The following is a 56,350-nucleotide window of genomic DNA, read 5'->3' as shown; positions in this document are numbered from 1 at the left end:
TCACCGGACTGGGAGTCGTCTCTTCCATCGGCACCACCGCCGAAGAGGTCACTGCCTCTCTGAAAACCGGGAAATCCGGTATCGTCGCCAGCCCCGATATGGTCGAACACGGGTTCCGCAGCCAGGTCGCAGGCACGCTCAAGATCAATGTGGCCGACCATGTCGACAAGCGGACCCTGCGGTTCATGGGCGCCGGTGCCGCCTATGCCCATATCGCCATGTCACAGGCGATCACCGACGCAGGCCTCACAGAGGATCAGGTGGTGAACGAACGCACCGGGCTGATTGCAGGCTCCGGCGGGCCCTCGACCTCGGCCATGCTGACCGCGCATCAGACCGTTCTGAAGACAGGCGCGACCAAACGGATCGGCCCCTTTGCGGTGCCAAAATGCATGTCCTCGACGATCTCCGCCAATCTGGCGACCGCGTTCAAGATCAAGGGCATCAACTATTCGATCACCTCTGCCTGCTCCACCTCGCTGCACTGCATTGGCAACGCAGCCGAGCAGATCATGATGGGCAAACAGGACGTCATGTTTGCGGGCGGCGGCGAGGAGCTGGACTGGACCCTGTCCTGCCTGTTTGACGCCATGGGCGCGATGTCCTCGAAATACAACGACACCCCGGAGAAGGCCTCGCGCGCGTTTGATCAGGATCGCGACGGCTTCGTGATCTCCGGCGGCGGCGGCATCGTGGTGCTGGAAGATCTGGATCACGCCCTGGCGCGCGGTGCGAAAATCTACGCCGAAGTCACCGGCTTTGCCGCGACCTCGGACGGCCACGACATGGTGGCCCCCTCCGGTGAAGGCGGAGAGCGGGCGATGCGCCTGGCGCTGCAATCGCTGCCCGAGGGTCGCAAAGTGTCCTACATCAACGCCCATGGCACCTCGACCCCGGTCGGCGACCTTGGCGAAATCGAAGCTGCCCGCCGCGTCTTTGGCGCCGGTCAGGTGCCGCCGATTTCCTCCACCAAGTCGATGACCGGCCACGCGCAGGGGGCGGCCGGCGCGCTGGAGGCAATCTTCTGCCTGTTGATGCTGGACAATGATTTCATCACCCCTTCGATCAACGTCGAAACCCTGGCCGAGGGGATCGAACCAGGCGAAGTCGCCACGACCTTCGTTGAAAATGCGGGGCTCGACAGTGTCATGACCAACAGCTTTGGCTTTGGCGGCACCAACGGCTCCATGGTCCTGAGCAAATACAAGGAATAACCACCATGACCGGAGCACTGACCGGAAAACGTGGCCTGATCATGGGCGTCGCGAATGAACGTTCCATCGCCTGGGGCATCGCCAAAGCCATGCATGAGGCCGGGGCCGAGCTGGCTTTCACCTATCAGGGGGAGGCCTTTGGCAAGCGGCTGGAGCCCCTCGCCGCCACCGTCGGCAGCGATTTCATGGTGGATGTGGATGTCACCGACGATGCCTCGCTCGATACCGCGTTTGAACAACTGGCGGGGCGCTGGCCGACCATTGATTTCCTGGTCCACGCCATAGCCTATTCCGACAAATCGGAGCTGACGGGCCGGTTCATCAATACCTCGCGCGCCAACTTCAAGAACTCGATGGATATCTCTGCCTATTCCTTCATCGAGGTGGCGCGCCGTGCCTACCCGCTGATGCAGGACAATGGCGGCACATTGCTGACCCTCACCTATCAGGGCTCCAACCGGGTGGTGCCGAATTACAACGTGATGGGCGTCGCCAAGGCGGCATTGGAATCGGCGACCCGCTATCTGGCCAACGACCTTGGCCCCGAAGGCATCCGCGTCAATGCGATCTCTCCCGGTCCGATGAAGACGCTGGCGGGGGCGGCGATCGGGGGCGCGCGCAAGACGTTCAAACATACCGAGCAAAACGCACCCCTGCGGTCCAATGCGACACTGGAGGCCGTCGGCGGCACGGCGGTCTATTTGGCGTCGGATGCCGGAGCCTATACCACCGGCGAAGTCATCAAGGTCGACGGCGGTTTTCACATTCTCGGCATGCCGCAGCAGGATCACCTCTGATTCGGGCAGGTCTCTTTTCGGCGCGGCACCGTCAAAGCCGCACCTTCAAAAGAGCCGCGCAGAGATCGGAACTGGGACCGGAACTGGGACCGGACAGACAAAAGGCGCCTCCACGGGCGCCTTTTTCCGTTGCACAACAGCCTGCCAGAACAGCTTGCCAGACCTGAGAGGGTCTGTCGCGCGCGGCGCCGGGCTTCACATCCTGGCCGGGCCTTCGCACCATGCGGAAAAGGAGGCCCTGCAGCCTCCCTTTTGTGGGTCCCTGAGCGCCCTTGTACAGCGCCCCCTCGGTCAGCTGCCCGGTTCAGGCGATTTCGACCAGCTCCACGTCGAAGATCAGATCCTGCCCCGCCAGACGGTGGTTCGCATCCAGCGTGACCGTCGCCTCCTCGACTTCGACCACAGTCACCGGCAGCACCTGGCCTTCGGGGGTCTGCATCTGCAGCATGGTGCCGATTTCCAGCGGGATATCGGCGGGAATTCCCTCGCGCGGGATCGCCTGGCGCGCATCCGGGTTGATCGGCCCATAGGCATCTTCGCATGCGATCTCCAGCGTCTTCTTGTCGCCCGCCGCCATATCGACCATGCCGTCATCCATCCCTTTGATCACATGGCCTTCGCCGACGGTGAACTCCAGCGGATCGCGCCCTTCGGAGCTGTCAAAAACGGTGCCGTCCGTCAGCTTTCCAGTGTAGTGGATGCGAACCGTGTCGCCATTTTTTACCGCAGTCATGAGGATCCCCTTTCGGGTCTGTCAGATATGGTTTCCGGACCATCCGGTCCAATGAGAAGCCGCCACCCTACCCGCCATGGCACTGGTGTAAACCCGTACCAACACAATTTAGACCATTGATCCCGGCCCCGCTTGTGGCACCTTCGCCGCAAATGGGAGACACCCGCATGGCCATCAAAACCTGCATTTTCGACGCATATGGAACCCTGTTTGACGTCACCGCCGCCGCCCGCCAGGCCGCCGCCGAGCCAGCCTTTGCAAAGATCCGCGACAGCTGGGCCAGCCTGGCACAGAACTGGCGCCTGAAGCAGCTGCAATACACCTGGCTGCGCGCCGTCGCCGGAGCGCATGCGGATTTCTGGCAGGTCACCCGGGACGGTCTCGACTGGGCGCTGGAAGCGGCATCGCTCGACGGGGATGAGGCCCTGCGCCAGAGGCTCCTTGATCTCTATTGGGAACTCGCCGCCTACCCGGAAGTTCCCGCCATGCTGCGCGCGCTCAAAGACGCAGGCTATCAGACCGGCATCCTGTCCAATGGCTCGCCCGAGATGCTGCAGGGAGCCGTGGCCTCTGCCGAGCTGGAGCTGCTTCTGGATGACGTGCTCTCGGTCGAAAGCGTCGGGATCTTCAAACCCGCCGCCGCAGTCTACGATCTCGTCGGCGCACGGTTTGGTGGCCGGACATCCGAGGTCCTCTTCGTCTCCTCGAATGGCTGGGACGCAGGATGCGCCACCGGCTATGGCTTTACCACGGCCTGGGTCAACCGGGCGGGCGAACCGGTGGACCGCCTGCCCTGGCGCCCCGACCACCTTCTGTCCGACCTGACCTCCATTCCGCAGATCGCCGCCTCTGCCTGACCCTGCCCTCCCCGCAACCCCAACCTGTTCAGGACCCACCGCATGAGCCGCTTCGACACCGCAGACGCTCTCTCCCTCTACTACGAAGACCATGGCACCCCACAGGGCAAGCCGCTGATCTGCCTGCCGGGCCTGACCCGGGACGGGCAGGATTTTCGCTACGCGCTGCCGCATCTCGCAGACTACCGGGTCATCCTGCTTGACCTGCGGGGGCGGGGGCGGTCGGATTACGCGGCAGACCCCGCCAGCTACAACATCGTCACCGAGGCCCTCGATGTGGTGGCGCTGATGGATCACCTCGGCCTGCCCCGCGCCGCCATCCTCGGCACCTCGCGCGGGGGGCTGGTGGCAATGGCGCTGGCCGCCACAGTCCCGGAGCGCCTCTCTGCCGTGATCCTGAACGACGTCGGCCCCGAGATCGCCGCGCCGGGCCTCGGGCGTATCTTCGACTACCTCGGCCGTCCGCCGTCCGCCCGAACCCATGCCGAGGCCGCCGTCGCCCTGGAACGCGCCATGGCCGCTGACTTTCCCGGCGTCCCGTCGCAGCGCTGGCGCGAAGAGGTGGAGACTTTCTACATCGAAACCCCCGAGGGGCTGGAGCTGCGCTATGACCTCCGCCTGCGGGACGCGATGCTGGCCCAGGCGGCCGCCGTCGCGGAACTGGAGGACCCACCCAGCCTCTGGCCCTGGTTCGAGGCCCTTGCCGGGATCCCCGCTGGCGTCATTCGGGGCGCCAACTCCGATATCCTGTCGGCGGATACCTACGCAGAAATGCAACGGCGCCTGCCTGCGCTGCACGCGGTCGAGCTGCCGGACCGCGGCCATATCCCCTTCCTCGACGAAGCCCCGGCGATTGCCCTGATCCACACCGTTCTGAAAGATATGTCATGACCTCTCTTGCCCTGATCGAAGCGGCCGCCGCGCGGCTCAAAGGCCACGCCCGCCGCACACCGCTCCTGTCCTCGCCCTTCCTTGACGAGATCGCGGGCCGGCGCCTGCTGGTCAAAGCGGAATGCCTGCAACACACCGGATCGTTCAAATTTCGCGGCGGCTGGGCGGCGGTCTCCGCCCTCGCCCCGGAGCTGCGCCAACGCGGCGTCGTCGCCTTCTCATCCGGCAATCATGCCCAGGGCGTGGCGATGGCAGCCCAGGCCCATGGCGCTCCGGCGGTGATCGTGATGCCTGCGGATGCCCCCCGCCTGAAGATCGACAACACCCGTGCCCTAGGCGCCGAGGTCATCCTCTATGACCGCGCCGGAGGAGAGGACCGGGATGCCGTCACCGCCCCCCTGGTGGCAGAGCGCGGCCTGACCCTGATCAAACCGTTCGACGATCCGCAGGTCATCGCAGGCCAGGGCACCACCGGGCTGGAAATCGCCGAACAGGCCGCCAGCCTGGGTGTCTCACAGGCCGATGTTCTGGTCTGCTGCGGCGGCGGCGGCCTCACCTCCGGCGTCGCCCTCGCGCTCGAAGGCCACGCCCCCGGCTTGCGCGTCCGCCCGGCCGAACCGCAAGGCTTTGACGATGTGGTCCGCTCCCTGAAATCCGGCAAGGTCGAGACCAACGCGGCCCCCTCGGGCTCGGTCTGCGATGCGATCCTCACGCCCTCCCCGGGCGCGCTGACCTGGCCGCTCCTGTCCCGTCTCTGCGGCCCCGGCATCACCATCACCGATGACGAGGCGCTCCGGGCCATGGCGCTGGCCTTTCAACGGCTGAAGATCGTGGTCGAACCCGGCGGCGCCGCCGCTCTCGCCGCGGCCCTCTTCCACCCCGAAGACATCGAAGGCGACGCGGTGATCGCGGTCGCCACCGGCGGCAATGTGGATAGCGACATATTCGCAGCCGCCATCGGACGGTTTCTCTAGCCCGGCCGCTTCATCTTTTCAAAAATACCTCGGGGAGCGCGAGGGGCTGGCCCCTCGCCACCGCCAGTCAGGACTGGCACCGCCCGTCAGGACTGGCACCACCGGTCGGGACTGGCACCGCCCTGCGTGACCGCGTAAGCTCGCGAAAAACAGCAACGAAAGCACACCATGCCCCTCGCTGACCTCGGCGATGTCCAGATCAACTATCGCCTCACAGGACCGACTGATGCGCCGACGCTGGTCTTCGCCCATGCGCTCGGAGCGGATCTTGCGATCTGGGATCAGGTCATTGCTCTGCTCACGGCGGACCCCGCCCACAGCCTGCGCATTCTCGCATATGACCTGCGCGGCCATGGCGGCTCATCGGTGCCCGCGCCCCCCTATTCCATGGGAGCCCTGATCCGCGATGCGGAGCGGCTGCTGGATCACTGCGAAATCCGGGACTGCGTCTTTGTCGGCCTGTCGATCGGCGGCATGGTGGCTCAGGGACTCGCGGTGAAACGGCTCGATCAAATTCGGGCACTGGTCCTGTCCAACACCGCCGCCAAAATCGCCACGGCCGAGATCTGGCAGCGTCGCATGGCCGCGGTCCGCTCCGGTGGCCTCGCCGCCATCAGCGCCGAAACCATGGCGCGCTGGTTTCCCGCGGCCTACCGCTCCACTGGTGCCCACAGCCCCTGGCAGCACCGCTTCGAGACCCAGCAGGTCAATGGCTATCTTGGCTGCTGCGCGGCCATTGCCGGGACCGATTTCTACACGCCGACCTCCGGGCTGCGGCTGCCGGTGCTGGGCATCGCCGGATCTGAGGATGGCTCCACCCCGCCCGATATGGTGCGCGAAACCGTGGATCTGATCCCCGGGTCCCGCTTTGCCCTGGTGCGGCGCAGCGGGCATGTTCCCTGCATTGACCAACCCGGCCCCTACGCAGAGCGGCTGACACACTTCCTGAGGGAGATCGGACATTTTGGCTGACATTCTTCTGGTCCATGGATCCTGCCATGGCGCCTGGTGCTGGCGCGACCTGATCCCGGCGCTGACCGCGCTGGGTCACAGCCCGCGCACCGTAGACCTTCCCGGCCACGGGGACGGCCGCCCCCCGGCCGACGTCACCCTGGAGGAGACCTGCCGGGCGGTTGCGGCCGAGATATCGGCCGACACGCTGGTGCTCGGCCACTCCTGGGCCGGCTTTCCCATTACCGGCGCGGTTGAATACGCCCGCCCGCGCGGATTGATCTACCTCTGCGCCTATGTCCCGACGCATCAGATGTCGCTGATCGACATGCGCAAGGCCGGCCCGCGCCAGACCATCGGCGATGCGGCGGTCAAATCGGCAGATGGCCACAGCTATACCATCCGGCGGGACCGGGCCGCAGATCTCTTCTGTCATGATTGCCCGCCAGAGGCGCTGTCCTATGCGCTGGACCATCTCTGCCCCCAGCCGATCCTGCCGCAGGCGACGCCGCTGGCCGTTCCCGCCAGCTGGGAGGCGCTGCCAAAGGCCTATATTCGCGCCACCCAGGACCGGACCATTCCACCGGAGTATCAGGCCAGCATGGTCGCCGACTGGCCCGCCACGGATGTACATGCGATCGAGACCTCCCATTCCCCCTTCTTCGCGGCCCCCGCCCTGCTGGCATCGCTCATCGACCAGATCGCCGCGCGGATGGCGCGGATGTAAGGGCCGCATCGCAAAATGCCGACACCGCCCCACCTGACAGACCCGCCCCCCTATGCGCGCCCACGGCTGCTGACGCTGGTCTTCGTGCTGGGCACGGTGATGATCGACGCCATGGGCATCGGCCTGATCCTGCCGATCATGCCAAGCCTGCTGCAGGAGGTCGGCGGCGGCTCACTGGCGGATGCGGCCCTCTGGGGAGGGATCCTCGCGACCGGGTTCGCCGCCATGCAATTCCTGTTCGGCCCCGTCGTCGGCAGCCTGTCCGACAGCATCGGGCGCCGCCCGGTATTGCTGGTATCGCTCACGGCGCTGGCGCTGGACTATCTGGTGATGGCAACGGCGGGCAGCCTCTGGCTGATGCTGCTCGCCCGGATGGTGGGCGGCATCACCGCCGCCACCCATGCCACCGCCGGAGCCTATATGGCGGATATTTCACGGCCCGAGGACAAGGCCCGGAACTTTGGCCTTCTGGGCGCAGCCCTCGGGGTCGGTTTCGTCCTCGGGCCGCTGCTCGGCGGGCTTCTGGCAGAGCTGGGCACCCGCGCCCCCTTCTATGCCGCCGCCGCACTCTGCGCCGCCAATGCCGCCCTCGGCTGGCTGGTGATGCCGGAAACCGTCACCGACCGGACGCGGCGCGCCTTTGACTGGCGCGAGGCCAACCCGCTGGGTGCCGTCCGCACCCTCGCGCGGATCCCCGGAATATCCCGTCTGCTGCTGGTCTATTTCCTCTATTCGGTGGCGATCTATGTCTATCCTGCCATCTGGTCCTACTACTCTGCTGCCTCCTTTGGGTGGACCCCTGCTCTCATCGGGGTTTCGCTCGCGATCTACGGCGTGTCCATCGCCGTGGTCCAGGGGGGGCTGATGCGCTACGCCCTGCGGTGGGGCGGCGAGCGGCGCACGGTCATCTACGGGCAGCTCTTCGATATTCTGGGCTTTGCCATACTTGCGGGCCTCACCAACGGCACCATTGCCTTGATGATGATCCCGGTGACGGCGCTCGGCGCGGTTGTGCAGCCCGCCCTGCAGGGGATCCTGTCGCGCGCCGTGGCCGACACCCATCAGGGTACGCTGCAGGGGGTCATGACCTCGGTCCATGCGCTCTCGATGATCGTGTCGCCGCTGATGATGACCGCCACCTTCGCTGCCTTCACCCGCGAGGATGCGGCTCTGCACCTGCCCGGCGCGCCGTTTCTGCTGGCGATCCTGCTGATGGCCTGCGGCTTTGCCCTGTTTCTGCGCGGCAGGCTCTGAGCCCGCGGCAGGGGCGCAGCCTGCCAAAAGTGCCGTGACGTAAAACCGACATCTCCGCGCCGTTTTCCGCATTGCAGGGCGCCCACCGCCTCGTCACCCTGTGATCAACCGACAAGGAGAGAACGATCATGCAAACCATCCGGGCTGCTGTGTGCCACAGCTTTGGGGCACCGCTTGAAATTGAGGACATCCGGATTGCGCCTCCCGGACAGGGCGAGGTCGAAGTCACGCTGGACGCGGTCGCGATCTGTCACAGCGATATCTCCTTTGCCGAGGGCGGCTGGGGGGGGCACCTGCCAGCGGTCTACGGCCACGAGGCGGCGGGACGTATCAGCGCCACCGGCCCCGGCGTAGACGGCTTCGCCCCTGGCGATGACGTCATTGTCACCCTGATCCGCGCCTGCGGTGCCTGCCCGACCTGCGCCTCTGGCCGGCCCGTCAACTGCAGCACCGCGCGGGACGGAACCCAGGGGCCTCTGACCACCTCAGCCGGAGCGCCATTGCTGCAGGCCATGGACTGCGGTGCCTTTGCCGAAAAGGTGGTGGTCAGCGCGCGGCAGATCGTCAAGATCCCCGCTGACATGCCCAAAGACGTCGCCGCGCTGATTTCATGTGGGGTGATCACCGGGGTCGGCGGCGCGGTCAACACCGCCAGACTGCGCGCCGGCGAAGACGTGGTTGTGATCGGCGCAGGCGGCGTCGGCCTCAATGCAATCCAGGGGGCCCGGATCGCCGGAGCGCGCCGCATCGTTGCCGTCGACATGAGCGAGGAAAAACTGTCCATCGCCCGCGATTTCGGCGCCACCCATGGTGTGCTTGGCTCCGACCCCAAACCCTGGCGCGCGGCCAGCGAGGCCCTCGGCGGCAAGGGGGCTGATGTCGTACTGATCACCGTCGGGGCCATTCCCGCCTACGATCAGGCCCCCCGCTACCTCGGCGTAGGCGGGCGGGCCATCATGATCGGCATGCCCCACACCAGCCAGACGGCACAGTACGAGCCCGTGGTTCTGGCCGCCCTCGGCCAGGGGCTGCAGGGCTCCAAGATGGGCGATGTGGTGATCCAAAGAGATGTGCCCTGGATCGTTGACCTCTATCAGCAGGGCCGTCTGAAACTGGATGAGCTGATCTCCGGCCGATGGTCGCTGGCGCAGATCAACGAGGCCATCGCAGACACCAAAACCGGCAGCGCCAAGCGCAATGTGATCCTGTTCGACCGCTAGGCCTGCCCCAGCCGCCCAGGGTCCGGGCCCGTCCGGCCCGGACCCGCGCGCGCCGGGGCCTCGACGGCCCCGGCGCGCGCCCCCTCCTCCACCGACACCGACCTATTCAAAGGGCTGACAGCCATGAAACTGCAGGACCTCGACGTCATCATCACAGCCCCTCCGGCCCCGGGGTGGGGCGGGCGATACTGGATCCTCGTCAAACTCACCACCGACACCGGCATCACCGGCTGGGGCGAATGCTACGCCTCCACGGTCGGGCCGACGGCGATGACCGCTGTCATAGAGGATGTCTTTGCCCGTCACATGCAGGACGAGTCGCCGGAGAATATCGAACTGATGTTCCGCCGCGCCTATTCCTCCGGATTTACGCAACGGCCCGACCCGACCGTGATCGGCGCCTTCTCAGGGCTGGAAATCGCCTGCTGGGACATTCTAGGCAAGGACCGTGACCGCCCCGTGCATGCGCTGCTGGGCGGGCGGATGAACGACCGCATCCGCGCCTACACCTACCTCTACCCGCTCGCCGCACATCCCCTGCCTGCTTTCTGGGCCTCTCCCGAGATGGCCGCCGAAGCCGCCGCCGATGCAGTTGCGCGCGGCTATACGGCGGTGAAATTCGACCCCGCCGGCCCCTATACGATCCGCGGCGGCCATATGCCCGCCATGTCCGACATTTCCCGCTCCGTCGCCTTCTGCAAGGCGATCCGCGCCGCCGTCGGCGACAAGGCCGACCTGCTGTTCGGCACGCACGGCCAGTTCAACACCGCCGGTGCGATCCGGCTGGGACAGGCGCTCGAACCCTACAGCCCCCTGTGGTTCGAAGAGCCCACGCCCCCCGACATGACCGAGGACATGGCCCGCGTGGCCCGCGCTGTCCGCATTCCCGTCGCCACCGGCGAACGCCTGACCACCAAGGCAGAGTTCGCAGCCGTCCTGCGCAGCGGAGCAGCCGAAATCCTGCAGCCGGCGCTCGGGCGGGCTGGGGGCATCTGGGAAATGAAGAAAGTCGCCGCCATCGCCGAAGTATTCAACGCGCAGATAGCGCCCCACCTCTATGCCGGACCGGTGGAATGGGCCGCAAATATCCAGCTCGCCGCCTCCATCCCCAATATCCTGATGGCCGAAACGATCGAGACCCCCTTTCACGATGCGCTGATCAAGAGCACGATCCGCGTCGACAACGGCTATATCACCCTGCCCACATCCGCAGGTCTCGGCATCGATGTCGACGAAGCCCTCGCCCGCGCCCATCCCTTCACCGGCAATGACTTGCATCTCAATATGCAGGAAGCGCCCTGTGACTACGCCAATGGCAACCTGTTCGAAGGAGGCGCGCCGCCCCTTCAGATTTGACGCCTCTGCGCAGCCTCCCCAAAATCAGTGAGGCAATCGAAGCCTTTCTGAGCGGAGGTTTGCAAAAATGAATAAAGAGTTATGAAAACTCTTGCGAGGTGACGGCATTCCGTGGCCTTACTCTTATTAGCGTCATTTTTACGGTGGCGTCACCATTCTGCATGACGCAGGATCACGGTCGCGTCCGAAAGTTGCTAAACGCCATGACAGACATATGATAGACACACGGGAAATGTCCATGAAGGACATGGAAGAAAACGCCGCAGCGGCCTGCGCCCTTCTGAAGGCCCTGGCCCATGAGGGACGGCTGATGATCCTTTGCCATCTGGCGAGTGAGACGGAACTGTCCGTGGGCGCCCTCGAGTCGCGCCTGAACAAGCGACAGGCCGCCGTCAGCCAGCTGCTGTCGCGCCTGCGCGAGGACGGGATGGTTGCAACCCGCCGCGACGGCAAGACAGTCTATTACTCGCTGGCGCCGGGACCTGCGGCGCAGATCCTGCATACATTGCACGGCATCTACTGCGCCTGATTAGTCCTGAGGCAGGGTCCGCACCGCGCCAGACGCGGCACGCCCCTGTTGGTCCGGCGCTCAGCTATCCGCGCGCGCAACCTGTCGCTGCCGTCCAAGCCCTTGAATTTCCAACTCCATTACATCGCCATCCCGGAGATAGACAGGATCGGGCTTTTGCCCCATTCCAACGCCCGGCGGCGTCCCCGTTGCGATCACATCGCCCGGATGCAGCGTCATCAGCTGGCTCAGATGACTGATGATCTCGGCCACGCCGAAAATCATCTTGTCGGTGTTTCCGGTTTGCATCCTCTGGCCATTCACGTCGCAGGACAACGTCAGATCCTGCGGGTCGGCGATCTCATCCGCCGTGACCAACCAGGGGCCGAGGGGGCCGAATGTGTCGCAACTCTTGCCCTTGGTCCATTGGCCCGTCAGCTTCATCTGAAAATCACGCTCTGACACATCATTGATGACACAATAGCCCGCCACATGCTGCAGCGCGGACTCGACGGGCACGTATTTGGCCGCCTGACCGATGACCACGCCCAGCTCGACCTCCCAATCCGTCGCCTGAGAACCGCGCGGGATGCGGACAATATCATTGGCACCGACGATCGCTGAATTTGCTTTCATGAAAAGGATCGGGTGTTCCGGCGGCGCCGCACCGACCTCTTCGGCATGATCGGAATAGTTGAGTCCGATGCAGAGAAACTTTCCCACCCCGCCAACACAGGGCGCGTAGTCGATCTCGCCCTGCAGCGCCGGCAAGGCGCTGGCATCCAGCGCCGCAATCCCCGCCAGCACCGCCGGATCCAGCGTCTCCGGCACGACATCGGCCAGATGCCCCGACAGATCGCGCGCGACCCCGCCCGCATCCATCAACCCAGGACGCACGCCCGCGCCCGTGCGGTACCGAAATAATTTCATCTGATCTCTCCCTGTTGACTATCGAGAGCCGCACCACGCGCCAGGCCAAAGGCTGGGCCCGCGGATGGCGCGGCTCGGTTCCGGACCTGCCGGATACAGGCGCCGCATCAGCTCGACACGTAGCCCGCCACCACCTGCAGCAGCTTGAACGCCGTATTGGCGTCATTTTCCACCACTGCCAGGAACTCTTCCTCCCCGATCCGCAGACAGGTGAGGTCGGTTTCCGCAATCATCGTCAGGGCCCGGGGTTCCTTGCGGATCAGACCCAGTTCCCCCACCAGCCGACCGGGGCCGACCTTGGCGATCAACTGGCTCTCGCCGCCCTCGTGATCGGCGGGCAGGAACAAACCCGCCTCGCCTTCGATGATCATATAGGCACCGTCGGAGGCATCGTCATCCTTGTTGAACACCGCAGTGCCCGGCGCCGCCTCGTACCAGCGCGCCCCAAAAGCCAGCAGCCGCAATTGACGCCGGTTGAGCCCGGAAAACAGCTCTGTGGATTCCAGCGCCCGCAGCTTGCGCGACAGATCCGCCGCCGAGGTGCTGTCCTCGTCGCTCGCGCCCCGGTCATCGGCGCGCTCGTCCTTCAGGCGGCCCTGCCGCAGTTCGAAATAGTGATCGAACCGGTCCGGATCGCGGAACGATGGCTCCAGAAAGATCAGCGTCGCATCGGGCAGCAAATCGCGCAGATTGTCCTGCATCGCCCGCCGCGTGTCGCGGTCAAAGCTCGCCAGGGCGCCCTCGAGGATCAGGATATCCGGCCGCTTGATCGAGGCGCGGCAAAACGCCAATGGCTCTGCGAAGCTGGCGCCCAATCCCTGCCCCCCGACCGCGACCGGCAGATCAAAGATCAGTTCGACCACCATCTCCCGCACGCCGGCCTTGTCGATGACATCGGCCACAACCTTGCGCAGATCCTCGGCGCGGGGGCCGGCACTGTCCGAGATCTTGCCGAAGATCGCGTTCTCCAACACCGTGAACCCCGGCGAGAAATGGCCCTCGTAGAGCGGGACGAAGATATCATTCAACGTACTCAGCAGCTCGGCGCCATGGGTGTCGCGCAGATACAGGATCCGGTCCTCGATCTCGCTGCTGAACGCAGGCCCCAGCGCCTCGGCGGAAATCGAGAACGGCACGATCATCATCTGCGCCAGCTCGTCCGGGTCCAGCGTTTCCATCCCCTTCAGTTTGATCTTCTGCATCAGCTGCAAGGCGGCCTCATAGTCCGACACCTCCAGCCCCAGTTTGCGGAACAACGGGTGGGTGGTGCCATCCATGCCGAAAATCTGGCGCAGCATTTCCAGCACATCCTGCGCCAGCTTCACCAGATCCCGGTCCAGACCGATGCGCCGCACGGTCTGCAGGAATTCGGTCTGCTGCAGCAGCAGCTCGTAGGTGATCGGCACCGAGCGGGTGGCATAGAGCAGGTTTTCCGCAACCGGCAGCGCCGGATTATAGCGTTCGCGGTTGTTGAAATGGGCAAAGGCATCCAGCCCCGACTCCATCAGGGCCAATTGCACATGCGGCCGCAGCTTGACCAATGCCTCCGCCAGCTTTGGATGCTCGCTCTTGTCAAAGACCTGATCCATGCCGCGCCGCAGCAGCGCGGTGTCAGAGCCGATCCCCTCGACGATCCGCAACCACCAGTCCCGCAGCTCTTCGGTGCGCTGAAATCCCGCAACACCGGGATCGACCCAGTTGACGCCAAATGGATCGGGGCTGTTGCCCGCCCGCACCGCATCCTGTTGCGCGCGCATATCCGGGGCCTCTTCCATGGGCCGCATGCGCAGCGGCATCAGAACGTTTTCGCCAAATGAGCCACGAAACAACACCGGCCGCGAGGTCGCATGACCAATGCGGGTGGCCAGGACCATCTGATGCAGCTCTCGGATATTATGACCCGCGACCGTGACCTGGCCCGCCGAAGGCAGGACCTCCCGGGTCAGCACTTCGGCCAGCGCGCGGCGGTCCTCCTCCGAGGGGGCGGCAATGCCGATCAGCTCGCCCTTGGGGAAAGTGGCGTTGATCTCTTCGAGCACGAGATTGCCATCCGAATCCCGGACGCTGACCCCGTCCAGCACCAGATCCCCGTCCAGATGCGGCAGCTCCTCCGGCTCGCCCTCCATCAGATGCTCGTCCACCATATCGGGTGGCGCGAAACGTTCGAGGATCACATCCCAGCGCACCGCCATGTCCTGGGTCTGGTTGTAATAGGCCAACAGCTCTTTCCACGGCGAGGCCAGGTCCTTGTAGGCCGCAAGAGCCGCAACCAACGCCCCAAGCGACACCCGGCCCTCCAGCACCAGATACCCGCCGATCGCATAGAAGAAAAAGGGGGTCAGCTGCGTGATGAAGTTGTTGAGAAACTTCATGAAGAACTTTTTCTGGTAGATCTCAAAGCGGATCTCGTAGAGCCGCCCCAGACGGTCTGTCACCCGCGCCATCCGGTAGCGCCAGCCCCCGTTGACCCGCAGGGTCGAGGCCCCGGCGGCGCTTTCGCCGATCTCGGAGGCCAGCCCGCGCACCTGCTGGACCCGCTTCTTGTTCAACCGGTTGATCCGGCGCTGCAGCATCGGAATCACCCAGGCCTGCAGGGGGATCAACGCAATGGCCGCCAGGCCGAACCAGAAGCTTTGCAGGAACAGAAAATAGAGAATGGTCAGCATCTGACCGGCCTGCAGCACCGGCTGACTGACGGCATCGCCCATCAGGCCGCCCATCGGTTCCGATTCCGAGGTGATCATGGAGACCAGCTCACCCTGGCTGGTGCGTTCGAAATAGGGCTGCGGAAAGCGCAGGACCCGCGCGATCAGACTGTAGCGAAACCGGCGCAGCATCCGCTCGGACAGCACGCCCTTCATGGTGTTGATGCGCATCTTGGTCAGGCCATGCACAAGCACCGCCAACAGGAATGCACCACATAGCAGCCACAGATAGGTGAGTTGATCAAAGCTCATGCCCCAGACCTCAACAGTCGAGGACTGGGCACCGATCGCATCGTTGATGATCCGCTTGGGCAATTCCAGCGTCAGATACAGCAACGGAAACAGGCAGGTGGTGACGAGCAGCAGGACGATCTGATCCCGCTTGGAATATTTCCAGATGAATTGGAACAGCGAACGTTCTATGGGAGGGCTCCGACGGTCATGTGACAGGACAATGCGGTAATCAGTTCGCCATGGGTAGCGCGGTTTCACGGTTACAGGCAATGGCACAAACCATGCCACAGACCTTGCAACCGCCGCAGGCTAGCTGGATGATGAGGAAACGTCTGTGAGCTATGTCACAGACAGTCCAATACAATATTTGCGATATATGAAAAACTCCGTAAGGTCCGCCTGAACTTTGCCCCCCCCATCAAGCTGTAACTGCGAAAGGAGCGTCCATCTTGCCAGAGAATGTCGGTATCGTCCTGTTGCTGGTGTGCCTGTTTGAGGTCAAGCATATGTTTGCCGACTTTTACCTGCAGACCAAAAAGATGCTGTCGGGACGCTGCCAGTATTTTCACCCGGGTCGTGCCCAGCACGCAGGCGTGCATGCGCTTGCGTCCGTGGTGGTACTGTTCATCGTCGGCAGCCCGCCCTGGTTCATCGCCGCGATCTGCGCTGCGGAATGGCTCGTTCATTTCAATATCGACTTCTGGAAGGCCCATCATACCGAATGCAACAAACTGGACCCGACGCAGGGCGCATTCTGGCGCGCGATGGGCATGGACCAGTTGCTGCACCATCTGACCTATGTGGCGATGACGGCCGCCTGGGCCATGGTGGCGTTCTGAGCCCCTCCCGTCCAACCAGACAGAAGGGGGGCTCCCGCCCGTTGTCGATCCTGCACTATCGTGAGGATCTCCGCCCGTTGGGCGTAGCGCCGCGCAAGCGCGCGGCGGGGCCTTCGGATCGCAGGGGGCCGCCCCTTTGCCAGGCTGGATCGCCATCCGGCGCGCAGCCGTCGGTCCGGCGCAGGGTCAATTCGGCACACCGCCCCAAAACATACGGCAGCCGCATCGCAGATCCATTCCCGGGGAAAACCCGAACCGCTCCTGTCCCAACGCAGCTGTTTCATCTTTTCTCAAATACCTCCGCCGGAGGCACAGGTCTGCTGCGCATGCAGCAGACACATCCTGCCGCGCGTCAGCGCGCCCGCCAAACAGCAGTCTGCCCGGCCATCACGGCGCCAGATCCGGCCAGTAGCGACGACTGTAGTCAGAGAACTCTGCCATTTCTGCGTCAGTCGGCGCCTGCCCGGTGAACACCTTCAGATATTCGGGTGTCATCATCAATCGATAGGCATGGCTCTCTTCCGGCTCGGCCATGTCATAGCCCAACTGCATGTAATACAGTACCTTGGCCCGGGTCACCGCCTCTTTTTCGGCGCAGCCGTAGCGGGCAAACATCGCCGTCACCGCCGCAACACGCGCCGCATCCCCCTCCCGCATCCGGGCCCGCACGGTCTCTGACCGGCGCGCCCAGTCCCGGACCGCAAAATCCAGCGCCGTATTGAACAGATCCGGGTTAGCAATGCAGCGAAAGATATTGAGAACCGCGCCCGTGATCCGCGGTGCAGGCGCCGCGGCCTGCGCGATCAGCCCGGCAGTATTGGTCTCTTCCCACCGCGTCAGAAGCGCGTCCAGCAACTCCTGACGGGATTTGAAATACCAATAGAACGACGACCGGGAGACCCCCATCGCCTCCGCCAGGGCCAGCACCTTGACCCGTTCGACCCCGTCGCGGATCAGCACATCCAGACCGATGTTCAGCCAGTCCTCACGGGTGACCTTGATGTTGCCGACCAGCGGCGTTGCATCAGGATCGTCACGGTGCAACAGGGGTTTATGGGTCATATCTGCTCTGCCTTACATTCAGGGGTAGACCCCGACGGTTCCGATCCGCGGGCGCGACGGGACATGCCGAGATCGCCTTGCACCATCGCATCCTGACGCAGGACAGCCCCACCCTGCCCCGCGGCGTCCCGTTGTGCAAGCCGTGCGCCTCAGGCCCGCGCACTTGGCCGCGCTGCAATGCGTGCCTGCCACGCCAGCGTGGCGCTATGGCTGTCCGGCACCCGCATCCGGATAATCCGGGCAAAGTCCAGAAACACATAGGCGGTGATATCGGCGAAACTGAACGCCTCCCCGGCCAGCCAGGGCACCTCCTGCAGCCGCGCCTCCAGCAGGGACAGAAAGGCCTCCGCCCGCGCTCGGCCCCGCTCTGCCAGGGCCGGGATCTGGGCATGGTTGGCAGGGCCTGGAACCGCGCGATCTTCAAACGCAGGATGGGCGTTGCGCAACGCCTCTGCAATCGGCATCCCACCCTGAGTTTCGACGATGGCGGTCCACATCATCACCAGACCTTTTTCGCGCGCGTCCCGCCCCAGCAGGGGCGGCTCGGGCTGCAGCGCCTCCAGATAGGCGGCGATCCCGAGGTTCTCGGTCAGCAGCGTGCCGTCATCCAGCCGCAGCGCAGGCACCATCGCCTGCGGATTGATGGCGCGATAGGCCTCGCTCAGCTGCTCTCCTGCGGCGATGGAGATCTCATGGGTTTCGACCTCGATCCCTTTTTCCGCCAGAACCATACGCGCCCGGCGCGGGTTTGGCGCAGTAGAACAATCGAAGAAAATCATCGGCAAGGGCTCCTGTCAGCATCGCTCCCGGCATCCTAGTCGGCAGCATGGCCCGCTGCAACACGGGCCGGTGCAATACGGGCCTATGTAAGACGGGCCTATGTAAAACAGGCCGCTGCAATGCCTCACGTCGCGTTCATATTGCCCACAGCACCCCTGTTGCCTCGCGCGGGCCTTTGGGGCCACTCAGCCCTGCGGATCAGGTGCGCCTGTAGACGAAACACCGCCCCGGCACCGCCCCCTCCGGCAGGGCCAGCTCGCTCAATGCATCGAAATACATCCGGTCCGACGAAACCATCATCCCTCCCGGCGCCAGCAGTGGCTCCACAAGAGGCGAAACCAGCCGGGCAAACGCATCGTTCTTTTCCGGGTTGTGACCGCCAAGGTCCGCATGAATCAGGCTCGCGGCGGGGCCAAAGCGGCGCACCGCCGCAGGCAGCGTCTCGCGCACATCGCCCAATATTGTCCGGTCAGCGGGCGGAACGCTGTCAGGATGGGCACCGACCGCGCGTTCAAAGACGAATATGTCCCGCCCCTGAACCCTGTGCCGCAGGTGATGATAGGTGCGCCCATTGCCAAGACCCAGTTCGAACACCGGCCCCGCCAGCGCATCGGTTTCGGCGATGGCATAGTCCAGACAGGCGCGCTGAGACACCATCCGGTCGATAAAAACATCCAGTCTTGTCGGCATTTGCGATCCTTTTGCTCGTGCTTGCGCCGCACCTGCGGCAATCTGCGGCAATCTGCGGCAATCTGCGGCAATCTGCGCCATCTGTCGCGTTTGTGTCGCAACTTCGGACTATCAGCCCGACGGCCGCATTGCAGCAATCGTGGCGATCACGTTTCGGACATGGTCGGACTTCAGGCCAAAGACGGGCCAAACACACGCCAAACACGGGCCGGATGGTCACACTCGCCGCAACTGTCTTTTACCACTGGTAAATGACATTTGACTACAAGGGGCAGCCCGCGCGAAGATGCGGAAAAAACCAGGGAGCTTTCTCATCACCAGTCTTGCGCAGCCATCGTGCGGCAGGGGTAGCTGAATGCGCCCCCTCCTGTCCGTAGAAGATCTAAGTATCGGATTCGGGAAGGACAACCCGGTCGTCCGAAATGTGAGCTTTTCTGTCGCCGCCGGTGAAACGCTGGCGATTGTCGGGGAAAGTGGGTCCGGCAAGACCATCAGCTGCCGCGCAATTTTGCGCATCCTTCCGCGCGCGGCACGGCTGACCTGCGGTCGCATGATCCTGGCGGGCAAAGGCGACGGCGGCGATGACAGCGGCGATCTGGATCTGGCACGGATCAGCGAGAAGCAAATGCGCCATGTGCGCGGCAACCGCATCGCGATGATCTTTCAGGAGCCCATGCGCTCGCTGTCGCCGCTGCACCGGATCGGGAATCAGGTGTCCGAGGTGCTTCACCTGCATGGCCGCACTTCCGAGGCGGAGGCCAAACGTCAGGTGCTGGAGTGTTTCGAGCGCGTCGGCTTTCCCGACCCGGAGCGCACCTGGCGGTCCTACCCGTTCGAGCTCTCCGGCGGGATGCGCCAGCGGGCGATGATCGCCATGGCGATGGTGGCCAAACCGGAACTGCTGATCGCGGACGAGCCGACCACCGCGCTGGATGTGACCACCCAGGCGCAGGTGCTGGGGCTGATGAAAGAGCTGCAGCAGGAAACCGGCATGGCGATGATCCTTGTCACCCATGACCTCGGGGTGGTCGCCAATATGGCGGAACAGGTGGTGGTCATGCACAAGGGCCGGGTGATGGAGGCCGGCGCCGCCGAACCGATCCTGCGCGCCCCGGCGCATCCCTATACTCAGGAGCTGTTCAACGCGGCGCCCAAGATCCCGCAACACCCCACTGCAGGGCGCGATACCGGCACAAAGGGACAGGACAAGGATCTGATCCTCGAACTGAAACATGTGACAAAGACCTTCACCCTGCGCTCCGGCAAGAGCTGGAGCAAACCGACGCTGGTGCGCGCCTGCGAGGGGGTGGATCTGGAACTGCCCCGCGGCACCACCCTGGCCATCGTCGGCGAGAGCGGCTCCGGCAAGACCACAGCCGCCCGGATCGCACTGGGAGCCGAGACCGTGGACCCGGGCGGCGAGGTGCTGTTCCGCGCCACAGCCGGCGCGGATCCGTTGCGCGTCCACGACATGGAACGCGCGGCCCGGCGCGCCTTTCAACGACAGGCGCAGATGGTGTTCCAGGACCCCTATTCCTCGCTCAGCCCGCGCCAGCGGATCCTTGATACGCTCTCTGAACCGCTGGAGATCCACGGCACCGGCAGCCGGGCCAATCAACGGGCCGATCACCGCGACCGCGCGGCAGAGATGCTGGGCCTCGTGGGGCTGCCCACCGACATGCTGACACGATTTCCGCATGCGTTCTCCGGCGGGCAGCGCCAGCGCCTGTCGATTGCCCGCGCCCTGATGCTCGACCCGAAGCTTCTGGTCTGCGACGAGCCGACCTCGGCGCTGGATGTCTCGGTGCAGGAGCAGATCCTCTCGCTTCTGGAAGAGATTCGAGATGCCCGGCAACTGTCCTATCTGTTTATCAGCCACGACCTTGCGGTGGTGGCCCGCATTGCCGATGAAGTGGCGGTGATGCGCCGTGGCATGATCGTCGAACAGGCGCCGCCGGAGGTGTTGTTTCATGACCCCAAACACCCCTATACCAAGGCGTTGATTGCCGCTCAGCCGGTGCCGGACGTTGACCGGCCCATCAACCTGAAACTCGTAGCCCAGGGCGCCGGTGCGCCGGAAAACTGGCCGGAGGCCTTCCGCTTTGCCGGACAGGACGCCCCGCCCCTGGTGCCGCTGGACCCCGGACACAAGGTGCGTTGCCATGTTTAATGCCCGAGACTTTTTCATTCGCCGCGCTGTCTGCGCGCTACCTGCACTCCTGCCGGCAGCCCTGTCTCTGGCCCTTTCGGCGCTGCCGCTGGCCGCCAGTGACCGCCCCCTCCCGCAGGAAAGCGAATTCCTGCGCGCCGAGGTCGAGGCAGGCACCCTGCCCCCCGTGGCAGAGCGGATCCCCGCGACCCCGCTGGTGGTGAACCTGACCGCGCGGGGTCGCACCCCCGGCGTGCAGGGCGGCACGCTCAACACCATGGTGACCCGCTCCAAGGACATCCGGCAGATGGTGGTCTACGGCTATGCCCGGCTTGTGGGGTATAATGACGCCTACGATCTGGTGCCCGATATCCTCGAAAGTTTCGAGAGCGAGGCGGACCACAAATTCACCCTGCATCTGCGCCCCGGTCACCGCTGGTCCTCGGGGGATCCGTTCACCTCGGCGGATTTCGAATATTGGTGGGTCCACATCGTCAACAACGCGGAACTGAACCCCACCGGCCCGCCGGATTTCGTGCGCGTCGACGGCGAATTGCCGCAGGTCAGCTTTCCCGATGCCACCACGGTGGTGTTTGAATGGAGCCAGCCCAACCCCGGCTTCCTGCAGACCCTGGCGCAGGCCGCACCGCCCTTCATCTATCGCCCCTCCGCCTATCTGAAACAGTTCCACAAGGATTTTGCCGACCCCGAAACACTGGCGGAGGAGATCGACTATGCCCGTGTCAAAAGCTGGGCCGCGCTCCATAACAAGCTCGATAATATGGACAAGTTCGACAATCCGGACCTGCCCACCCTGCAGCCCTGGCTCAACGCCACCCAGGGCAAGAAAATCCGCCACGCCTTCACGCGCAACCCCTATTACCACCGCATCGATGAGAATGGCGTGCAGCTGCCCTATATCGATACCGTCGAAATGGAGATCGTCTCCGGCGGGCTGGTGGCGGCGAAATCCAACGCCGGTGAGGCCGACCTGCAGGCGCGCGGGCTGGACTTCCGCGATATCCCGATCCTGCGCAAGGGCGAGGCCGCAGGCGGCTACCGGACCGAGCTGTGGTCCTCCGGCACCGCCTCGCAGATCGCGATCTACCCGAATCTCAATACCGTCGATGATGTCTGGCGCCCGATCCTGCGCGATGTGCGGGTCCGCCGAGCACTCTCGGTGGCGATCAACCGGGCCGCGATCAACAAATCGCTCTATTTCAAACTGGCCAAACCAGGCGCCATGACCGTGCTGGAACAAAGCCCGTTCTTCTCGCAGGAGCTGCGCGATGCATGGGCGCAGTTTGACCCGGATCTGGCCAATGCGCTGCTGGATGAGGCAGGCCTGACCGAACGCGACGGCCATGGCATCCGCCGCCTTCCCGACGGCCGCCCGATGGAGCTGGTCATCGAGACCGCCGGCGAACGTCAGGAGGTGGAGAACGCCCTGCAGATCATCACCGACGACTGGCGCGACATCGGCGTCAAGCTGGTGATGCGGCCCCTGGACCGCGACATCCTGCGCAACCGGGTGTTCTCCGGCACCACCATGGCCTCGGTCTGGTATGGCTGGGACAATGGTCTGCCGCAGAGCTATACCTCGCCCGCCTATCTCGCCCCCACCGATCAGGTCTTTCTGTCCTGGCCGAAATGGGGCCAGTACCACCAGACGGGCGGCGCCGTGGGCGAGGCACCGGATATGGAACCCGCCCAGCGCCTGATGCAGCTGCTGCAGGACTGGAACCTGGCCGAGGACGCCACCATGCGCGCCGATGCCTGGCGCGAGATGCTGCAGATCCATGCCGACAACGTCTTTGCCATCGGCATCGTCGCCGGGGCGCCGCAGCCGGTCGTGGTCTCCAACCGCCTGCGCAATGTGCCAAAGACCGCCATCTGGGCCTGGGATCCCGGCGCCCATTTCGGTGTGCACCGGATCGATGAATTCTTCTTTGAGGATGGCGACGGCTGATGGAGATCCTGCGCTACGCACTCTATCGGTTTGGTACCATGCTGCTCACATTGCTGCTGGTGTCGGTGCTGGTGTTCTGCATCATCAACCTGCCGCCGGGGGATTTCCTGTCCAACCAGATCGCCGAGCTGCGCGCCACCGGACAGGAGGCGGGCGTTGCCAAGGCCGAATTCCTGCGCCGCGAATACGCCTTGGACAAGCCCCTGTGGCAGCAGTATTTCATCTGGATGGGCCTGCTGCCCGGCCCGCACGGCTTCTCGGGCATGTTGCAGGGCAATTTCGGCTGGTCGTTTGAATTTGACCGCCCCGTCTCGGAAATTGTCGGCGACAGCCTCTGGCTCACCGTGCTGGTGAACCTTGCGGCGGTGCTGTTTGTCTATCTGGTCGCCCTGCCACTTGGTGTTCTGGCGGCCGCGAAATCACGCACCATGATCGACTATACGGCGGCCTTCATCGGCTATCTGGGCCTTGCGACGCCGAATTTCCTGCTGGCGCTGATCCTGTTCTACTACGGCCATCAATACCTCGGCCTGCCCATCGGCGGCCTGATGGCGCCCGAGTACGAGGGCGAACCGATGAGCTGGGAGAAGGTCCGGTCGATCCTGATCCACCTGATCGTGCCGACCTTCGTGATCGGCACCTCCGGCGCCTCGGCGATGATGCAGCGCCTGCGGGCCAATATGCTCGACGAGCTGGGCAAACCCTATGTGGAGACCGCCGTGGCCAAGGGCATGCGCCCGAGCCGGATGCTGATGAAATACCCCCTGCGTGTGGCCTTCAACCCCTTCGTTGCCGATATCGGCAACCTGCTGCCTGCCATGGTCTCCGGATCGGTGCTGGTGTCGGTGGTGCTGGGCTTGCAGACCATCGGCCCCGTGCTGCTGCAGGCGCTGAAATCGCAGGACATGTTCCTGTCCGGCTTCGTGCTGATGTTTGTCGCCCTGCTGACCCTGATCGGCACCATGATCTCTGACGTGCTGCTGGTTCTTCTGGATCCGCGCATCCGCTATGAAAGCCGCGACACATGAGCCGTGACCCCTCCGACAGCCGCTGCGATGACCGCTACGTCGACACCGCCCCCTATACGCCGGGGGCGGCGCTGCGGGAGCTGGAGCGCAAGGATCTGGATGCGCCGAACTGGCTGCTGATCTGGCGCAAGTTCCGGACCCATCGGCTGGGCCTGATCTCCGGTGCCTTTCTGCTGTTTTGCTATCTGATGCTGCCGTTTGTGGGCTTTGTTGCGCCCTATGGCCCCAACGACCGCGACGCCGAGCATATCTATTCGCCGCCGCAGGGGGTCAAACTGTTCCACGAGGGCGATTTCCTCGGTCCGTTCATCTATCCCATGACCTCCGAGGCGGATCTGGAAACCTTTCAATGGGTGGTGAAACCCGATTACGACAACCCGCAGCGGCTGCGGTTCTTCTGCGAGGGGTCGCAATACCGGCTGGCCGGTCTGATCCCCGCCGACACCCATCTGGTCTGCCCCCCCGAAGGCGCCACGCTGTTTCTCTGGGGCTCTGACCGGCTGGGGCGCGATATCTTCAGCCGCATCCTGTTCGGGGCGCAATTGTCGCTGACCGTGGGGCTGATCGGCATCACCGTGTCCTTTGTGCTGGGGATCTTCTTCGGCTCTGTTGCGGGGTATTTCGGCGGCACGATCGACTGGGTCATCAACCGCGCCATCGAGATCCTGCGCTCGCTGCCGGAATTGCCGCTGTGGCTTGCCTTGTCTGCTGCGGTGCCCTCGAACTGGTCGCCGGTGGCCGTATTCTTCATCATCTCGATCATCCTCGGCATTCTCGACTGGCCCGGTCTGGCGCGTTCGGTGCGGGCCAAGTTCCTGTCCCTGCGCGAAGAAGAATACGTCCGCGCCGCCGAGATGATGGGGGCGTCGTCGGGCCGGGTGATCCGCAGGCATCTGCTGCCCAATTTCATGAGCCACCTGATCGCCTCCGCCGCCCTGTCGATCCCGGCGATGATCCTCGGCGAGACGGCGCTGTCGTTTCTCGGTCTCGGGTTGCGGGCGCCTGCGGTCAGCTGGGGCGTGATGCTGAACGACGCGCAGAACCTCGCCAATATCGAGATCTACCCCTGGACCGCGATTCCGATGCTGCCGATCATCGTTGTGGTTCTGGCCTTCAATTTCCTGGGCGACGGGCTCCGCGACAGTCTCGACCCCTACCAGCAATGACGCGGCTGACCTCCCTGCCCCGACCCGGGTCCTGTCAGGTCACCGGCACAGGCCGGCGTCCCGGCGCCTATGCCATATCAGAGCTGGCCAATGCCGCGCTCGCCGCCGTCGGGCAGGAGCTGGCCCGGTTGATTGCCGCCCTGAACCTCGCGCCATCCGCGCCGCCGGTCACCGTCGATCAGCGGCTGGCCTCCCTGTGGTTCGGGTCCTCCTTTCGTCCCGAGGGCTGGGAGATGCCCTCGCTCTGGGACCCGATTGCAGGCAATTATGCCTGTGCCGATGGCTGGATCCGCCTGCATACCAACCTGCCCCATCACCGTGAGGCCGCGCTGCGGGTGCTTGGCTGCGCCGAAGACCGGGAGGCGGTGACAGCGGCCGTCGCGAAGTGGTCAGGCGAGACGCTGGAGACGGCCGTGGTCGGGGCGGGCGGCGCCGCTGCTGCCCTGCGCAGCCGGGAGAGCTGGCTGGCGCATCCGCAGGGCGCGGCCGTTGCGCAGGAGCCTCTGATCGATTGGACCGCGCCGCGCGATATTGTCCTGCGCGATCGCCCTGCGGCCTGTCTCGCCCGGCCGCTGGCGGGGTTGCGGGTGCTCGATCTGACGCGCGTGTTGGCCGGTCCGGTCAGCACCCGCACGCTGGCCGGGTTCGGCGCCGATGTGCTGCGGATCGACCCGCCGGGCTGGGATGAACCGGGGGGGCTGCCGGATATTGCGCCGGGAAAATACATGGCGCAGCTGGATCTGCGGACGGATGCTGGGCGCGCAAGGGTGAAAAAGCTGCTGTCGCAGGCCGACGTGCTGGTGCATGGCTATCGGCCCGGGGCTCTGGAGGCGCTGGGGCTGGATCTGGCCACACGCGACGCCATCGCACCCAACCGGGTAGAGGTGACGCTGGATGCCTATGGCTGGACCGGGCCCTGGGCCCTGCGGCGAGGGTTCGACAGCCTGGTGCAGATGAGTTCAGGGCTGGCCCATGCGGGCCCGCACCGGGCCGCGTCCGAGGAGCCGGTCCCCTTGCCGGTTCAGGCGCTGGACCATGCTACCGGCTATCTGATGGCGGCGGCTATCCTCAATACGCTGAGCGCCGCCGCAGCAGGCCAAACGGTCTGCACCGCGCGGCTGTCGCTGGCCCGGATGGCGGAAGAACTGGCCGCTCTGCCGCGCCATCTCGACGGGCCTGCCATCTTCGGCGCCGCAGAGACGGACTATACCGGTCATGAGGTGAGCGGCTGGGGCCCGGCCAGGCGTCTGCGTCCCCCGCTGGCGCTGCCCGGGTGCCAGATGGGCTGGTTCCTGCCAGCCACCCGGAGCGGCACCCACGCGGCGGACTGGCCCGCAGCCGATATCTAGCGCGAAATTCGCCCTGCACCGTGAGGTGTTTCGCATCGGGCAACGCCCGATGCGACCCGCGCCGCGCGCGCCCCTACCGGGGCGCGCGCGGCGCCAGGCCCAACTCCAAGCGATGAACAGGGCACCTGTGCATCCGTGCGGGGGCGGGAGCACCACACGGCTCGGACAGGACGCCTGTCTCAGCGATCATCGTCATCCGGATTTGCGTCCAGCTCCTCCTCCTCGATCACGGCCTGCGCCGCGCCCAGCGCTGTTCTGCGGACCGCATCAGACCCCGGCTCCGTGTTTTGATCCACCACCCTCACCGTGACTTCGCGATGCGCGAACCGGATGCCCTCACGTTCGAAGAGATCGCGGATTTCCTGGAACACCTTCTTGCGCACCAACCACTGATCTCCCGGCTTGGTCATGAATTTGACCCGGATGATCATCGCAGAATCCTGCATTTCGATCACCCCTTGCGACTTCAGCGGCTGAATGAAATTGTCGCCAATCACCTCATCCTTCAGCAACTCCTGCCCCAGCGTCTTGATCAGCTTGCGCACCTTCTCCACATCGGTGTCATAGGTGACCCGCAGCGGCAGTTTCATGATCACCCAGTCGCGCGAATAATTGGTCAGCACCTGAATTTCGCCGAACGGGATGGTATGCAGCGCTCCAAGATGATGGCGCAGCTGGAACGACCGGACCGAGATCTTCTCGACCGTGCCTTTGACACTGCCGATATCGATGTATTCACCGCGCCGGAACGCATCATCAATCAGGAAGAACGCGCCCGAGAAAATATCCCGGACCAGCGTCTGAGAGCCAAAGCCGACCGCCAGCCCGACCACCCCGGCCCCGGCAAAGAGCGGGCTGACGTTGATGCCGATTTCCATCAGTACAATCAAGACGATGGACACGACGACCACTGCCAGAATAGCGCCTCGGAACAGCGGCAGCAGGGTCGCCAGGCGGCTGGCGCTGGTGCCACCGCCCTCATCGCCCAACTCGCCCTCCGCGGACTGGTCCTCGCTCTCTTCCTCGATCTTGCTGTCGATCCAGATCCGGGCCACATGAAACACCAGATAGCCGATGAACAGGATCGCCAGCACATCCAGAATGCGGTCGAGGATCGATCCCTCCGCCACCGAAAACTCCGGGTTCCAGACGTAGACCAGCGCCACCGTGCCGCCGGCAAAGGCCAGAATGCCCGCGGCGCGGCGCGCCAGATCCGTGTAGGAGGCAACCGGATGGCGCAGCTTGCCCGCGCCGGGATCCGGCACAGGCGCCGCGGGGATGCTGCCACCCTCATCCGCCGCCGTATCTTCCGGGGCAGGCGCGGGCCGCACCAGTCGGCGGCGGCGGGAGAATTGTTCGATCGCGTAGTTGGTCAGGCCATACACCACCAGGATCGAGGTCAGCACCACAAAGAGCCCCATGATCGGCGGCACCGGGCTCGGCCGTTCCAGGACCAGATCAAAGGCCAGCGCAAGCCAGCCGAAAAAGATGTAGATCAGGATCATCGGCGCCCAGATCCACGACAGCAGCCGGGCCGGCCAGGCCAGACCATGACCCTCGCGCACGGTGCGGATCGCCCGCGAGATCGCGCGCGCATTGACCAGCACCAGCAGGATGCCCAGCAGAGAAGAGGCCAGCATCAGAATGGCGTAGGTGAGCGCGTAGATATTGTAGGTGAGGCCGAAATCCTGAACCCAGGTGGAAAACATCACCGCCGCGAAATCAAACGCCGCCAACGCCGACAACCAGAAGTACAACCGCTTCGCCTCGCGGTCGCCGAGGCTCGGGATGCGATACTGGCTGAGGTAGGGCGACAGCACCATCCGCCACAGGTCCGACATGGTGCGCGCCGCAAAGAAGGTCAGATAGACCGCCAGCGAGGTGAACTCCACCGAGACATCTCCCGAGGGTCCAAACACCAAAAGCGTCACCGCCGCCGCAAAGACCATGGCGAGGAAGGTCGCGCCCAGGCCGGTCGCGAACCGCATCAGCAGAAAGGGCATTTTGCCCGCATAGCCTTCGGGCCGGTCCTGGATGCGCGCCACCACAAACCGTTTGATCAGCCGCTCGCCATAGACCCGGTTGGACAGCCAGCGCCCGATCAACAGCAGCAGCGTGGTGGTCCCGAGCACCTCGAGATAGGTCATGATACGCCCGTCCGGGCTGGTGGCGCGCAGGATATAGGCCATCTCGATCAGAGAATTGGGCAGCGCCTCAAGCCGGTCGTTCAACTGTTCGCGAAAGGCCCGCACCTCGGTCTGGGCCTTCATCACCGACGACGCCCCCTCCATGAGCAGGTCGGTCTCGGCAACCGGCGTCGGCGGCGCATCCCCGGCGGCCGTGACCGGCTGGCCACGGCCATCCAGAATCACCACCCCTACACCGGCCTCTGCCGCCTCACGAATGGCGGCTGCCAGCGGGCTCTCCTCGCCACCGCCCGGCCCCTCCTGTGCAAAAGCCGCAAGTGCCATCGACAGGATCAGCGCAAGCGGCATCACAGCGAAACGCATAAAATTCAACAGGCTCTGCACGATAGCTTTTCCTCCGCCTTTTCTGACCAAAACCGCGTCATTTTCGGTTCAAAAGGCACGCGACTGTCGATTTTGCACCCAGGATCAGGCTCAGACCCCATTGGTTTGATTGCATGCCAGAGGCACGCAGGCTATATCACGCTTGTTTAACCGCCTGCGTTTTTGGCCACGCGTGTTCGTGATGCCATAGCAAACCCAGGCAAAAGAATGAGACAATCGAACGCGAGCTGCCGCTGACCGGCGCGCGTTTGCAGGAATTTTGGGGCGGAACATGGCCAAGACCCAGGGAGCCACCCGAGCCGGGCGCTGCATATCCCGCCCGCTCCGCCCCCCGCTCAGACCGCAGCCCTTCCCTCCATCATTCGTCCCCCCGATGACACAGCCGATTTCACAGTCGGTCAAACAGCCGATTACACAGTCTATCACACGGCCGGTCATCCCGCCGTTCTCACAGTCTTTCTGCCCCAACACGCGAGCCGCCCCATGACAGCCAGCCGTCCTCCCCGTCTGGGCCCCGCCGGGCGTGGCCCGCGCATCCTGTTCTACAGCCACGACACCTTCGGGCTTGGCCACCTGCGCCGGTCGCGGGCGCTGGCCGGGGCGATCACGGCGGCGGACCCCAAGGCCTCGGCCATGATCCTCACCGGTTCCCCCGTGGCTGGTCGGTTTGCTTTTCCGAACCGGGTCGATCACATGCGCCTGCCGGGGGTGATCAAACGCGCCGACGGATCCTATGCCAGCCGCACAATGGGCATGACCATCGAAGAAACCACCGAGATGCGCGCCGCGCTCATCCGCTCCACCGCGGAGCAGTTCGACCCGGATATTCTGGTGGTCGACAAGGAGCCTACGGGCTTTCGCGGGGAATTGCTGCCGGCGCTGGATCTCTTGCAGGGGCGGGGCAAGGCGAAACTGGTGCTGGGTCTGCGCGACGTGCTGGACGAACCCGAAGTGCTGCGGGCCGAATGGGACCGCAAATGGGCCCTGGACGCGACCGAGCGCTACTATGATGAAATCTGGGTCTATGGTCTGCGCGATATCTACGACCCGACCGCCGGGCTTGACCTCAGCGCGGATGCACAGGCGCGGATGCATTGGACCGGATACCTGCGGCGCGACCTCGGCACGATCGGAGAGCTGCCGGAGCAACCCTATGTGCTGATCACCCCCGGCGGCGGCGGCGATGGGGCGATGATGGTGGATCTGGCGATTTCCGCCTACGAACGGGACCCGGATCTGGCCCCGCGCGCAATGCTGGTCTACGGGCCGTTCCTGTCGGGCGAGACCCGCGCCGCCTTTGAAAGCCGTGTTTCGGCGCTTCTGGGGCGGGTCACGGCGGTCGGGTTCGAAAGCGAGATCGAAACCTTGTTTGCCGGGGCGCAGGGGGTGATCTGCATGGGCGGCTACAATACGTTCTGCGAGGTCCTGTCGTTTGACAAACCCGCCGTGATCGTGCCGCGCACGACGCCGCGCCTGGAACAGTGGATCCGCGCCAGCCGCGCCGAAGAGCTGGGCCTTGTGGCCATGCTGGACGAAAACCGCGATGGCTGGACCCCCGAGGCGATGATTGGCGCGATCCGGGCGCTTGAGCATCAGCCGCGGCCCTCTCAGGCGATCTCCGACGGGCTGCTGGACGGTCTGGATTACGTCACCCAACGTGTGGACGCCCTGTTGCGCCAGCTGCCGCGCGAGGCCGCCGAATGAGCCAGACACGCCCGGCGCTTGCTGTGCTGGTCAAGGGATGGCCGCGCCTGTCCGAAACCTTCATCGCCCAGGAACTCGTGGCGCTGGAGGAGGCCTGCCAGCCGTTCGAGATCTGGTCCCTGCGCCATCCCACCGACGCCAAGACGCACCCCCTGCACGACCGCCTGCAGGCGCCCGTTCACTATTTGCCGGAATATCTCCACGACGCCCCCGCCCGTGTCACCCGCGCTCGCGCGGCGGCACGGGCGCTGCCGGGATATGCCGAGGCCTGGCGGGTCTGGCGCGCCGATCTGCGCCGCGATCCCACCCACAACCGCATCCGCCGCTTTGGTCAGGCCTGTGTGCTGGCCTGCGAACTGCCGCCCGAGGTGCGCGGGCTCTACGCCCATTTTCTGCACACTCCCGCATCCGTCGCCCGCTATGCCGCCATCATGCGCGGTCTGCCGTGGAGTTTTTCCGCCCACGCCAAGGACATCTGGACCTCGCCCGACTGGGAACTGCGCGAAAAGCTCTCGGACCAGAGCCACGGCGCCGCTTTTGGCGCGACCTGCACCGGGTTTGGCGCCAGACATCTGCAGGATATGGCCAGCGGCACCCCGGTGGATCTGATTTATCACGGGCTGGATCTTGGCCGGTTCCCCGCCCCGCCAGAGCGCGCCTTGCGCAGCCCCCATGCCCCGTTTCAGATGATGTCGGTGGGCCGTCTGGTCGAGAAGAAGGGGTTCGACCGCCTGATCGCGGCGCTGGCCCTGATTCCTGCCGATCTCGATTGGCATTGGACCCATATCGGCGGCGGTGCCCTTGGCGATCTGCTGCAGGGCATGGCCGAGGACGCAGGCATCGCCGATCGCATCACCTGGCGCGGCGCCTGCGACCAGCCCGAGGTGATTGCCGCCATGCGTGCCGCCGATTTGTTCGTGCTGCCCTCGCGGGTGGCGGCGGATGGCGACCGCGACGGGCTGCCCAATGTGCTGATGGAGGCCGCCTCGCAAGGCTTGCCGATCCTGTCCACGCCGGTCTCCGCCATCCCGGAATTCATCGAAAACGGCACCCACGGCGTGCTCAGCGATGACGCGCCCGAGGCGCTCGCTGCGGCGATCCTGTCCCTCGCCCGCGCGCCCCAGGATGCCGCCCGCATGGCAGCAGCCGCGCTCGACCGGCTCCGGGCCGACTTTGGCATGTCGCCGGGCATTGCGCAGCTGAACCGCCGGCTGAGCGCCATGCTGGAGGCCTCGTCATGACCCCGCCCCGCCTTGCATTCTACGCCCCGATGAAGGCGCCGACCCACCCCACCCCCTCGGGCGACCGCGCCATGGCCCGCAGCCTGATGGCCCTGCTTCAGGAGGGCGGCGCCGAGGTCCTCCTGGCCTCGGATCTGCGGCTGCATGAAAACCTGGGGGATCGCGACCAGCAAGCGCTGCTGCAGCAGCGCGCCGCCCGCGACGTGGGGCGTCTGATCGAAGAGATGCCCGCCGTGGATCTCTGGGTGAGCTACCACAATTACTACAAGGCGCCGGACCTGATCGGCCCCGCCGTTGCCGCCGCCCGCGACATCCCCTACGTCCAGATCGAGAGCACCCGCGCCAGCAAGCGCCTGACCGGTCCCTGGTCCGATTTCGCCCGCGCCGCCCACGCAGCGGCAGATCAGGCGGCGGTGATCTTCTACCTCACCGAGCAGGATCGCGCCACGCTGGAGCGTGATCGGCCAGCGGATCAGCAGCTCGTGCACCTGCGCCCCTTCCTGCCCCGCGCCGATCTGCCGGCTGCCAGCGCCCAAGACGGGCCGATGCTGGCGGCGGGGATGATGCGCCCCGGCGACAAGCTGGCCTCCTATGCGCTGATCGCCGAAACCCTGCGCCATCTCGACACCTGTGGTCAGACGGGCTGGCAGCTTGAGATTGCAGGCGACGGGCCCGCGCGCGCCCTGGTCGAGGCGCTGATGGCGCCCTTTGGGGCGCGGGTGCGGCTTCTCGGCGCGCTGGATGAGGCGGCGATGGAACAGGCCTACCTCCGCGCGGGCCTGTTCCTGTGGCCCGGCGTCAACGAGGCCTACGGAATGGTCTATCTGGAGGCGCAGGCCCATGGCTTGCCGGTGGTGGCACAGGACCGCCCCGGCCTGCGGGATGTTCTGCTGCCGGGCCATTCCTCTGCCGTTGACGACGGGGCGGAGGCGCTGGCGCGGGCGGCGCAACGCCTTCTGACATCAGCCCCCGAACGCGCCGAGATCGGACGGCGGGCGCGCGACCATATCGCCACCCACCACCTCCGCCCCGCCGCCCGCGAGACGGTCTGGTCCGCACTGCGCCCGCTGCTGGAACGCTCCGGATGATCCGCCTCGCCCTGCTCCGCCATGGCCACACCGCCTGGAACCGCGACGGCCGCATTCAGGGCCGCAGCGACATCGCGCTGGACCCGGACGCGCGTCGCGACCTCGCCGCGCTGTCGCTGCCTGCGCCCTGGCAGGCCGCCGCGCTCTGGTCCAGCCCGCTTCTGCGCGCGACAGAGACCGCGCAGCTGGTGGCCGGACGCGCGCCGCGCACGGATGCCGCGCTGATCGAAATGAACTGGGGCGCATGGGAAGGCCTCCGGGGCGTGGATCTTCGCGCCGATGCCACCTCCGGCTTTCGCGATATCGAGAGCTGGGGTTGGGACTTCCGCCCTCCCGGCGGCGAAAGCCCGGCCGAGGTCTGGCACCGTCTGCAGCCTTGGGTCCAGAGCCTCGATCACGACAGCGTTGCGGTCTGTCACATCGGCGTCATGCGGATGATCCTCGCCCGCGCCCACGGCTGGGATTTCGCAGGCCCCGCGCCGTTCCAGATCAAACGCAACCGGCTCTTCGTGGTGGAGATCGCCAACGGTCAGCTCTCCCCATGGCGCGACCCGGTGCGTCTTGTGCAGGAGGCGGAATGAAGATCCTCATCGCCGTGACCCATCTTCTGGGCACCGGGCATCTGTCCCGCGCTCTGACGCTGGGGCGGGCCTTTGCCGCTGCGGGTCATGCGGTGAGCGTGGTCTCCGGTGGCGGCCCCGCGCCCCACCTGTCGACCCGGGGCGTCGCATTTGAACAATTGCCGCCGCTGCGATCCGACGGGCTGACCTTCTCCCGGCTTCTCGCCGCCGATGGCAAGGTCGCAGACGCCAACTATCACGCCGCGCGACAGGCACATCTGCAGGGCCTTGTTCGCAGTCTGCAACCCGATGTGCTGATCACCGAGCTCTACCCCTTCGGGCGGCGCAGCCTGCAGGCCGAGTTCCACGTCCTGCTGGAGGCCGCCCATGCCCTGCCGGTTCGCCCCCTCATCCTGTCCTCGATCCGTGACATTCTGGCCCCGCCGTCCAAACCCAAAAAGGCCGTGGCTGCCGATGCGGTGATCGCCCAATATTATGACGCAGTGCTGGTTCACTCCGACCCGAACGCCACCCGGCTGGAGGCCAGCTGGCCAGTCTCGCCCGCGCTGTCGCAGCGGCTCCACTACACAGGCTACGTGGCGCCGCCCGCGATCACCCCGCACCCGGACAAGCTGGGCCAGGGAGAGATCCTCGTCAGCGCCGGCGGCGGCAGCGTCGGGGATGCGCTATATGCCTGTGCGGTGCAGGCGGCAAAGGCGATGCCGGAGCACAAATGGCGCATCCTGATCGGCGGCAGCAATGCATCGGAGCGGATCGCAGCCCTCTCCGATCCCGCCTCCCCCGCGCGCCTGGAACCGGCCCGGCCGGAGTTCAGGTCCATGCTGCCCCATGCGGCGGCCTCGGTCAGCATGTGCGGCTACAATACCGCGCTTGACCTGCTGCAGTCGGGCGTGCCCTCGGTGCTGGTTCCCTTTGACGCAGGCAACGAGGTCGAACAGAGCCTGCGCGCCCGCAGTCTGGCAACGCTCTCGGGGGTCGCCGTCGAACCCACAGCCGCGCTCACCCCCGCCCGCCTCTCTGCCGCCCTGCGCCAAGTCATGCAGGAGCCGCAACGCAGCCTTGACGGCTTTCGGTTTGACGGAGCCGCCCGAAGCGTGGAAATTGCCGAAACGCTGCACCGGGCGCTGCGCCCCTCGCAGCGATAGGGCTGCCAATTGAGGGGGGAGCATGACACAGGCTTGGGATGAACTGGACCGGGAACTGACACTCTGGAGCCGGGAGGGGCTGGATCTGCCCCTGTGGTGGCGCGATGACGATGCGGTGGCCCCCACCGAGGCGCTCGGTCGACTGGAGGATCTAGCGGGAGAGCTGGGCATGCCTGTGCATCTGGCGGTGATCCCTCATTCCGCGGTGGCCGAGCTGGCCGAGACAGTCAGCCAATCGCAACATCTGCTGCCCGTTGTGCACGGCTGGGCGCATGTGAACCACGCGCCGACAGAGGCCAAGAAGAGCGAGTTCGGCAGCACCCGCCCGGTCGACGAGGCGCTGAACGAAGCGGAACAGGGCATCGAGCGGCTGCAGCAGCTGTTCGGTCCCGCCCTTCGGCCCATGTTCGTGCCGCCCTGGAACCGGATCTCGGCGGCCATGCTGCCCTGGCTGGCGGGGCTGGACTATGCGGCCATCTCGACCTTCGGGCCGCGCAAGCGGGTACAGGCGGCACCGGGGCTATTGCAGATCAACACCCATATCGACCCGATCAACTGGCACGGTGACCGCAGCCTCCTCGACAGCGGGTCGATCCTGACCCCTCTGGTGGCGCAGCTGCAGGCCCGTCGGGCCGGGTCGGTGGACCGGACGGAACCTCTGGGCCTGCTGACCCACCACCTGATCCATGACGAGGGCGTCTGGTCCTTCTGCGAGACGCTTCTGCGCCGCCTGCTGGACGGCCCCGCCCGTCCCTGGCGCTTTGATGAGAGGATCACCTGACATGAGCCGACTGGACAGCATGCTGCGCCGCCTGACTGCGCAACGGGACGGGCTGAACTGGGCCGCTTCGGCGATCGCCGGGATTGACGGCGATGTGCTGGATCTCGGCCTGGGCAACGGGCGCACCTATGACCATCTGCGCGAATCCCTGAGCGACCGCCGGGTCTGGGTGATCGACCGGGTGCTGCAATGTCACCCGTCCTGCGTGCCGCCAGAGGAGAACTTTCTGCAGGGCGAAGCCGAGCCGATGCTGCACAGGCTTGCCGAAAGCCCGCATCGGATGGCGCTGGCCCATTACGACTTCGGGTTCGGCATCAAGGAAGAAGACGTGGCAGAAGCGGCCAGGCTGTCTCCGGCGATTGCGGCGGTCATGGCCTCCGGCGGGTTGATCATTTCCGGTCAGCCGCTGGTGGGATTTCAACACATCGACGGCCCCGCAGATATCCCCGACGGGCGGTATATGTTCTACCGCGCCGATTGATCCCGGCAGCTCACCGATTTCGGGAGATGGCCGTTCCCGGCACATCACGGTTCCCGGACCATTCCCGGCAGGTCACCATTCGAGGTATTGCGCTGCGCCCTGCGCATCGCGGGGGGGCGGGGGCCGCGCCGAAGGCGCGGCCCCCGCCGGGCCCAACGCTTTTGGGTGCGGCTCTGCCGCCCCCAAAAGGGACGGGAGCTCCACCCTGCCTTGCCACTGCAGTGCAACAGTCGGCTCTGCGCGAACCGGGGCGAACCCAGGCGAAACGGAGCAGATAAGGTCAGCATTTCTGACCCAATGTTTCGCAGGCGAAACAACAGGTCAGGAGGGCTGATACTTTTTGTGGGCGTTGCGCAGCAGGCGAACGCTGACATCTTGTGAACCCGGCAACACGCCAAATTCCCTTCCCCCGATTGGGGCGCGGAACCTTTCCAACCTCATACTGCATAATGCCGCGCGCGGCCCGGTCAGGGGCGCGCAGCATTGTGCAGCCGCCTGTATTGCGGCCCTCAGGCCACGCGCTGGCCGCGACAGAACACAGCCCGCGGCATCGGCGTGCCCTGCCCGATGTCGAAACGGATCAGATCCGCCCGTTTGCCAATCTCCAGCACGCCGCGATCCTCCAGCCCGACGGACCGGGCCGGCGCTGCCGTCACGCAGGCTATGCCGCGCGCCAGATCCCCCCAGATGTCGCCGAGCTTCACGGCCGCCTGCAGCAGAGCGGCCGGGATGTAGTCAGACGACACGATGTCCAGAAGCTCCAGATCCGCCAGCTCCCTGGCCGCCACATTGCCCGAATGGGACCCGCCCCGCATCAGGTTGGGTGCCCCCATCATCACTGCGATCCCATGCGCGCGACAGGCCCGGGCGGCCTCCACCGTCGTGGGGAATTCCGCCAGCCGGATGCCGTGACCTGCCGAGACCTCCACCTGCCCGGCGGTGGTGTCGTCGTGGCTGGCCAGCACCGCGCCGAAGCGCGCCGCCTCGGCCACGGTTGCCGCCTCGTGCATGTCCCCATAGGTGGCGCGCAGCTGCTTCAGATCGGCCACATGGGTGATGAAATCCTCATCCGACATGCCGCGTTTGGATTTCACGTATTGCTCCAGTTTGGAGATATCGCGGAACTGGCGCTGCCCCGGCGTGTGATCCATCAGGCTGACAAGGCCGACGCGGTCATCGGGGCCGAATTCGGCCAGCTCTTCGGCCAGGGTTTCGGAACAGACCTCCGCCCGCAGATGCAGGAAGTGGCTGATCTTCAGCATGTCCTTCGCCCGCAGATCGAGCATTTCGGTGGCAAGCTGACGGGCATATTTCAGATACCGGCCCTTGCCGCGCTGGATCGAACCCACGCGCATCGCATCAAAGACGGTGGTGATCCCGGTCGAGGCCAGCTCTGCATCATGGGCGACGATGGCCGCCGCGTGGGGCCAGTCAACGCCGGGACGCGGTTCGATGTGGCGTTCCAGATTGTCGGTATGCAGCTCGATCAGACCGGGGCTGAGGTAATCTCCGCCCAGATCCACCGCCCCGGCGGGAACAGAGGTCCCGTCGGAGATGTCGGAAATCAGTCCATCGGTAATTTTCACGCAACCCGTCCGGGTCTCATCCGCAAGGATCAACGTGGCATTGGCAAGGATCAACTCTTGTGTCATCTGGAGTTCACATCTTTCGGTCATGGGAAGGCCCACGTCTTAGGAGGCCATTGTGACATTTACGCGATACGCAGTTTATTATGCCCCACCCGCAGAGGCGGACTGGAGCCGCTGGGCAACCGGCTGGCTGGGCTGGGATATGGAACGGGGCTGCACCGCCCCCCATCCCGATGTGGCAGACCTGGGCCTGGCAGAACCGGGCGCGGCAGAACTGGGCGCGGCAGGACTCAATGTCGCGGAGATCACGGCCACGCCCCGGAAGTACGGGCTGCACGCCACATTGAAGCCGCCGATGCGGCTGGCAGCTGGCACCGACGAGGGACAGCTGCGCGCCGCCTGCACGGCGCTGGCCGCGACGCAGCCCCCCGTCGCGCTGGCGGGGCTGGAGATCGCACGGCTTGGCCGCTTCCTTGCGCTGTGTCCCATCGGCGAGGTCTCGGCGCTGAACCGGCTGGCGGCGGCCTGCGTCACCGAGCTGGACGCCTTTCGCGCGCGCCCGTCGGAGGCAGAACTGGACCGGCGGCGGGCGGCGGGGCTCAGCCCTCAGCAGGACGAAAACCTGACCCGCTGGGGCTACCCCTATGTGCTGGATCAGTTCCGCTTTCACATCACCCTGACCGGCAAGCTGCCCAAAGCGCAACTGCCCCGCGTGGAGGCCTGTCTGGCGGCGCGGCTGGCGCCGAAGCTGCCCCGGCCGCTGATCCTGACCGATCTGGCGCTGGTCGGAGAGGCGGAGGACGGCCGGTTTCATCTGCTGCACCGCTACGCCCTTTCGGCCTGAATGATTGCCTGCGCGGCGACGATGGCGGCGCTGAGGGCACCGCTGTTGTCGACCTTGTAGACCTGCCGCAACCCCTCCGGCAGGGCGAGGTCTGCGCGGGCCAGCCGACGTTGCACCTCTTCGGGGTCCTCCCGGCCACGACCGGTGAGCCGGGCGGCCAGCAGCTCGGGATCGGCAGTGACCGAGATCACCCGGAAATCGTCGAACACCTCCTGCGCCTGCAACAGAACCGCCCGCGACAGGTTGACCAGCACCCCCGAGGCCCCCAGCCGCAGAGCTTCGATGTCGCGGGAAATCCCGTAGCGCAGCCCGTGTGCCCGCCAATGGAGCGCGAAGACATCGGCCGCGACCAGCGCCTCGAACTCCGCCTCGGAGACCGGTTGATAGTCCTCGCCGCCGGCTTCGGGGGCGCGAGTGATCACGCGGCGCATGGTGCGCAGGCGCGGATCCGCCACGGCGAGACCGCTCATCAGGCTGTCCTTGCCGACACCGGAGGGGCCGACAACGGCGATCACCGGACCTTTGGGGCCAGGGGCTTTTGCGGTCGGCATCATGCGGCACGCCGGGGCGAGAAGGCCGAGACATCGATGAAACGGTCGCAGACCTGCGTGCGCGCCGCCTCGTCGTGGAAAATCCCGATGATCGCGGCCCCCCGCGCCTTGGCCGCCTCGATCAGGCCGAGCACGGTGGCGCGGTTCCTGGCGTCCAGGCTGGCGGTGGGTTCATCCAGCAGCATCGCCGGGTAGTCGTAGGCAAAGCCCCGGGCGATATTGACCCGCTGCTGTTCGCCGCCGGAAAAGGTGGTGGGGCTGAGGGCCCAGAGCCGTTCGGGGATATTGAGCTCTGCCAGCAGCGATGCGGCGCGGTCCCGGGCCTGATCCGCCGGGGTGTCCACCGACAGCAACGGCTCGGCCACCACATCGAGGGTGGATACCCGCGGCACCACCCGCAGGAACTGGCTGACATAGCCCAGCGTCTTGCGGCGCAGCTCCAGGATCTCGCGCGGCTCGGCCCGTGCCACATCGAGACCACCGATCAGGATCTGGCCGGAGGCGGCAAGGTAGTTGCCGTAGATCAGGCGCATCAGGGTGGATTTCCCGGCGCCCGAGGCCCCCACCAGACCGACGCATTCACCGGGGGCCACCGCAAGGCTCGCCGCTTCCATCACCGGGATCGTGGCGCTGCCCTGATTGTGCAGGGTGAAGCTCTTGGAGACATCCCTGATGTCGATCATGGGGGGGGACTTGGGATCAGAAGCGGTCATAGCCAGCCTTTCCATCGAAAAAAGAGGAGCGTGCCCAGCGCCGATAGGGTCATCAGGCCGGTGGCGATCAGATAGCCATGGGGGCTGTCCATGCCCGGCAGGTAGCCGAAGTTCATGCCATAGACGGAGGCCACCAGGGTCGGCGGCAGAAAGATCACGGCCACCACAGAGACGATGCGCCCGGTGATGCCCTGTTCCAGGGTGACCATGCCGAGGATGACATCGGTCAGATGCGAAATCCGGCCCGAGAGGAAATCCGCATGCACCAGCAGCGCCTGAATGTCATGTCCGCGCGCCTTGGTCAGGGGGCGCAGGTCCTTGTCGTCATGGCTGAGACCAAAGGTCGACAGGGCCCGTTCCAGCGTCAGCAGCGACAGCCGGTATTTCGCCAGCATCTCGCCCGAGCGCCCCACCTCGCGCAGCATGTCCTGCAGCGCCCTGCTCCAGATGCCTTCTTCGGTAAAAAGGCGGGCGGCGCGGTCATCAAGCTCGCGTCCCACCCCTTCGAGAAGGTCCGCCATCCGGGCCACGATTTCCTCCATCAGGGACAGGAACAGCCGCGCAATCGTGGTGCAGCCGGCGCTGCTGCCTGCGGCATGGGCGGCGAGGGTCTCGAACGGGCGCGGCGCGTGAAACCGAACGGTGACCAGACAGGAGGGAGACAACAGGCAGGCCACGGGACCAAAGCTGCGCGCCTTCTCGGCATCAAGCCCCGGCAGCGACACCGTCAGCACGTCCACATTGCCGGTCCGGTAGAAGCGGTTGGAGATCTCGATCTCCTCCATATCCGCCAGCGAGGGCACATCATAGCCGAGGGCCTCCACCTGCGCCAGCTGCTCGGGCTGGGGCCGGTAGAGGTCGATCCAGTCGGCCTCTGACAGCGCGGCATCCGGCGCCAAGGGCGTCAGGGTCGCGTTTTCGATCTTGTAGGCAAAGAGCATTTCATCACACCTGCAGCACGGAAGAGACCAGAAGCTGAGTATAGGCATGTTGCGGGTCGTCAAGCACCTGATCCGTGAGGCCGGTTTCGACGACATGGCCGGATTTCATCACCATCAGCCGGTCGGCCAGCAGGCGCACCACGGCAAGGTCATGGGTGACGATGATCGCCGAAAGCCCCATTTCGCGCACCAATCCGCGCAGCAGATCCAGCAGCCGCGCCTGCACCGACACATCCAGCCCGCCGGTGGGTTCATCCATGAAGACCAGTCGCGGACCGGTGACCAGATTGCGGGCGATCTGCAGGCGCTGCTGCATGCCCCCCGAAAAGGCCGAGGGGCGGTCATCGACGCGGTTTTCCTCAATCTCCACCCGGTCGAGCCAGTCGATGGCAGAGGCGCGGATATTGCCATAGTGACGCCCGCCCACAGCCATCAGCCGCTCGCCGATATTGCCGCCCGCCGACACCGACATGCGCAGCCCGTCGCGGGCGTGCTGATGCACAAAGGCCCAATCGGTGCGGCCCAGCATCCGGCGCTCGGGTTCGGACATGGTGAGCGTATCGACCGGCCCGCGGTCGCGGGTGTCAAAGATCACCTCGCCGCCGTCGGTTTCCAGATGACCGGCGAGACAGTTCAGCAACGTGGATTTGCCCGAGCCGGATTCGCCCACGATCCCCATCACCTCGCCCGGAAAGAGATCAAAGCTGACGTCGGTGCAGCCGATGCGGTGGCCGTACATCTTGCGGATATTGTTCACTTGCAGAAGGGGGTGCATCAGGCGGCCTCCGGTCCGGTTGAAAGGGGCGCCTCGCTGCCGAGGCGACCCACGTGGCCCGCCGCGCGGCGGCTGCGGCAATAGTCGGTGTCGGAACAGACAAACATCCGTCCGCCGGCATCATCCATGATCACCTCGTCCAGATAGCTGTCCGCGGCGGCACAGAGATCGCAGGCGTGGTCGGCCTTGGTGGCCTCGAAGGGGTAGTCCTCGAAATCGAGCGAGACGACCTTTGTGTAGGGCGGCACCGCATAGATCCGCTGTTCCCGGCCCGCGCCAAACAATTGGATCGCGGCCATTTCCAGCTTCGGGTTGTCGAACTTCGGGATCGGTGAGGGGTCCATCACATAGCGGCCCTCGACCTTGACCGGATAGGCATAGGAGGTGGCGATCTGCCCATGCTGCGAGATATCCTCGTAGAGCTTCACATGCATCAGCCCGTATTCCTCGAGGCTGTGCATCTTGCGGGTCTCGGTCTCGCGCGGTTCGAGAAATCGCAGCGGCTCCGGGATCGGCACCTGATAAACCAGGATCTGATCCTCGCGCAGCGCCGCCTCGGGGATGCGGTGGCGGGTCTGGATGATGGAGGCCCGCTCGGTTTCCTCGGTCGTCGCCACGCCGGCGGTGCGTTCAAAGAACTTGCGGATGGAGACCGCGTTGGTGGTGTCGTCAGCGCCCTGATCGATCACCTTCAGCGTGTCATCCGGGGTCAGCGCCGCCGCCGAGACCTGCACGCCGCCCGTGCCCCAGCCATAGGGCATCGGCATTTCCCGAGAGGCAAAGGGCACCTGATAGCCCGGGATCGCCAGCCCCTTGAGGATGGCGCGACGGATCATCCGCTTGGTCTGTTCGTCGAGATAGGCGAAATTATATTCAGACATGCTGGGCTTCCTTTTGGTCGGTTGCACTGGAGGAGGGGACCTTCATTCTGCGGCCTCCTGCGCGGCAGTGGCCTCACGCCGCAGCTTGCGGACCAGTTCCAGTTCCGATTGGAAATCGACGTAATGCGGCAGCTTGATATGTTCGAGAAAGCCGGTGGCCTGGATGTTGTCGCAATGGCTGAGGACAAACTCCTCGTCCTGCGCGGCGGCGCCGACGTTGTCTTCGCCCAGCTCGCGCCAGCGCAGCGCCCGGTCCACCAGCGCCATGGCAATCGCCTTGCGCTCGGTCTGGCCGAACACCAGACCATAGCCACGGGTGAACTGCGGCGGCTCGGTCTTGGAGCCCGTGAACTGGTTCACCGTCTCGCATTCGGTCAGCTCGATCTCGCCGATCTCGATGGCAAAGCCCAGTTCGGGGATCTCCATCTCCACCGCCACGGTGCCGATGCGCAGCTCGCCGACAAAGGCGTGGTTGCGCGCGTATCCACGCTGGGTGGAATAGGCCATGCCGAGGATGAACCCCTCGTCGCCCCGGGTCAGCGTCTGCAGCCGGGTGGCGCGATCCGCCGGAAAAGCGACCGGTTCGCGGGTAATGTCGCGGGGGGTGGCGTCGCTGTCGGGTTCGGTCTGGATGATATCCTCGTCGCGCAGAAAGCTGGTGACATGCGGGGTCGGCTCGCGGCGGGGAGGCGCGGTCGGGGCCTCTGGCAGCTCTCCTTCGGCGGCGAGTTTGAAATCCAACAGCCGGTGCGTGTAGTCAAAGGTCGGTCCCAGCACCTGCCCCCCCGGCACGTCCTTGAAGGTGGCGGAAACCCTCCGGTCACAGGCCATGTCCGCCGTCTCGACCGGACGTGAGTTGCCAAAGCGCGGCAGCGTCGTGCGGTAGGCGCGGATCAGAAAGATCGCCTCGATCAGATCACCGCGCGACTGTTTGATCGCCAGCGCCGCGAGGTCGGGATCAAACAAAGACCCCTCTGCCATCACCCGGTTCACAGCGAGTTTCAACTGTTCGCGGATCTGCGCCAGCGACAGCTCGGCCACAGAGGTGTCGCCGCGGCGCTCTTCGGCGAGCCAGGCATGGGCGTTATCGATGGCGCGTTCGCCGCCCTTTACAGCTACATACATGTGATCAGCCTCCCTGTGTGATCTGGGTGGAGCGCGGCAGGGCCGCCACGTCTGCGCCGGACGTAAAGAACAGATCCACCCCGAGCGGGTAGAGCATGGCGTTGCGCTGCAGGGCCGCGCTATCGGGCAGATACAGGCGGGCGCTGTCCTTGATGCCGGGACCGGTGAGGGTGGCATTGGGGGCGCGGCGCTCCGGCAGTTCCACCACCAGCGTGGCGGAGCGGTCCGGGTATTGCGAGCAGCCGATCCGGAACTGGTCCAGCGGCATCAGCGCGTCCCAGCCACCGACGGCGAAATCGGCCTCGGTGGCCGGAACCAGCGGCGCGCCGGTATGGAAGGTCAGCCAGCCACGCAGGGCGGCGCTGTCCACGTCCTGTGCCAGGTAGACCCCGGTCTCCGGATCGCACAGCGTCAGCAGCAGGGTGGCAGCCGCCTCGCTGAGCCCCGCGGGCGCCCGCGCGCCCGTCAGGCTGCGCCAGGTGCCGGGGCGGGCCATCACATCCATTGCGGCGCGGAAGCCATGGGCCGAGGCCACGGCCGGATCCGCAAAGCCGCCGGAGTATATATCGGTGGTGTCAGGCGTCATGCTGGCGGTCATCAGTCTTCTCCCCGGACCATTGTGAAAAAATCGACCTTGGTGGCGGCCGCTTTGGCGGCGCGGGCGTCCTTGCGCGCGGCCCTCTCGGTGCGGAGCGGGCTCAGGATCCTCTCCTCCACCTGCTCTGCTGCATCGGTCTGCAGCATCGCGTCCAGCTTGGCCGCAAGCTCCGCCTGCCGCTTGTTGCGACCCTGCACATAGCCGTGACCGACAGTGCCGCCCGCGATCTTCAACGTGCAGCGCGTGACGGTCATCTCACCGAGGTTGAAAGGGGCGCCCGTGCCGCCAGTCCGCCCGCGCACCATGACGCCGCCGGTTTCCGGCACCCGCAGCCATTCATGGGCGGGCGGAGCGTCGAGGCGGGCGAAAAGGGTCTCGAGCCGAGCCGCGTCTGCCGAGGCCAGAAGGCTCATCCAGCCCTTGCGGCGGTGCGGTGAAATTTCCTGTGTCATGTCTGGTCTGGCCTCTTGGCAGGGTTGTCTACCTGAACTATACAACTAGACAAATCATACATGACTGTGCCCTGTCGGCACAAGTCATCCATTTGCGAAGGTTTCGTGACATGTCCCGCACGCCGGTCTGGAAATCGATTGTCATCACCCTGACAGATGACATTGCGCAGGGGCGCTATGAGACCGGCGGCAAGCTGCCCTCCGAGGCCCAGCTGGCGGCGCGCTTCGGCGTGAACCGCCATACCGTGCGCCGGGCGCTAGCCGATATGGCGGCGCAGGGGCTGGTGCATGCCCGTCGTGGGTCCGGGGTGTTTGTGGCGGCGAAACCCACCGACTACCCGCTGGGCAAGCGCATCCGGTTTCACCAGAATATCCAGCGTGCGGGAAGAGTGCCGCGCAAGAAGGTGCTGCGGCTGGAACTGCTGGCCGCCGATCCCCGCGAAGCCGATGCCCTGGATCTGGCGAGCGGTGCGCCCGTGGTGGTCTACGAGGGGCTGTCCTATGCCGATGACCACCCCGTCGCGCTGGCGCGGACGGTGTTTCCGGCAGATCGCCTGCCCGGGTTGGCCGAGGCCCTGGAGGCGCATGAGTCCATCACCGCCGCGCTCCGGGCCTGTGGTGTGGAGGATTATACCCGGCGAGAGACCCGGATCACGGCAAAGCTGGCGACGGCGACACAGGCGCTGCATCTGCGGATCTCAGAAGGCGCGCCGATCCTGCGCACAACCGGCATATCGGATGATGCCAACAATGTTCCGATTGAATTCGGCCGGACCTGGTTTGCGGGCGACCGTGTCACCCTCACCCTCGGCGACGACTAGCGGCGCGTCCGGGACTGGTTGCCCGCAGCCCGCCCCCCTCGGATTGCAGCACGGTCCGCTCCCGTTGGGCGTGGCGCCTCTTGTCCCGATGGGACAAGAGGCGCGCATCGCGTCCCCGCAGGGGACGCGATGCCGGGCCCAAGGCTGCCAGGGGGTCCGGCCGCAGGCCGGGCACCCGCAGGCGCGGGAGCATTCCCGGCCAGCGCAGCGTGACAGGGGTCACTCGTATTTTTCCAGAAACGCCTCAGCCGACAGAGCCCGGAAATCCGGCAGCGCGCGCCGCAGGGCCGCATGGTCCCAGTCCCACCAGGCCAGCCCCATCATCCGCTCTGCCGACTGTTCGCAGTAGCGTCGCCGGATCAGCCGGGCCGTATTGCCGCCCACAATCGTATAGGGCGCCACATCCTTGGTCACCACTGATCCCGATGCCACAACCGCACCATGGCCAATCGTCACGTCGGGTTTGATCATGGCGCCATGGCCGATCCAGGTGTCATGGCCGATCCGGGCCATGCGCGCGCGACGGCGGGCGAACCAGTCCGCATCATCCTCCGCATCATCCCAATAACTGGCCGAGCGATACAGGAAATGGTGCAACGACGCCTTCTCCATCGGGTGATCCGTCGCCCCGATCCGGGTCGCGCTGGCGATATTGGAAAACTTGCCGATCTCGGCATTGGCAATATCGCAGTTGCGATCACAATAGCTGTAGTCCCCAAGGCGACTATGCGCCAGCCGGGTTCCGGCGCCGAGCTCGGTATAGGCCCCGAAATGACTGTCCACCACCGAGCATCCGGGATGGATCAAAGGGGTCTCGGGCGACAGTTCTGCCATGATCATATTCTCTTTCTGTCTGCAGGGACGGCAGCGCTCCTACCGCCCCGGTGACGATATACAACTAGACACAGCCCGGCCAGAGGCCCCTACGAGCTGCCCGGCTCCGGGTACTAGTGGCCGCCTGCATCACCCTGGATCAGCCGCTTGCGCAGCCAGCCGGAGAACCAGTCCATCACCATCACCATCAACACGATGAGGACGATATAATAGGCCACTTCTTCCCAGTCCTTCTGGGTGATGATCGCCTGCGTCAGCAACAGGCCGATGCCGCCGCCGGTGATCGCGCCGATGATCGTCGCGGACCGGGTGTTGGATTCAAGGAAATACAGCAGCTGCGACAGCAGAACCGGGGTGATCTGCGGGATGACGCCAAACCGATAGCGCTGGATGGGTTTGGCCCCGGTCGAGGCCACTCCCTCGATCTGCTTTTCATCGACATTTTCCAGCGCCTCCGAGAAGATCTTGCCGAAGGTGCCGGTGTCCGTGATCAGGATCGCCAGCGCCCCCGTCAGCGGCCCCGGCCCGAAGGCCCGCGCCAGCACCACGGTCCAGATCAGCGAGTCGACGCCGCGCACGAAATCGAACACCCTGCGGGCCGCGAACCGCACGACCCGGACCGGCATGAAGTTCCGGGTCCCGAGAAAGGCCAGCGGCAAGGCCACGAGACCTGCGCCAAAGGTGCCGAGAAAGGCCATCAGGATGGTCTCGCCAATGGCCCAGGCCACATCGCCATGGCGCCACATCTTGTTGGTCCAGATATCGTTGGCGATCGCGCCCGCCTCGCCGGAGACCGCGCGGGACAACAGCTCGCCCGCCCCCATGCCATGATAGGGGCTGTCGAGCGTGAAGAAGAACAGCTCCCAGCCCATGAAGTAGCGAAAGACCTCGGCCCGGTTCCGGGTCACGGTCAGACGGCCGGCATCGGTGGTGATCGCCAGCCGGTTTTTCGACAGGTTGATCCACTCCGGCAGATCTCCCTCGGGCAGAACCGCCTGCACGCCTTTGCTGCGGCTGGGAGTGGCAGATACCAGACCGTAGCCGGGAATGTCATATTCGATGGTCTCGGGGCCAAAGCGGACCACATGGCCGTCCTCAAGATCGATCACCGTCGTGTCGCCTGTGGCACTCACCCAGGCCGGGCGCATACCCTCGGGATATTCGCCCTTGCGCTCGCCCTCGATGGCGTAGGTGACGAGGCCGCTGCGGTTGTCGCGGGTCACATGGGTCTTGTAGCTGTAGCTGTCCGAGACCAGCGTGCGGGCATTGTCCAGCGATGCGCGCTGCCACAGGCCCGGCACATCAAAGGCAAAGCAGACATAGCCGAGATAGAGAATGATCGCCGCCGGGACGGCAAAGTTCATCAGCCGCTTTTTCAGGAACAGCTTGTCCATCTGCCCCTTCAGCGGGCCTGCGTTGACATCCAGGGTGGTCATGCTGTGGCCCCTTTGCGTGCACCGTGCGTCAGGCGGTCCCGCAGGGACCCGGAAATCTGATCCACCACAACGATGGATGCGAACAACAAAACAAAGATCGCGGCCGCTTCGTCATAGCGCCCCTGCCCCCAGGACATCGAATTCTTCAGCTCATAGCCAATACCGCCGGCACCAACAAAGCCCAGAATGGCGGAGGCCCGGATGTTGATCTCCAGCCGCAGCAAGGCATAGGACACATAGTTCGGCCCCACCTGCGGGATCACACCAAGCCACATGCGCTGCGCCCAGGAGGCACCTGTGGAATACAGCCCCTCGACCGGTTTCAGCGATGCGTTTTCATTCACCTCAGAGAACAGCTTGCCAAGCGAGCCGACAGTATGCAGCGCAATGGCGATCATCGCAGGCACCGGCCCGCCCCCCAGCAGATAGATCAGCACCAGCGCCACGACGATTTCCGGGATCGCGCGGCAGATGTCCATGATCCGGCGAAACACCGGGATCAGACGCGGCCAGGGCGCCATGCCCCGGGTTGACAGCAGCGACAGAACCGTGCCGAAGATCGCCCCCAGCAGCGTCGAGGCGCCGGCAATATTCAGTGTCTCGATCAGCGACGGAAAGAAATGCACCATATGACCGGGCAGCTGGCCGGCCTTTTCGGAGGCTTCGGACAGGACTTCGCCCGGGTAGTCCAGAATGCGGTGGATGCCGTCGAAGAACGACCCTGCATTGCGGTCGTCGGCTGTCCGGAACCCGGCCGCCATCATCGCAATAAACAGGACCAGCAACACCCCACCATAGAGGCGTTTGCGTCGGGTCAGATCGGTATATTGCGCCCGGATCTCATCCACTGTCCGGGGAGCGTTGGCGGTCAGATCAGCCATGAATTCGTCCTGATTCAAAAACGGACCACGGAGCTCAAACAGGCTCCGGCGGCCAAAAATGCGGGGTCCGGATGGATCCGAACCCCGCGACTATTTTGCGAAACGGCTTACTGGGACTTCAGTTTGCGGGCTTCGATGATCACCTCATAGGCGTCATGTGTGATCGGCATGAAGCCTTTGGAGTCACCGGCCGCGACAGAATAGTAGCAGTCGTAATCCATCGCAGGCATGGAGGCCATCAGGCCGGTCATCTTGACTTTCACATCTTCCGGCAGCGCCTTGCGCAGCACAACGGGGCCTTCGGGGATCGGCTTGGACTTCCAGATCTGGACCAGATCGTTCATGTCGACGAGGCCCGCATCAACCGCCTTGCGCAGAGCGCCGGAGTTGTAGCCGTCTTCCCAGTTGCCAAGGCCATCGGCCCAGGTCACGCCGGCATCGATGTCGCCATTGTTCACGGCAACGATGGTCTGCTCATGACCACCGGTGAATTTGACCTCACCGAAGTAGGCACCGGATTCCATCGTGGAGCCGGTCTGTGCCGGGATCTCGATGGAGGGGATCAGGTAGCCGGAGGTGGAGTTCGGATCGCCAAAGCCAAAGACCTTGCCTTTGACGTCTTCCAGCGCGTGGATGCCTGCGTCCTTGCGGGCAAACCCGACCGAGTAGTAGCCGTAGCCGCCATCGACGTTGACCTTGACCAGAACCGGCTCAACCGCTTCGGGGTCGGAGAGATAGGTCTTGGCATAGCCGGACGCGCCCAGCCACGCCATGTCGATGGTGCCGCCGAGGAGACCCTGGATCACGCCGTCATAGTCGGCGGGGGCGAACATCTTGGTTTCAACGCCCAAGAGCTCTTCGGTTTTGGCGCGCAGGCATTCGTTCGAGTTCAGACGGTCCTGTGCGTTTTCGCCGCCGAGGATACCGATGCGGAACTCGGAGATTTCATCGGCCATGACCGGGGCGGTCAGGGCGGTGGTGGCCAGGGCAGTTGTGGCCAGGGCGGCTGCGGTCAGTTTCTTCATCTTGGGACACTCCAGTGTAGGTTGGCCCAAGGCCCTTGGGACCTTGGGATGATGAATGTGGGGTTGGCTCAGACGACGGCGGCGGCGGCGGCGATGGCCGTTACCTGTGCATCGCTGCGGTCGAGGGTTTCGATCTCGGTCGATGTGGCGGCTTCGGAAAAATCCGCGCCAGCGCCATAGATCTCGCGGGCCACGCCGGTGGTCAGCTGTTCGGGCAGCCCATCAAAGACGATGCGCCCGTCGCGCATGCCCACCACCCGGTCGCAGTAGCGCCGCGCGGTGTCGAGCGTGTGCAGGTTGGCAATCACGGTGCGGCCGTCTTCTTCATGGATCCGGCGCAGGGCCTCCATCACGGTCTGGGCATTCATCGGATCGAGCGAGGCGATGGGTTCATCGGCGAGGATGATCTTCGGGTCCTGCATCAGGGCGCGCGCGATGGCCACGCGCTGCTGCTGACCGCCGGACAGGGCCTCGGCCCGTTTGGCGGCATGTTCCGCGATCCCGAGACGGTCCAGGATGTCGATGGCCTTGTGGATGTCTGCCATCGGATAGAGGTTGAACAGCGTCGCCAGGGTCGAGCGACGGTTGAGCGTGCCGTGCAGCACGTTCGACACCACATCCATCCGCGGCACCAGATTGAACTGCTGAAAGATCATCGCGCAGTCGGACTGCCAGGCGCGCTTGTCACGCCCCCGCAGCGTCGTGATCTCGCGGTCGCCGAACATGATGGACCCGTCGGTCGCATCCCCGAGCCGGTTGATCATCCGCAGCAATGTGGATTTGCCTGCGCCAGAGCGTCCGATGATGCCCAGCATACAGGGTTTGTCGATATCCAGCGTGGCGGCCTCGACCGCGGTTTTGTCGCCGAATCTCTTGGTAAGATTTTTGATGCGCAGCACGTGCGGCCCCCTTTGGTTCCGCGACTGACTACGCAAATTCACCAAACCATTTGTGTCAGGGGCGTAAAAGTTTTGTAAACCCCGCGGAATTCCGCACCGGCGGCGCTGGCACCGGTGGCGGTCGCCTCTCTGCCGTGCAGTTTGCGGCAAATGCAGTTTTGCGCGGACCGGGCCTGTGCAGCCCACGTCAGAGCCGCTATATGGCGCATGTCGCCACGAGTCCTCTCTCTCTGATCCGGGAAAGCCAGCCTATGTCCTTTGACCGCTCCATCAAGATCGCCCCGTCCATTCTGTCCGCCGATTTCGCGGATTTTGGCCGGGAAATTCAGGCCATTGAGGCACAGGGCGCCGATTGGGTCCATGTGGACGTGATGGATGGGCATTTCGTGCCCAACCTGACCTTCGGGCCGCAGGCGGTCAAAGCCTTCCGCCCGCACGTGAAGACGGTGATGGACGTGCACCTGATGATTGCTCCGGTTGATCCCTATATCGACGCCTATGCCGAGGCCGGCGCGGATGTGCTGACGGCCCATGTGGAGGCCGGCCCGCATATCCACCGCACCCTGCAGGCCATTCGAGCGGCGGGTATGAAAGCCGGCGTTGCAGTGAACCCGGGCACCCCGGCGGAGGCGGTGGCGCATGTGCTCGATCTTGCGGATCTGGTCTGTGTGATGACGGTCAATCCGGGCTTTGGCGGCCAGAAGTTCATCGACATGACCGCAAAGGTCCGCAGCCTGCGCGACATGATCGGGGACCGCCCGGTCCATATTGAAATCGATGGCGGCATGGACCCCACCACGGCCCCGCTGATGGTTGCCGCCGGTGCGGATGTTCTGGTCGCCGGATCCGCTGTGTTCCGGGGAGGATCCGTTGACACAGCCGAGGTCTACGGCGCGAATATCAATAGCATCCGCACAGCCGCGACCGGCACCTGAAGGTCAGTTTCGCGTGCCGCGGGCGGATCGCTCCCGCCCGTTCCCGCCGCCAGACTGGCGTCGTGACCCGTTGGGCCGGGCGCTGCGCCTGACGGCGCAGCGGGGGCTCACCCCTTCCGGATTCGCCGGAAAATGCCTGTTGCGGTGGCCAGAAGGTCACCCTTGGCATCCTGCAGGTCGCCGATCACATGGACCGTGCTCTTGCCGCCTCCGGTGACCCGGGCCGTTGCAGTGATCCGCCCGGGCCCTGTGGGCGCCAGATAGGACAGGTTCAGCGCCACGGTCACCAGCGCGCCATGGCCTTCGGGGTCGAAATACTGTGACGCGGTATTGCCGCAGACCACATCCATCACCGTTGCCACCATGCCACCGTGCAGGATCCCATGCCGGTTCAGATGCTGCGCCCCCACATCAAGCGTCACCTCGCACACGCCCCGCGCATCCAGCCGGGTCTCATACCCCACCAACTGCTGACAGCCCGGATCGTCGATGCGGCGGAGCCCTTCCTGAAGGGGATCGGATTTCAGAACCATCAGCTTTCCTTGACCGCCATGACCATGTTGCGTCAGGACTTTTGTCCATCCGGCACAAGAGGTCCAGCCCCTATTGCGCGCCCGGCCCCTCAATCGAGTCAACCAAAGCGCTCCTCTGCTTGGCCGCATTGGCCAAGGCAGCCGGACATGTGTCGTCAGCGGGCGATCACGCCCTGCGCCAGCCAGGTATCGAACTGTTCCAGAACCGCATCGACAAAGGCATCGTCATTGATATGGCAGGGTAATTCCCGTAACACAGCCGTGCCCGGAAGCGCGCGCCGGATCTCCTCGCAAAAGGCTGCCAGACCTTCGCCATCATGCAACTCTGCCCCGGCGCGGTCCCATTCGTTGCAGCCCTCCAGCGGCAGGAAGACCGTGACCGGCGCCAGCGCCATCGACAGCTTTTCGCAAATGGTCCGCGCTACGGTCCGGCGCTCCTCCACATCCAGCAAGGCCGATGTCAGCAGCCTGTTGTGCGCATGGGCGGCGCGTCCCCTCAGTTGCTCCGGCACCTCCTGCCAGCCGACAAAATCCACCAGATCGTAGCAGCCGGGCGCAACCATCTGCGGCACACTGGCGCGGCCTGCATGGGTCATTCGCCCGTCCCCTGCCGACAACCCGCCGAACAGATGGTTCGAGACTTCCTGCGGGGCGAAATCCATGACTGCGGCAAAGGTCCCATCTCCGGCGAGGCTCTCGAATGCCCGCCCGCCCATGCCGGTGGCATGAAAGACGGCCACATCGAACCCGCGGGCCTCCAGCGCGGGCTTCAGGGCCACCATATATTTCAGGACCGTCTTGCCAAAGGAGGTCATCCCCACCATCGGACGGGCGCGACCCGGCGGCTCGACCGCTCTCGCTGCGCCCAGCACGGCGCCGGCGGCCTGGCTCAATGCCGCCCTGCAGATATCGTTCAAACCGTACAGCCCCCCGGCCCACAGGATCATCTGAACGTCGGCCGGAATGCGCTCCGGCGGCAACAGAGGAGAAAACGCCACCGTGGAGACCACATATTTGGGCACCCCCACCGGCAGGGCGGAGCAGAGATCCAGTGCCAGATCGGTGCCCATCGTCCCGCCGAGCACGATGACGCCGTCAATCTCTCCCCGCCGGTACATCGCCAGCGCCAGGGCTGCGGCGCCCCCCCCCATGATCTGCATCGCTCTGTTCTCGTCACCGCTGTCGATGGCCACCTGGATGGAGCTGCCCGCGGCGCTGGCCACCTCATGCTTTGATACGTCGACCGGCACCTCGGGATCCCCGAGCACACTCACATCCATCCCGACAACGCGGCCGCCCTGACCACGGATGACCTCTGCCAGATAGGACAGCTCATCCTCCTTGGTGTCATAGGTCCCCGCCACAAGGATCGTCTTTTCCGCCGCCATGTCATCCTCCCCAATCCGGCGCCCTGCCACGCCCCGTTTCATCTTTTCCCAAATACCTCCGCCGGAGGCCGCTGGCCTGGCGCAGCCGGGCCTGCGTCTACAACTGAATCCACCCGACCTTCAGGTCAGTGTATTTCCCCAATGCGTGCAAAGACTTGTCATGACCGTTTCCGGACTGACCAACCCCGCCCAGCGGAACCGTGTTATCTGCTCCGCCATAGGTGTTGACATGCACAACCCCCGCCCGGATCGCCGCGACACAGCGATGGGCCCGCGACAGATCCTGCGTCCAGAGCCCCGCCGCCAGACCGTAGTCCGTGGCATTGGCCAGCCGCAGAGCCTCCGCCTCGCCCTCAAACGGTGTCACCGCCAGAACCGGGCCGAACACTTCCTGACGGAACAGATCAGCCCGCTCGCTCACGCCGGTCACGACGGTCGGGGCCATATAGGTGCCGCCACTGCTCGTCAGCAGCCGCTCGCCGCCGCATTGTACCACGCCACCTTCGTGCCGGGCGCGCTCCACATGGGCCAGGTTCGCCGCCAGCTGCGTTTCGGAGTTCACCGCGCCGATATCACTGCGCAGATCGAGCGGATCGCCCACCCTCAGCGCCTCCGCGTAGTCCACCACCCTGGCCACAAAGGCGTCATGGATCGAGGCCTCCACCAGCAATCGCGACCCGGCAACACAGACCTGTCCGGAGTTGCGGAAAATTCCCATCGCCGAGACCCGCGCCGCATGGTCGAGATCCTTCGCATCCGCAAAGACAATATTCGCAGACTTGCCACCCAGCTCCAGATAGCATCGTTTCAGGTTTGACCGCGCCGAGGCCTCCAGCAGCAGCCTGCCGGTCGCCCCCGAACCGGTGAAGACCAAAACATCCACGTCCATATGCGCCGCCAGCGCCGCACCGGTCTCGGCCCCGGGGCCGGTGACCACATTGAGGACCCCATCCGGCAGCCCACATTCGGCGCAGATTTCCGCGAGACGCAGCAAGGACAACGACGCCGTCTCGGCCGGTTTCAGCACCACCGAATTGCCCATTGCGAGCGCCGGCGCCAGCTTCCATGCCCCGATCATCAGGGGGAAATTCCACGGCACGATCGCGCCGACGACCCCGACGGGTGTGTGATGCACCAGCCCCAGAACATCCGGCGCGGTGGGCGCCACCTCGCCTGCGACCTTGTCGAGCGCCTCGCCATAGTAGCGAAACGTGCCCGCCGCCGAGCCCGCTTCGGCCTTCAGCGCCATGTTGAACTCGCAGCCATTGTCGCGCACGCCAAGAACCGTCAGCGCCACCGCCTCGGCTTCGATCCGGTCGGCAATGCGGTGCAGGATCTTTTTGCGCGCGGCAGGCGCCATCCGGGACCAGCGCCCATCCTCAAAGGCGCGCCGCGCCGACGCAACCGCGCGGTCCACATCCGCCGCCGTCGCCGTCGCCAATGTGGTCAGAACAGATCCGTCAATCGGCGAAGTAACCTGGCATGGCGCGCCCGAACCCGGCGTCCATGCTCCTTCAAGAAAGAGGTTCTGCGGCGCAACAGCAGTGCTGCGAAGCGTGTTGATGAGGTCTTGGTCTGCCATTCGGCCTCCTTCAGATCGGCCATGTCCCTGCGGATCCGCAGGATATGCGTCACGAGCACGATCACGATGATGGAAAACAGGATGAACGCCACGGGGCGGTCGATGAAATCAAAGGGGGTTCTGACCCGCGCCATGGAGGCCCGCAGTTTGACCTCCATGATGCCGCCCAGCACCATGCCGAGGATGATCGGCACCGCAGGCAGCTGCAGCCGTTTCAGGACAAACCCAAACAGCCCGAAGCCCGCCGCGATCACACAGTCGCTGGCCGAATTGCGCAGCGAGTAGACGCCGACGAAGCTCAGGGTCAGGATGGCGACACCGAGAAACCTGTTGGGGATCCGCACCACCTGGATCAAGGATCGGGTCGCGGCCAGAAGGAAGATCAGCACCAGCACATTGAGGATCAAGAGCGCAATATAAAGCGCGACGACGAAATCCATCTGGTTCTGGAACAGCGCAGGCCCCGGCACCACGTTGTGGACATAGAACACCGACAGCATCATCGCCGTCAGCGCCTCGCCGGGGATGCCCAGCGCCAGCAGCGGCACCATGGCGGCGGCGGGCACCGCGTTGTTGGCGGTCTCGGCCGCGATCAGCCCCTCGGAGGAGCCCTGACCGAAATCCTGCGGCCGTTTCGAGGTTTTCTGCGCGTAGGTGTAGGACATGAATTGCGCGGTGAATTCACCAACGCCGGGGATCATCCCCATGATCACGCCAAACCCCGCCGACACCGAGGCCACCCTAGGGTGGCGCGCCAGTTCGCGCAGACCCTGAAACAGCCCGCCCCGCAGTTTCGTCAGGCGGATTTTCTCATCCTCTTCGATCAGCAGGAAAAATGCCTGGCTGATCGCAAACAGGCCAAGCACCACCACGATCAGGTTCACACCGGACCCCAGCGCGTCGACGCCGAACGTATAGCGCTGGGTGTATTTGACGGGCTCCATGCCGATGGTGTTGAGAAAGATCCCGAAACAGGCCAGCGCCCCGGCAATCAACGCCTGCCCCCGGTGCGCCACCACCACCAGGATCAGCCCCAAAAGCGCCGCCAGGAAGATCTCTCGCGCGCCAAAGAGCGGCGCGATCCGCGCCAGCACCGGCGCAAACAGGATCAGGCAGAGGACCGAGAAGACGCCGCCGAAAAAGCTGGCGGAATAGGCCAGGCTGAGGGCGCGGCGCGGCTCTCCGCGCGCGGTCATCGGATAGCCGTCATAGGTCGTCAGCGCGTTCACCGCCGTGCCCGGCGTATTGATCAGGATGGCCGGAATGGCGCCGCCGTACATGGACGATCCGTATATGCCCAACAGCACCGTCAGCCCCACAATGGGATCCATGGAGAAGGTCGCAGGCAGCAGGATGGCGATGGCAACGGCCGGGCCGACGCCTGGAATAGCGCCGATCAGCACGCCGCCGACCGATCCTGCCAGAAGCGCCAGCGCCACGTCCCAGCGCATCAGGATATCAAGTGCAGACAGGATCAGATCCATGGGCAGGCGGCGTCCCTAGAGGTAGAGGATGGCAAAGCTTCGCCATGCATCCGGCAGAAATTCATAGAGGAATGCCCCAGGAATGCGCACTTCCAGCAGAGCTTTGAACAGGACCACGGTGGCGAGCG

General features: G+C 65.0%; 53 protein-coding genes (2 of these 53 cut by a window edge). 27 read left to right on the top strand and 26 right to left on the bottom strand.

Annotated elements, in window-relative coordinates; genetic code table 11:
* A protein-coding gene (locus FGE21_RS04145) for a beta-ketoacyl synthase N-terminal-like domain-containing protein (protein WP_139661902.1) crosses the window boundary here: on the top strand, positions 1 to 1,214 show its 3' portion. It extends 16 nt beyond the left edge of the window; the window shows 1,214 of its 1,230 coding nt (coding positions 17–1,230); its start codon lies off the left edge, out of view; the stop codon is at positions 1,212 to 1,214.
* 5 nt (positions 1,215 to 1,219) lie between these two features.
* Positions 1,220 to 2,011 (top strand): enoyl-ACP reductase, encoded by a 792-nt coding sequence (locus FGE21_RS04140; protein ID WP_139661900.1) that lies wholly within the window; start codon positions 1,220 to 1,222, stop codon positions 2,009 to 2,011.
* 304 nt (positions 2,012 to 2,315) lie between these two features.
* Here FGE21_RS04140 and FGE21_RS04135 read toward each other — a convergent pair whose 3' ends face one another.
* Positions 2,316 to 2,744: a peptidylprolyl isomerase gene (locus FGE21_RS04135; RefSeq protein ID WP_139661898.1), complete on the bottom strand. Its 429-nt coding sequence runs from the start codon at positions 2,742 to 2,744 to the stop codon at positions 2,316 to 2,318.
* Positions 2,745 to 2,911: 167 nt separating this feature from the next.
* On the opposite strand from FGE21_RS04135, the gene FGE21_RS04130 reads away from it, so the two are divergent.
* The 9 genes from FGE21_RS04130 (at position 2,912) to FGE21_RS04090 (ending at position 11,503) form a co-directional block, all read left to right on the top strand.
* Positions 2,912 to 3,601, top strand: coding sequence for a haloacid dehalogenase type II (locus FGE21_RS04130; protein WP_139661897.1), 690 nt, complete (start codon positions 2,912 to 2,914; stop codon positions 3,599 to 3,601).
* A 42-nt stretch (positions 3,602 to 3,643) separates the two neighbouring features.
* The gene (locus FGE21_RS04125; RefSeq protein ID WP_139661895.1) at positions 3,644 to 4,492 is read left to right on the top strand and encodes an alpha/beta fold hydrolase; all 849 of its coding nucleotides are present in this window, start codon (positions 3,644 to 3,646) and stop codon (positions 4,490 to 4,492) included.
* Positions 4,489 to 5,466 carry a threonine/serine dehydratase gene (locus tag FGE21_RS04120; RefSeq protein ID WP_139661893.1) on the top strand — a complete coding sequence of 326 codons (978 nt, stop codon included), beginning with the start codon at positions 4,489 to 4,491 and terminating at the stop codon, positions 5,464 to 5,466. Before FGE21_RS04125 ends, FGE21_RS04120 begins: the two co-directional genes overlap by 4 nt.
* Before the next feature lie 168 nt (positions 5,467 to 5,634).
* Entirely contained in the window at positions 5,635 to 6,438 is an 804-nt protein-coding gene (gene pcaD, locus FGE21_RS04115; RefSeq protein ID WP_139661891.1) for a 3-oxoadipate enol-lactonase, read from the top strand.
* Positions 6,431 to 7,144: an alpha/beta fold hydrolase gene (locus tag FGE21_RS04110; RefSeq protein ID WP_139661889.1), complete on the top strand. Its 714-nt coding sequence runs from the start codon at positions 6,431 to 6,433 to the stop codon at positions 7,142 to 7,144. The genes pcaD and FGE21_RS04110 overlap by 8 nt, the downstream gene beginning before the upstream one ends.
* Positions 7,145 to 7,159: 15 nt before the next feature.
* The gene (locus FGE21_RS04105) at positions 7,160 to 8,398 is read left to right on the top strand and encodes an MFS transporter (protein WP_139661887.1); all 1,239 of its coding nucleotides are present in this window, start codon (positions 7,160 to 7,162) and stop codon (positions 8,396 to 8,398) included.
* Between the two features lie 128 nt (positions 8,399 to 8,526).
* Positions 8,527 to 9,618, top strand: coding sequence for a Zn-dependent alcohol dehydrogenase (locus FGE21_RS04100; RefSeq protein ID WP_139661885.1), 1,092 nt, complete (start codon positions 8,527 to 8,529; stop codon positions 9,616 to 9,618).
* A 123-nt stretch (positions 9,619 to 9,741) separates the two neighbouring features.
* Positions 9,742 to 10,974 carry a mandelate racemase/muconate lactonizing enzyme family protein gene (locus tag FGE21_RS04095; protein WP_139661883.1) on the top strand — a complete coding sequence of 411 codons (1,233 nt, stop codon included), beginning with the start codon at positions 9,742 to 9,744 and terminating at the stop codon, positions 10,972 to 10,974.
* Positions 10,975 to 11,188: 214 nt separating this feature from the next.
* Entirely contained in the window at positions 11,189 to 11,503 is a 315-nt protein-coding gene (locus tag FGE21_RS04090; RefSeq protein WP_255731342.1) for a metalloregulator ArsR/SmtB family transcription factor, read from the top strand.
* A gap of 60 nt (positions 11,504 to 11,563) precedes the next feature.
* Here FGE21_RS04090 and FGE21_RS04085 read toward each other — a convergent pair whose 3' ends face one another.
* Positions 11,564 to 12,412 carry a fumarylacetoacetate hydrolase family protein gene (locus FGE21_RS04085; protein ID WP_139661882.1) on the bottom strand — a complete coding sequence of 283 codons (849 nt, stop codon included), beginning with the start codon at positions 12,410 to 12,412 and terminating at the stop codon, positions 11,564 to 11,566.
* A 107-nt stretch (positions 12,413 to 12,519) separates the two neighbouring features.
* Positions 12,520 to 15,528 (bottom strand): ABC transporter transmembrane domain-containing protein, encoded by a 3,009-nt coding sequence (locus tag FGE21_RS04080; RefSeq protein WP_370285446.1) that lies wholly within the window; start codon positions 15,526 to 15,528, stop codon positions 12,520 to 12,522.
* Between the two features lie 272 nt (positions 15,529 to 15,800).
* On the opposite strand from FGE21_RS04080, the gene FGE21_RS04075 reads away from it, so the two are divergent.
* Entirely contained in the window at positions 15,801 to 16,190 is a 390-nt protein-coding gene (locus FGE21_RS04075) for a DUF3307 domain-containing protein (protein WP_139661880.1), read from the top strand.
* A gap of 387 nt (positions 16,191 to 16,577) precedes the next feature.
* Here FGE21_RS04075 and FGE21_RS04070 read toward each other — a convergent pair whose 3' ends face one another.
* The 3 genes from FGE21_RS04070 to FGE21_RS04060 all read right to left on the bottom strand — a co-directional run bounded on the left by FGE21_RS04070 (position 16,578) and on the right by FGE21_RS04060 (position 18,722).
* Positions 16,578 to 17,252 carry a TetR/AcrR family transcriptional regulator gene (locus FGE21_RS04070; RefSeq protein ID WP_139661878.1) on the bottom strand — a complete coding sequence of 225 codons (675 nt, stop codon included), beginning with the start codon at positions 17,250 to 17,252 and terminating at the stop codon, positions 16,578 to 16,580.
* A 149-nt stretch (positions 17,253 to 17,401) separates the two neighbouring features.
* The gene (locus FGE21_RS04065) at positions 17,402 to 18,031 is read right to left on the bottom strand and encodes a glutathione S-transferase family protein (RefSeq protein WP_139661877.1); all 630 of its coding nucleotides are present in this window, start codon (positions 18,029 to 18,031) and stop codon (positions 17,402 to 17,404) included.
* A gap of 199 nt (positions 18,032 to 18,230) precedes the next feature.
* The gene (locus tag FGE21_RS04060; protein ID WP_139661875.1) at positions 18,231 to 18,722 is read right to left on the bottom strand and encodes a class I SAM-dependent methyltransferase; all 492 of its coding nucleotides are present in this window, start codon (positions 18,720 to 18,722) and stop codon (positions 18,231 to 18,233) included.
* A gap of 355 nt (positions 18,723 to 19,077) precedes the next feature.
* Here FGE21_RS04060 and FGE21_RS04055 point away from each other — a divergent pair, with 355 nt between their 5' ends.
* Genes FGE21_RS04055 through FGE21_RS04035 form a run of 5 tightly spaced genes read left to right on the top strand, consistent with a single transcriptional unit; the run spans position 19,078 to position 26,383 of the window.
* The gene (locus FGE21_RS04055; protein ID WP_139661873.1) at positions 19,078 to 20,892 is read left to right on the top strand and encodes an ABC transporter ATP-binding protein; all 1,815 of its coding nucleotides are present in this window, start codon (positions 19,078 to 19,080) and stop codon (positions 20,890 to 20,892) included.
* The gene (locus FGE21_RS04050) at positions 20,885 to 22,840 is read left to right on the top strand and encodes an ABC transporter substrate-binding protein (RefSeq protein WP_139661872.1); all 1,956 of its coding nucleotides are present in this window, start codon (positions 20,885 to 20,887) and stop codon (positions 22,838 to 22,840) included. Before FGE21_RS04055 ends, FGE21_RS04050 begins: the two co-directional genes overlap by 8 nt.
* Positions 22,840 to 23,868, top strand: a complete 1,029-nt coding sequence (locus tag FGE21_RS04045) for an ABC transporter permease (RefSeq protein WP_139661870.1) — start codon at positions 22,840 to 22,842, stop codon at positions 23,866 to 23,868. Before FGE21_RS04050 ends, FGE21_RS04045 begins: the two co-directional genes overlap by 1 nt.
* Positions 23,865 to 25,034, top strand: a complete 1,170-nt coding sequence (locus FGE21_RS04040) for an ABC transporter permease (RefSeq protein ID WP_139661869.1) — start codon at positions 23,865 to 23,867, stop codon at positions 25,032 to 25,034. Before FGE21_RS04045 ends, FGE21_RS04040 begins: the two co-directional genes overlap by 4 nt.
* Entirely contained in the window at positions 25,031 to 26,383 is a 1,353-nt protein-coding gene (locus tag FGE21_RS04035; RefSeq protein ID WP_139661867.1) for a CoA transferase, read from the top strand. Before FGE21_RS04040 ends, FGE21_RS04035 begins: the two co-directional genes overlap by 4 nt.
* Before the next feature lie 179 nt (positions 26,384 to 26,562).
* Here the strand turns inward: FGE21_RS04035 and FGE21_RS04030 are convergent, their stop codons facing one another.
* Positions 26,563 to 28,893, bottom strand: coding sequence for a mechanosensitive ion channel family protein (locus FGE21_RS04030; protein ID WP_139662080.1), 2,331 nt, complete (start codon positions 28,891 to 28,893; stop codon positions 26,563 to 26,565).
* Between the two features lie 504 nt (positions 28,894 to 29,397).
* Between FGE21_RS04030 and FGE21_RS04025 the strand changes: the two genes are divergently transcribed.
* Genes FGE21_RS04025 through FGE21_RS03995 form a run of 7 tightly spaced genes read left to right on the top strand, consistent with a single transcriptional unit; the run spans position 29,398 to position 35,935 of the window.
* The gene (locus FGE21_RS04025) at positions 29,398 to 30,618 is read left to right on the top strand and encodes a glycosyltransferase family protein (protein ID WP_139661865.1); all 1,221 of its coding nucleotides are present in this window, start codon (positions 29,398 to 29,400) and stop codon (positions 30,616 to 30,618) included.
* Positions 30,615 to 31,859, top strand: coding sequence for a glycosyltransferase family 4 protein (locus FGE21_RS04020; RefSeq protein ID WP_139661863.1), 1,245 nt, complete (start codon positions 30,615 to 30,617; stop codon positions 31,857 to 31,859). The genes FGE21_RS04025 and FGE21_RS04020 overlap by 4 nt, the downstream gene beginning before the upstream one ends.
* The gene (locus FGE21_RS04015) at positions 31,856 to 32,947 is read left to right on the top strand and encodes a glycosyltransferase family 4 protein (protein WP_139661862.1); all 1,092 of its coding nucleotides are present in this window, start codon (positions 31,856 to 31,858) and stop codon (positions 32,945 to 32,947) included. The genes FGE21_RS04020 and FGE21_RS04015 overlap by 4 nt, the downstream gene beginning before the upstream one ends.
* On the top strand, positions 32,944 to 33,528 hold the full coding sequence (locus tag FGE21_RS04010; RefSeq protein ID WP_139661860.1) for a histidine phosphatase family protein: 585 nt from the start codon (positions 32,944 to 32,946) through the stop codon (positions 33,526 to 33,528). Before FGE21_RS04015 ends, FGE21_RS04010 begins: the two co-directional genes overlap by 4 nt.
* Positions 33,525 to 34,673, top strand: a complete 1,149-nt coding sequence (locus FGE21_RS04005; protein ID WP_139661859.1) for a glycosyltransferase family protein — start codon at positions 33,525 to 33,527, stop codon at positions 34,671 to 34,673. Before FGE21_RS04010 ends, FGE21_RS04005 begins: the two co-directional genes overlap by 4 nt.
* Positions 34,674 to 34,695: 22 nt before the next feature.
* Positions 34,696 to 35,454 (top strand): polysaccharide deacetylase family protein, encoded by a 759-nt coding sequence (locus FGE21_RS04000; RefSeq protein WP_139661857.1) that lies wholly within the window; start codon positions 34,696 to 34,698, stop codon positions 35,452 to 35,454.
* A gap of 1 nt (position 35,455) precedes the next feature.
* Positions 35,456 to 35,935, top strand: coding sequence for a class I SAM-dependent methyltransferase (locus FGE21_RS03995; RefSeq protein ID WP_139661855.1), 480 nt, complete (start codon positions 35,456 to 35,458; stop codon positions 35,933 to 35,935).
* A gap of 509 nt (positions 35,936 to 36,444) precedes the next feature.
* Here FGE21_RS03995 and FGE21_RS03990 read toward each other — a convergent pair.
* A complete protein-coding gene (locus FGE21_RS03990; protein ID WP_139661853.1) occupies positions 36,445 to 37,587 on the bottom strand; it encodes an alpha-D-ribose 1-methylphosphonate 5-triphosphate diphosphatase in 1,143 nt (380 codons plus the stop codon).
* A gap of 52 nt (positions 37,588 to 37,639) precedes the next feature.
* Here FGE21_RS03990 and FGE21_RS03985 point away from each other — a divergent pair, with 52 nt between their 5' ends.
* Positions 37,640 to 38,368, top strand: a complete 729-nt coding sequence (locus FGE21_RS03985) for a DUF1045 domain-containing protein (protein ID WP_139661851.1) — start codon at positions 37,640 to 37,642, stop codon at positions 38,366 to 38,368.
* On the opposite strand, the gene phnN is transcribed toward FGE21_RS03985, so the two are convergent.
* From phnN to phnG, 8 genes are read right to left on the bottom strand one after another with little or no spacing between them, the layout of a single operon-like run.
* Positions 38,350 to 38,922: a phosphonate metabolism protein/1,5-bisphosphokinase (PRPP-forming) PhnN gene (gene phnN, locus FGE21_RS03980; RefSeq protein ID WP_139661850.1), complete on the bottom strand. Its 573-nt coding sequence runs from the start codon at positions 38,920 to 38,922 to the stop codon at positions 38,350 to 38,352. The two genes, FGE21_RS03985 and phnN, sit on opposite strands and share 19 nt — an antisense overlap.
* Positions 38,919 to 39,602, bottom strand: coding sequence for a phosphonate C-P lyase system protein PhnL (phnL, locus tag FGE21_RS03975; RefSeq protein ID WP_139662079.1), 684 nt, complete (start codon positions 39,600 to 39,602; stop codon positions 38,919 to 38,921). The genes phnN and phnL overlap by 4 nt, the downstream gene beginning before the upstream one ends.
* Positions 39,603 to 39,628: 26 nt before the next feature.
* A complete protein-coding gene (locus FGE21_RS03970) occupies positions 39,629 to 40,573 on the bottom strand; it encodes a CorA family divalent cation transporter (protein WP_139661848.1) in 945 nt (314 codons plus the stop codon).
* Positions 40,574 to 40,577: 4 nt separating this feature from the next.
* The gene (gene phnK, locus FGE21_RS03965; protein ID WP_139661847.1) at positions 40,578 to 41,348 is read right to left on the bottom strand and encodes a phosphonate C-P lyase system protein PhnK; all 771 of its coding nucleotides are present in this window, start codon (positions 41,346 to 41,348) and stop codon (positions 40,578 to 40,580) included.
* Entirely contained in the window at positions 41,348 to 42,229 is an 882-nt protein-coding gene (locus FGE21_RS03960) for an alpha-D-ribose 1-methylphosphonate 5-phosphate C-P-lyase PhnJ (RefSeq protein WP_139661845.1), read from the bottom strand. Before FGE21_RS03960 ends, phnK begins: the two co-directional genes overlap by 1 nt.
* Before the next feature lie 42 nt (positions 42,230 to 42,271).
* A complete protein-coding gene (locus FGE21_RS03955; RefSeq protein ID WP_139661843.1) occupies positions 42,272 to 43,354 on the bottom strand; it encodes a carbon-phosphorus lyase complex subunit PhnI in 1,083 nt (360 codons plus the stop codon).
* Positions 43,355 to 43,358: 4 nt separating this feature from the next.
* Positions 43,359 to 43,952, bottom strand: coding sequence for a phosphonate C-P lyase system protein PhnH (phnH, locus tag FGE21_RS03950; protein WP_370285430.1), 594 nt, complete (start codon positions 43,950 to 43,952; stop codon positions 43,359 to 43,361).
* Positions 43,952 to 44,404: a phosphonate C-P lyase system protein PhnG gene (gene phnG, locus FGE21_RS03945; protein ID WP_139661842.1), complete on the bottom strand. Its 453-nt coding sequence runs from the start codon at positions 44,402 to 44,404 to the stop codon at positions 43,952 to 43,954. The genes phnH and phnG overlap by 1 nt, the downstream gene beginning before the upstream one ends.
* A gap of 110 nt (positions 44,405 to 44,514) precedes the next feature.
* On the opposite strand from phnG, the gene phnF reads away from it, so the two are divergent.
* Complete coding sequence (gene phnF / locus FGE21_RS03940; RefSeq protein WP_139661840.1) at positions 44,515 to 45,225, top strand: phosphonate metabolism transcriptional regulator PhnF; 711 nt, start codon at positions 44,515 to 44,517, stop codon at positions 45,223 to 45,225.
* Positions 45,226 to 45,444: 219 nt separating this feature from the next.
* Here the strand turns inward: phnF and FGE21_RS03935 are convergent, their stop codons facing one another.
* From FGE21_RS03935 to phnC, 5 genes are all read right to left on the bottom strand, one after another.
* Positions 45,445 to 46,059, bottom strand: coding sequence for a chloramphenicol acetyltransferase (locus tag FGE21_RS03935; protein WP_139661838.1), 615 nt, complete (start codon positions 46,057 to 46,059; stop codon positions 45,445 to 45,447).
* A gap of 113 nt (positions 46,060 to 46,172) precedes the next feature.
* Positions 46,173 to 47,495: a phosphonate ABC transporter, permease protein PhnE gene (gene phnE, locus FGE21_RS03930; RefSeq protein WP_139661837.1), complete on the bottom strand. Its 1,323-nt coding sequence runs from the start codon at positions 47,493 to 47,495 to the stop codon at positions 46,173 to 46,175.
* Positions 47,492 to 48,376: a phosphonate ABC transporter, permease protein PhnE gene (gene phnE / locus FGE21_RS03925; protein WP_139661835.1), complete on the bottom strand. Its 885-nt coding sequence runs from the start codon at positions 48,374 to 48,376 to the stop codon at positions 47,492 to 47,494. The genes phnE (FGE21_RS03930) and phnE (FGE21_RS03925) overlap by 4 nt, the downstream gene beginning before the upstream one ends.
* A gap of 107 nt (positions 48,377 to 48,483) precedes the next feature.
* Positions 48,484 to 49,401, bottom strand: a complete 918-nt coding sequence (gene phnD / locus FGE21_RS03920; protein ID WP_139661834.1) for a phosphonate ABC transporter substrate-binding protein — start codon at positions 49,399 to 49,401, stop codon at positions 48,484 to 48,486.
* A gap of 68 nt (positions 49,402 to 49,469) precedes the next feature.
* The gene (gene phnC, locus FGE21_RS03915; protein ID WP_139661832.1) at positions 49,470 to 50,300 is read right to left on the bottom strand and encodes a phosphonate ABC transporter ATP-binding protein; all 831 of its coding nucleotides are present in this window, start codon (positions 50,298 to 50,300) and stop codon (positions 49,470 to 49,472) included.
* A gap of 251 nt (positions 50,301 to 50,551) precedes the next feature.
* Between phnC and rpe the strand changes: the two genes are divergently transcribed.
* The gene (gene rpe / locus FGE21_RS03910; RefSeq protein WP_139661830.1) at positions 50,552 to 51,235 is read left to right on the top strand and encodes a ribulose-phosphate 3-epimerase; all 684 of its coding nucleotides are present in this window, start codon (positions 50,552 to 50,554) and stop codon (positions 51,233 to 51,235) included.
* 107 nt (positions 51,236 to 51,342) lie between these two features.
* On the opposite strand, the gene FGE21_RS03905 is transcribed toward rpe, so the two are convergent.
* From FGE21_RS03905 to FGE21_RS03885, 5 genes are all read right to left on the bottom strand, one after another.
* Positions 51,343 to 51,768, bottom strand: a complete 426-nt coding sequence (locus FGE21_RS03905; RefSeq protein ID WP_139661829.1) for a PaaI family thioesterase — start codon at positions 51,766 to 51,768, stop codon at positions 51,343 to 51,345.
* A gap of 155 nt (positions 51,769 to 51,923) precedes the next feature.
* Positions 51,924 to 53,156 (bottom strand): Tm-1-like ATP-binding domain-containing protein, encoded by a 1,233-nt coding sequence (locus FGE21_RS03900; RefSeq protein ID WP_139661827.1) that lies wholly within the window; start codon positions 53,154 to 53,156, stop codon positions 51,924 to 51,926.
* 97 nt (positions 53,157 to 53,253) lie between these two features.
* On the bottom strand, positions 53,254 to 54,621 hold the full coding sequence (locus FGE21_RS03895) for an aldehyde dehydrogenase family protein (RefSeq protein WP_255731354.1): 1,368 nt from the start codon (positions 54,619 to 54,621) through the stop codon (positions 53,254 to 53,256).
* The gene (locus FGE21_RS03890; RefSeq protein WP_139661826.1) at positions 54,603 to 56,222 is read right to left on the bottom strand and encodes a tripartite tricarboxylate transporter permease; all 1,620 of its coding nucleotides are present in this window, start codon (positions 56,220 to 56,222) and stop codon (positions 54,603 to 54,605) included. Before FGE21_RS03890 ends, FGE21_RS03895 begins: the two co-directional genes overlap by 19 nt.
* 15 nt (positions 56,223 to 56,237) lie before the next feature.
* A protein-coding gene (locus tag FGE21_RS03885) for a tripartite tricarboxylate transporter TctB family protein (protein ID WP_139661824.1) crosses the window boundary here: on the bottom strand, positions 56,238 to 56,350 show its 3' end. The gene runs 418 nt beyond the window's last position; 113 of the gene's 531 nt are visible here — the last part of the coding sequence; its start codon lies off the right edge, out of view; its stop codon occupies positions 56,238 to 56,240.

It is taken from the genome of Phaeobacter sp. B1627 (genome assembly GCF_006265095.1).
GTDB lineage: Bacteria > Pseudomonadota > Alphaproteobacteria > Rhodobacterales > Rhodobacteraceae > Epibacterium.
The sequence above is the reverse complement of the archived record's forward strand: the minus strand, read 5'-3'. Positions and strand labels throughout refer to the sequence as shown.

Excerpts from the sequence above, each read along its gene's own strand:
- FGE21_RS04140 (WP_139661900.1), top strand. The coding sequence starts at position 1,220 with ATGACCGGAGCACTGACCGGAAAACGTGGCCTGATCATGGGCGTCGCG.
- FGE21_RS04135 (WP_139661898.1), bottom strand. The coding sequence starts at position 2,744 with ATGACTGCGGTAAAAAATGGCGACACGGTTCGCATCCACTACACTGGA.
- FGE21_RS04130 (WP_139661897.1), top strand. The coding sequence starts at position 2,912 with ATGGCCATCAAAACCTGCATTTTCGACGCATATGGAACCCTGTTTGAC.
- FGE21_RS04125 (WP_139661895.1), top strand. The coding sequence starts at position 3,644 with ATGAGCCGCTTCGACACCGCAGACGCTCTCTCCCTCTACTACGAAGAC.
- FGE21_RS04120 (WP_139661893.1), top strand. The coding sequence starts at position 4,489 with ATGACCTCTCTTGCCCTGATCGAAGCGGCCGCCGCGCGGCTCAAAGGC.
- pcaD (WP_139661891.1), top strand. The coding sequence starts at position 5,635 with ATGCCCCTCGCTGACCTCGGCGATGTCCAGATCAACTATCGCCTCACA.
- FGE21_RS04105 (WP_139661887.1), top strand. The coding sequence starts at position 7,160 with ATGCCGACACCGCCCCACCTGACAGACCCGCCCCCCTATGCGCGCCCA.
- FGE21_RS04100 (WP_139661885.1), top strand. The coding sequence starts at position 8,527 with ATGCAAACCATCCGGGCTGCTGTGTGCCACAGCTTTGGGGCACCGCTT.
- FGE21_RS04095 (WP_139661883.1), top strand. The coding sequence starts at position 9,742 with ATGAAACTGCAGGACCTCGACGTCATCATCACAGCCCCTCCGGCCCCG.
- FGE21_RS04090 (WP_255731342.1), top strand. The coding sequence starts at position 11,189 with ATGATAGACACACGGGAAATGTCCATGAAGGACATGGAAGAAAACGCC.
- FGE21_RS04085 (WP_139661882.1), bottom strand. The coding sequence starts at position 12,412 with ATGAAATTATTTCGGTACCGCACGGGCGCGGGCGTGCGTCCTGGGTTG.
- FGE21_RS04070 (WP_139661878.1), bottom strand. The coding sequence starts at position 17,252 with ATGACCCATAAACCCCTGTTGCACCGTGACGATCCTGATGCAACGCCG.
- FGE21_RS04065 (WP_139661877.1), bottom strand. The coding sequence starts at position 18,031 with ATGATTTTCTTCGATTGTTCTACTGCGCCAAACCCGCGCCGGGCGCGT.
- FGE21_RS04060 (WP_139661875.1), bottom strand. The coding sequence starts at position 18,722 with ATGCCGACAAGACTGGATGTTTTTATCGACCGGATGGTGTCTCAGCGC.
- FGE21_RS04055 (WP_139661873.1), top strand. The coding sequence starts at position 19,078 with ATGCGCCCCCTCCTGTCCGTAGAAGATCTAAGTATCGGATTCGGGAAG.
- FGE21_RS04050 (WP_139661872.1), top strand. The coding sequence starts at position 20,885 with ATGTTTAATGCCCGAGACTTTTTCATTCGCCGCGCTGTCTGCGCGCTA.
- FGE21_RS04045 (WP_139661870.1), top strand. The coding sequence starts at position 22,840 with ATGGAGATCCTGCGCTACGCACTCTATCGGTTTGGTACCATGCTGCTC.
- FGE21_RS04040 (WP_139661869.1), top strand. The coding sequence starts at position 23,865 with ATGAGCCGTGACCCCTCCGACAGCCGCTGCGATGACCGCTACGTCGAC.
- FGE21_RS04035 (WP_139661867.1), top strand. The coding sequence starts at position 25,031 with ATGACGCGGCTGACCTCCCTGCCCCGACCCGGGTCCTGTCAGGTCACC.
- FGE21_RS04030 (WP_139662080.1), bottom strand. The coding sequence starts at position 28,893 with ATGCGTTTCGCTGTGATGCCGCTTGCGCTGATCCTGTCGATGGCACTT.
- FGE21_RS04025 (WP_139661865.1), top strand. The coding sequence starts at position 29,398 with ATGACAGCCAGCCGTCCTCCCCGTCTGGGCCCCGCCGGGCGTGGCCCG.
- FGE21_RS04020 (WP_139661863.1), top strand. The coding sequence starts at position 30,615 with ATGAGCCAGACACGCCCGGCGCTTGCTGTGCTGGTCAAGGGATGGCCG.
- FGE21_RS04015 (WP_139661862.1), top strand. The coding sequence starts at position 31,856 with ATGACCCCGCCCCGCCTTGCATTCTACGCCCCGATGAAGGCGCCGACC.
- FGE21_RS04010 (WP_139661860.1), top strand. The coding sequence starts at position 32,944 with ATGATCCGCCTCGCCCTGCTCCGCCATGGCCACACCGCCTGGAACCGC.
- FGE21_RS04005 (WP_139661859.1), top strand. The coding sequence starts at position 33,525 with ATGAAGATCCTCATCGCCGTGACCCATCTTCTGGGCACCGGGCATCTG.
- FGE21_RS04000 (WP_139661857.1), top strand. The coding sequence starts at position 34,696 with ATGACACAGGCTTGGGATGAACTGGACCGGGAACTGACACTCTGGAGC.
- FGE21_RS03995 (WP_139661855.1), top strand. The coding sequence starts at position 35,456 with ATGAGCCGACTGGACAGCATGCTGCGCCGCCTGACTGCGCAACGGGAC.
- FGE21_RS03990 (WP_139661853.1), bottom strand. The coding sequence starts at position 37,587 with ATGACACAAGAGTTGATCCTTGCCAATGCCACGTTGATCCTTGCGGAT.
- phnN (WP_139661850.1), bottom strand. The coding sequence starts at position 38,922 with ATGATGCCGACCGCAAAAGCCCCTGGCCCCAAAGGTCCGGTGATCGCC.
- phnL (WP_139662079.1), bottom strand. The coding sequence starts at position 39,602 with ATGATCGACATCAGGGATGTCTCCAAGAGCTTCACCCTGCACAATCAG.
- FGE21_RS03970 (WP_139661848.1), bottom strand. The coding sequence starts at position 40,573 with ATGCTCTTTGCCTACAAGATCGAAAACGCGACCCTGACGCCCTTGGCG.
- phnK (WP_139661847.1), bottom strand. The coding sequence starts at position 41,348 with ATGCACCCCCTTCTGCAAGTGAACAATATCCGCAAGATGTACGGCCAC.
- FGE21_RS03960 (WP_139661845.1), bottom strand. The coding sequence starts at position 42,229 with ATGTCTGAATATAATTTCGCCTATCTCGACGAACAGACCAAGCGGATG.
- FGE21_RS03955 (WP_139661843.1), bottom strand. The coding sequence starts at position 43,354 with ATGTATGTAGCTGTAAAGGGCGGCGAACGCGCCATCGATAACGCCCAT.
- phnH (WP_370285430.1), bottom strand. The coding sequence starts at position 43,952 with ATGACCGCCAGCATGACGCCTGACACCACCGATATATACTCCGGCGGC.
- phnG (WP_139661842.1), bottom strand. The coding sequence starts at position 44,404 with ATGACACAGGAAATTTCACCGCACCGCCGCAAGGGCTGGATGAGCCTT.
- phnF (WP_139661840.1), top strand. The coding sequence starts at position 44,515 with ATGTCCCGCACGCCGGTCTGGAAATCGATTGTCATCACCCTGACAGAT.
- FGE21_RS03935 (WP_139661838.1), bottom strand. The coding sequence starts at position 46,059 with ATGGCAGAACTGTCGCCCGAGACCCCTTTGATCCATCCCGGATGCTCG.
- phnE (WP_139661837.1), bottom strand. The coding sequence starts at position 47,495 with ATGACCACCCTGGATGTCAACGCAGGCCCGCTGAAGGGGCAGATGGAC.
- phnE (WP_139661835.1), bottom strand. The coding sequence starts at position 48,376 with ATGGCTGATCTGACCGCCAACGCTCCCCGGACAGTGGATGAGATCCGG.
- phnD (WP_139661834.1), bottom strand. The coding sequence starts at position 49,401 with ATGAAGAAACTGACCGCAGCCGCCCTGGCCACAACTGCCCTGGCCACC.
- rpe (WP_139661830.1), top strand. The coding sequence starts at position 50,552 with ATGTCCTTTGACCGCTCCATCAAGATCGCCCCGTCCATTCTGTCCGCC.
- FGE21_RS03905 (WP_139661829.1), bottom strand. The coding sequence starts at position 51,768 with ATGGTTCTGAAATCCGATCCCCTTCAGGAAGGGCTCCGCCGCATCGAC.
- FGE21_RS03900 (WP_139661827.1), bottom strand. The coding sequence starts at position 53,156 with ATGGCGGCGGAAAAGACGATCCTTGTGGCGGGGACCTATGACACCAAG.
- FGE21_RS03890 (WP_139661826.1), bottom strand. The coding sequence starts at position 56,222 with ATGGATCTGATCCTGTCTGCACTTGATATCCTGATGCGCTGGGACGTG.